General features: G+C 49.2%; 55 protein-coding genes and 1 pseudogene (1 of these 56 running past the window's edge). 42 read left to right on the forward strand and 14 right to left on the reverse strand.

All coding sequences use genetic code 11. The annotated features are described in order from the left end of the window. Positions 1-193 precede the first annotated feature (193 nt). From ACO0K3_RS18415 to ACO0K3_RS18425, 3 genes and pseudogenes are all read left to right on the forward strand, one after another. Positions 194-562 (forward strand): annotated as a pseudogene (locus tag ACO0K3_RS18415) (homing endonuclease associated repeat-containing protein); the annotation flags it as partial. Positions 563-769: 207 nt separating this feature from the next. Continuing rightward, on the forward strand, positions 770-868 hold the full coding sequence (locus ACO0K3_RS18420) for an HNH endonuclease (protein ID WP_422987277.1): 99 nt from the start codon (positions 770-772) through the stop codon (positions 866-868). Positions 869-963: 95 nt separating this feature from the next. Next, positions 964-1,512: an STM3941 family protein gene (locus tag ACO0K3_RS18425; RefSeq protein ID WP_422987130.1), complete on the forward strand. Its 549-nt coding sequence runs from the start codon at positions 964-966 to the stop codon at positions 1,510-1,512. Between the two features lie 627 nt (positions 1,513-2,139). On the opposite strand, the gene ilvD is transcribed toward ACO0K3_RS18425, so the two are convergent. Continuing rightward, complete coding sequence (ilvD, locus tag ACO0K3_RS18430; RefSeq protein ID WP_422987132.1) at positions 2,140-4,002, reverse strand: dihydroxy-acid dehydratase; 1,863 nt, start codon at positions 4,000-4,002, stop codon at positions 2,140-2,142. A 270-nt stretch (positions 4,003-4,272) separates the two neighbouring features. Between ilvD and ACO0K3_RS18435 the strand changes: the two genes are divergently transcribed. The 4 genes from ACO0K3_RS18435 to ACO0K3_RS18450 all read left to right on the forward strand — a co-directional run bounded on the left by ACO0K3_RS18435 (position 4,273) and on the right by ACO0K3_RS18450 (position 8,084). Further along, positions 4,273-4,689 carry a thiol-disulfide oxidoreductase DCC family protein gene (locus ACO0K3_RS18435; RefSeq protein ID WP_422987134.1) on the forward strand — a complete coding sequence of 139 codons (417 nt, stop codon included), beginning with the start codon at positions 4,273-4,275 and terminating at the stop codon, positions 4,687-4,689. A gap of 1 nt (position 4,690) precedes the next feature. After that, positions 4,691-5,107: a DUF2237 family protein gene (locus ACO0K3_RS18440; protein WP_422987136.1), complete on the forward strand. Its 417-nt coding sequence runs from the start codon at positions 4,691-4,693 to the stop codon at positions 5,105-5,107. A 117-nt stretch (positions 5,108-5,224) separates the two neighbouring features. Further along, positions 5,225-6,127, forward strand: coding sequence for a 5'-nucleotidase (locus ACO0K3_RS18445; protein ID WP_422987138.1), 903 nt, complete (start codon positions 5,225-5,227; stop codon positions 6,125-6,127). Between the two features lie 370 nt (positions 6,128-6,497). Beyond that, entirely contained in the window at positions 6,498-8,084 is a 1,587-nt protein-coding gene (locus ACO0K3_RS18450; RefSeq protein WP_422987140.1) for a methyl-accepting chemotaxis protein, read from the forward strand. A gap of 197 nt (positions 8,085-8,281) precedes the next feature. Here the strand turns inward: ACO0K3_RS18450 and ACO0K3_RS18455 are convergent, their stop codons facing one another. After that, entirely contained in the window at positions 8,282-10,594 is a 2,313-nt protein-coding gene (locus ACO0K3_RS18455) for an NADP-dependent malic enzyme (RefSeq protein ID WP_422987142.1), read from the reverse strand. A gap of 295 nt (positions 10,595-10,889) precedes the next feature. On the opposite strand from ACO0K3_RS18455, the gene ACO0K3_RS18460 reads away from it, so the two are divergent. The 3 genes from ACO0K3_RS18460 to ACO0K3_RS18470 all read left to right on the forward strand — a co-directional run bounded on the left by ACO0K3_RS18460 (position 10,890) and on the right by ACO0K3_RS18470 (position 13,031). Continuing rightward, positions 10,890-11,369: a rubrerythrin family protein gene (locus ACO0K3_RS18460; RefSeq protein ID WP_422957976.1), complete on the forward strand. Its 480-nt coding sequence runs from the start codon at positions 10,890-10,892 to the stop codon at positions 11,367-11,369. Positions 11,370-11,418: 49 nt separating this feature from the next. Continuing rightward, a complete protein-coding gene (locus tag ACO0K3_RS18465; RefSeq protein ID WP_422959603.1) occupies positions 11,419-11,583 on the forward strand; it encodes a rubredoxin in 165 nt (54 codons plus the stop codon). A 263-nt stretch (positions 11,584-11,846) separates the two neighbouring features. Continuing rightward, positions 11,847-13,031: an FAD-dependent oxidoreductase gene (locus ACO0K3_RS18470; protein ID WP_422987144.1), complete on the forward strand. Its 1,185-nt coding sequence runs from the start codon at positions 11,847-11,849 to the stop codon at positions 13,029-13,031. Positions 13,032-13,090: 59 nt separating this feature from the next. Here the strand turns inward: ACO0K3_RS18470 and ACO0K3_RS18475 are convergent, their stop codons facing one another. Further along, positions 13,091-14,065 (reverse strand): VirK/YbjX family protein, encoded by a 975-nt coding sequence (locus ACO0K3_RS18475; RefSeq protein WP_422987146.1) that lies wholly within the window; start codon positions 14,063-14,065, stop codon positions 13,091-13,093. Positions 14,066-14,389: 324 nt separating this feature from the next. Here ACO0K3_RS18475 and thiL point away from each other — a divergent pair, with 324 nt between their 5' ends. The 6 genes from thiL to ACO0K3_RS18505 all read left to right on the forward strand — a co-directional run bounded on the left by thiL (position 14,390) and on the right by ACO0K3_RS18505 (position 19,613). Further along, a complete protein-coding gene (thiL, locus tag ACO0K3_RS18480) occupies positions 14,390-15,394 on the forward strand; it encodes a thiamine-phosphate kinase (RefSeq protein ID WP_422987148.1) in 1,005 nt (334 codons plus the stop codon). Continuing rightward, positions 15,391-15,915, forward strand: a complete 525-nt coding sequence (locus ACO0K3_RS18485; RefSeq protein ID WP_422987150.1) for a phosphatidylglycerophosphatase A — start codon at positions 15,391-15,393, stop codon at positions 15,913-15,915. The genes thiL and ACO0K3_RS18485 overlap by 4 nt, the downstream gene beginning before the upstream one ends. A 205-nt stretch (positions 15,916-16,120) precedes the next feature. Continuing rightward, positions 16,121-16,606: a CinA family protein gene (locus ACO0K3_RS18490; protein ID WP_422987152.1), complete on the forward strand. Its 486-nt coding sequence runs from the start codon at positions 16,121-16,123 to the stop codon at positions 16,604-16,606. Position 16,607: 1 nt separating this feature from the next. Beyond that, positions 16,608-17,372 carry a response regulator gene (locus ACO0K3_RS18495; protein WP_422987154.1) on the forward strand — a complete coding sequence of 255 codons (765 nt, stop codon included), beginning with the start codon at positions 16,608-16,610 and terminating at the stop codon, positions 17,370-17,372. 101 nt (positions 17,373-17,473) lie between these two features. After that, positions 17,474-18,595, forward strand: coding sequence for an ATP-binding protein (locus ACO0K3_RS18500; protein ID WP_422987156.1), 1,122 nt, complete (start codon positions 17,474-17,476; stop codon positions 18,593-18,595). Positions 18,596-18,752: 157 nt separating this feature from the next. Beyond that, on the forward strand, positions 18,753-19,613 hold the full coding sequence (locus ACO0K3_RS18505; protein ID WP_422987158.1) for an EF-hand domain-containing protein: 861 nt from the start codon (positions 18,753-18,755) through the stop codon (positions 19,611-19,613). A 100-nt stretch (positions 19,614-19,713) separates the two neighbouring features. On the opposite strand, the gene ACO0K3_RS18510 is transcribed toward ACO0K3_RS18505, so the two are convergent. Further along, complete coding sequence (locus ACO0K3_RS18510; RefSeq protein WP_422987160.1) at positions 19,714-21,567, reverse strand: M2 family metallopeptidase; 1,854 nt, start codon at positions 21,565-21,567, stop codon at positions 19,714-19,716. Positions 21,568-22,018: 451 nt separating this feature from the next. On the opposite strand from ACO0K3_RS18510, the gene ACO0K3_RS18515 reads away from it, so the two are divergent. From ACO0K3_RS18515 to ACO0K3_RS18530, 4 genes are all read left to right on the forward strand, one after another. Then, positions 22,019-23,107 carry a sensor histidine kinase gene (locus ACO0K3_RS18515; protein WP_422987162.1) on the forward strand — a complete coding sequence of 363 codons (1,089 nt, stop codon included), beginning with the start codon at positions 22,019-22,021 and terminating at the stop codon, positions 23,105-23,107. Positions 23,108-23,177: 70 nt separating this feature from the next. Then, complete coding sequence (locus tag ACO0K3_RS18520; RefSeq protein WP_422987164.1) at positions 23,178-24,038, forward strand: LytR/AlgR family response regulator transcription factor; 861 nt, start codon at positions 23,178-23,180, stop codon at positions 24,036-24,038. 15 nt (positions 24,039-24,053) lie between these two features. Continuing rightward, complete coding sequence (locus ACO0K3_RS18525) at positions 24,054-24,539, forward strand: GNAT family N-acetyltransferase (RefSeq protein ID WP_422987166.1); 486 nt, start codon at positions 24,054-24,056, stop codon at positions 24,537-24,539. Positions 24,540-24,929: 390 nt separating this feature from the next. After that, positions 24,930-25,493, forward strand: coding sequence for a hypothetical protein (locus ACO0K3_RS18530; RefSeq protein ID WP_422987168.1), 564 nt, complete (start codon positions 24,930-24,932; stop codon positions 25,491-25,493). Positions 25,494-25,601: 108 nt separating this feature from the next. Here the strand turns inward: ACO0K3_RS18530 and ACO0K3_RS18535 are convergent, their stop codons facing one another. After that, positions 25,602-26,333: a DUF1223 domain-containing protein gene (locus ACO0K3_RS18535; RefSeq protein WP_422987170.1), complete on the reverse strand. Its 732-nt coding sequence runs from the start codon at positions 26,331-26,333 to the stop codon at positions 25,602-25,604. A 154-nt stretch (positions 26,334-26,487) separates the two neighbouring features. Next, positions 26,488-27,606 (reverse strand): DUF2157 domain-containing protein, encoded by a 1,119-nt coding sequence (locus ACO0K3_RS18540; RefSeq protein WP_422987172.1) that lies wholly within the window; start codon positions 27,604-27,606, stop codon positions 26,488-26,490. A 415-nt stretch (positions 27,607-28,021) separates the two neighbouring features. Between ACO0K3_RS18540 and ACO0K3_RS18545 the strand changes: the two genes are divergently transcribed. From ACO0K3_RS18545 to ACO0K3_RS18555, 3 genes are all read left to right on the forward strand, one after another. Then, complete coding sequence (locus ACO0K3_RS18545; RefSeq protein WP_422987174.1) at positions 28,022-29,809, forward strand: glutamine--tRNA ligase/YqeY domain fusion protein; 1,788 nt, start codon at positions 28,022-28,024, stop codon at positions 29,807-29,809. Between the two features lie 69 nt (positions 29,810-29,878). Then, the gene (locus ACO0K3_RS18550; RefSeq protein WP_422987176.1) at positions 29,879-30,640 is read left to right on the forward strand and encodes a hypothetical protein; all 762 of its coding nucleotides are present in this window, start codon (positions 29,879-29,881) and stop codon (positions 30,638-30,640) included. After that, positions 30,637-31,563 (forward strand): DNA-methyltransferase, encoded by a 927-nt coding sequence (locus ACO0K3_RS18555; RefSeq protein ID WP_422987178.1) that lies wholly within the window; start codon positions 30,637-30,639, stop codon positions 31,561-31,563. The genes ACO0K3_RS18550 and ACO0K3_RS18555 overlap by 4 nt, the downstream gene beginning before the upstream one ends. A 67-nt stretch (positions 31,564-31,630) precedes the next feature. Here the strand turns inward: ACO0K3_RS18555 and ACO0K3_RS18560 are convergent, their stop codons facing one another. Then, complete coding sequence (locus ACO0K3_RS18560; protein ID WP_422987180.1) at positions 31,631-31,825, reverse strand: heme-binding protein; 195 nt, start codon at positions 31,823-31,825, stop codon at positions 31,631-31,633. Beyond that, the gene (locus tag ACO0K3_RS18565; RefSeq protein WP_422987182.1) at positions 31,822-32,853 is read right to left on the reverse strand and encodes an IS110 family transposase; all 1,032 of its coding nucleotides are present in this window, start codon (positions 32,851-32,853) and stop codon (positions 31,822-31,824) included. The genes ACO0K3_RS18560 and ACO0K3_RS18565 overlap by 4 nt, the downstream gene beginning before the upstream one ends. Before the next feature lie 686 nt (positions 32,854-33,539). Here ACO0K3_RS18565 and vgrG point away from each other — a divergent pair. The 5 genes from vgrG (at position 33,540) to ACO0K3_RS18590 (ending at position 38,824) form a co-directional block, all read left to right on the forward strand. Next, positions 33,540-35,324: a type VI secretion system tip protein VgrG gene (vgrG, locus tag ACO0K3_RS18570; protein ID WP_422987184.1), complete on the forward strand. Its 1,785-nt coding sequence runs from the start codon at positions 33,540-33,542 to the stop codon at positions 35,322-35,324. A gap of 13 nt (positions 35,325-35,337) precedes the next feature. After that, positions 35,338-35,637, forward strand: a complete 300-nt coding sequence (locus ACO0K3_RS18575; RefSeq protein WP_422987186.1) for a PAAR domain-containing protein — start codon at positions 35,338-35,340, stop codon at positions 35,635-35,637. A 177-nt stretch (positions 35,638-35,814) separates the two neighbouring features. Next, positions 35,815-36,189, forward strand: a complete 375-nt coding sequence (locus ACO0K3_RS18580; RefSeq protein ID WP_422987188.1) for a hypothetical protein — start codon at positions 35,815-35,817, stop codon at positions 36,187-36,189. A gap of 611 nt (positions 36,190-36,800) precedes the next feature. After that, the gene (locus tag ACO0K3_RS18585; RefSeq protein ID WP_422987190.1) at positions 36,801-37,637 is read left to right on the forward strand and encodes a helix-turn-helix domain-containing protein; all 837 of its coding nucleotides are present in this window, start codon (positions 36,801-36,803) and stop codon (positions 37,635-37,637) included. Positions 37,638-37,687: 50 nt separating this feature from the next. Further along, positions 37,688-38,824 (forward strand): serine hydrolase domain-containing protein, encoded by a 1,137-nt coding sequence (locus ACO0K3_RS18590; RefSeq protein ID WP_422987192.1) that lies wholly within the window; start codon positions 37,688-37,690, stop codon positions 38,822-38,824. A gap of 174 nt (positions 38,825-38,998) precedes the next feature. Here ACO0K3_RS18590 and ACO0K3_RS18595 read toward each other — a convergent pair whose 3' ends face one another. Next, the gene (locus ACO0K3_RS18595) at positions 38,999-41,197 is read right to left on the reverse strand and encodes an OsmC domain/YcaO domain-containing protein (RefSeq protein ID WP_422987194.1); all 2,199 of its coding nucleotides are present in this window, start codon (positions 41,195-41,197) and stop codon (positions 38,999-39,001) included. 288 nt (positions 41,198-41,485) lie between these two features. Here ACO0K3_RS18595 and ACO0K3_RS18600 point away from each other — a divergent pair, with 288 nt between their 5' ends. Then, positions 41,486-41,797, forward strand: coding sequence for a hypothetical protein (locus tag ACO0K3_RS18600; protein ID WP_422987196.1), 312 nt, complete (start codon positions 41,486-41,488; stop codon positions 41,795-41,797). Positions 41,798-41,970: 173 nt separating this feature from the next. On the opposite strand, the gene ACO0K3_RS18605 is transcribed toward ACO0K3_RS18600, so the two are convergent. Together ACO0K3_RS18605 and ACO0K3_RS18610 are read right to left on the reverse strand one after the other, a co-directional pair. Next, positions 41,971-42,858, reverse strand: coding sequence for a DUF4349 domain-containing protein (locus ACO0K3_RS18605; protein WP_422987198.1), 888 nt, complete (start codon positions 42,856-42,858; stop codon positions 41,971-41,973). Positions 42,859-42,949: 91 nt separating this feature from the next. Then, a complete protein-coding gene (locus ACO0K3_RS18610) occupies positions 42,950-43,732 on the reverse strand; it encodes a hypothetical protein (protein ID WP_422987200.1) in 783 nt (260 codons plus the stop codon). 242 nt (positions 43,733-43,974) lie between these two features. Here ACO0K3_RS18610 and ACO0K3_RS18615 point away from each other — a divergent pair, with 242 nt between their 5' ends. Then, positions 43,975-44,835, forward strand: coding sequence for an alpha/beta fold hydrolase (locus ACO0K3_RS18615; protein ID WP_422987202.1), 861 nt, complete (start codon positions 43,975-43,977; stop codon positions 44,833-44,835). Between the two features lie 61 nt (positions 44,836-44,896). Here ACO0K3_RS18615 and ACO0K3_RS18620 read toward each other — a convergent pair whose 3' ends face one another. After that, positions 44,897-45,499, reverse strand: coding sequence for a LysE/ArgO family amino acid transporter (locus ACO0K3_RS18620; RefSeq protein WP_422987204.1), 603 nt, complete (start codon positions 45,497-45,499; stop codon positions 44,897-44,899). Positions 45,500-45,603: 104 nt separating this feature from the next. On the opposite strand from ACO0K3_RS18620, the gene ACO0K3_RS18625 reads away from it, so the two are divergent. From ACO0K3_RS18625 to ACO0K3_RS18660, 8 genes are all read left to right on the forward strand, one after another. Next, on the forward strand, positions 45,604-46,500 hold the full coding sequence (locus ACO0K3_RS18625) for a LysR family transcriptional regulator ArgP (RefSeq protein WP_422987206.1): 897 nt from the start codon (positions 45,604-45,606) through the stop codon (positions 46,498-46,500). 116 nt (positions 46,501-46,616) lie between these two features. Continuing rightward, on the forward strand, positions 46,617-48,098 hold the full coding sequence (locus tag ACO0K3_RS18630) for an aminoacyl-histidine dipeptidase (protein ID WP_422987208.1): 1,482 nt from the start codon (positions 46,617-46,619) through the stop codon (positions 48,096-48,098). Between the two features lie 329 nt (positions 48,099-48,427). Further along, positions 48,428-50,509, forward strand: a complete 2,082-nt coding sequence (locus ACO0K3_RS18635) for a M13 family metallopeptidase (RefSeq protein ID WP_422987210.1) — start codon at positions 48,428-48,430, stop codon at positions 50,507-50,509. A gap of 391 nt (positions 50,510-50,900) precedes the next feature. Further along, positions 50,901-51,281, forward strand: coding sequence for a glutathione S-transferase N-terminal domain-containing protein (locus tag ACO0K3_RS18640; protein WP_422987212.1), 381 nt, complete (start codon positions 50,901-50,903; stop codon positions 51,279-51,281). Between the two features lie 94 nt (positions 51,282-51,375). Continuing rightward, positions 51,376-51,729, forward strand: a complete 354-nt coding sequence (locus tag ACO0K3_RS18645) for a TfoX/Sxy family protein (RefSeq protein WP_422987214.1) — start codon at positions 51,376-51,378, stop codon at positions 51,727-51,729. 360 nt (positions 51,730-52,089) lie between these two features. Then, positions 52,090-52,761: a TonB family protein gene (locus ACO0K3_RS18650; protein ID WP_422987216.1), complete on the forward strand. Its 672-nt coding sequence runs from the start codon at positions 52,090-52,092 to the stop codon at positions 52,759-52,761. A gap of 141 nt (positions 52,762-52,902) precedes the next feature. After that, positions 52,903-53,337, forward strand: coding sequence for a hypothetical protein (locus ACO0K3_RS18655; protein WP_422987218.1), 435 nt, complete (start codon positions 52,903-52,905; stop codon positions 53,335-53,337). Between the two features lie 212 nt (positions 53,338-53,549). After that, positions 53,550-53,726, forward strand: a complete 177-nt coding sequence (locus ACO0K3_RS18660; protein ID WP_422987220.1) for a hypothetical protein — start codon at positions 53,550-53,552, stop codon at positions 53,724-53,726. Between the two features lie 61 nt (positions 53,727-53,787). Here ACO0K3_RS18660 and ACO0K3_RS18665 read toward each other — a convergent pair whose 3' ends face one another. Further along, positions 53,788-54,261, reverse strand: a complete 474-nt coding sequence (locus ACO0K3_RS18665; protein WP_422987222.1) for a WbuC family cupin fold metalloprotein — start codon at positions 54,259-54,261, stop codon at positions 53,788-53,790. A gap of 132 nt (positions 54,262-54,393) precedes the next feature. Beyond that, the gene (locus ACO0K3_RS18670; protein ID WP_422987224.1) at positions 54,394-54,960 is read right to left on the reverse strand and encodes a GNAT family N-acetyltransferase; all 567 of its coding nucleotides are present in this window, start codon (positions 54,958-54,960) and stop codon (positions 54,394-54,396) included. A 364-nt stretch (positions 54,961-55,324) separates the two neighbouring features. On the opposite strand from ACO0K3_RS18670, the gene ACO0K3_RS18675 reads away from it, so the two are divergent. The 4 genes from ACO0K3_RS18675 to ypfJ all read left to right on the forward strand — a co-directional run. Next, positions 55,325-56,056, forward strand: a complete 732-nt coding sequence (locus tag ACO0K3_RS18675) for a flagellar brake protein (protein ID WP_422987226.1) — start codon at positions 55,325-55,327, stop codon at positions 56,054-56,056. Positions 56,057-56,191: 135 nt separating this feature from the next. Beyond that, positions 56,192-56,563, forward strand: a complete 372-nt coding sequence (locus ACO0K3_RS18680) for a hypothetical protein (protein ID WP_422987228.1) — start codon at positions 56,192-56,194, stop codon at positions 56,561-56,563. Positions 56,564-56,578: 15 nt separating this feature from the next. Next, positions 56,579-56,917 carry a single-stranded DNA-binding protein gene (locus ACO0K3_RS18685; RefSeq protein ID WP_422987230.1) on the forward strand — a complete coding sequence of 113 codons (339 nt, stop codon included), beginning with the start codon at positions 56,579-56,581 and terminating at the stop codon, positions 56,915-56,917. 61 nt (positions 56,918-56,978) lie between these two features. Then, positions 56,979-57,671: the 5' portion of a KPN_02809 family neutral zinc metallopeptidase gene (gene ypfJ, locus ACO0K3_RS18690; RefSeq protein WP_422987232.1), read on the forward strand. 192 nt of this gene lie beyond the right edge of the window; the window shows 693 of its 885 coding nt (coding positions 1-693); it begins with the start codon at positions 56,979-56,981; its stop codon lies beyond the right edge, outside the window.

A 57,671-nucleotide genomic window follows, 5' to 3' on the forward strand; every position in this document is an offset into this window, starting at 1 on the left:
AGTTGAAACACAGATTTGGCCAAATCAACGGCCACGGTAGTAGCATTCATAGTGGACTCCTCGCGTTGAAATCTGATCCCCATCCCCAATGTGAACCAGTGCGCTTAATATCGCGCAAAAAGGCGGGAGAGTCCATTCCATCATTCAAGCGGGACGCCTAACGGCGCCCGTTAATTCAAACGTTAGCCCTTATATGGCGGAGCCGTCCTTCAAACTATCTCGCGTTTCTGGCGCGCCAGTATCTGACGCGGAGCTGATCGCTGATCTCCAGCGTGTTGCGCATGCACGGAAGTCAAACACGGTACCGCAAAAGAAGTACGGTGAAATTGGCGTTTACGACTACAGCACAGTTATCCGCCGGTTCGGTTCATGGAACGCAGCGCTCAATCTAGCTGGTCTCTCCTTATCCAATGAACTGGACATATCAGACGATCGCTTGTTTGAGAATCTACTAGTGCTTTGGCAGCACAATGGGCGGCAACCTCGTCGCAGCGAGTTATCGGCACCGCCGTCTAAGTTCTCTCAAACCCCATACAACCGGCGTTTTGGTTCATGGACGGCATCGCTCGAAGCCTTCGTCAATTTTGCAAATGTGACCGGCATCGAGTCTTCCAACACTCAAGATGGTAGCGAGCCCGCTCGCCGGTCAACTGGCAGAGACCCATCGCTCCGACTTCGATGGCATGTTCTTCAAAGTGATCGCTTTACTTGTCGAGCATGTGGTTCAAGCCCGGCGCTAACGCCTGGGGTTGAGCTCCATGTAGACCATATAGTTCCCTGGAGCAAAGGCGGTGAAACGGTCCTCGCAAACCTGCAAACACTTTGCTCGGTATGCAATCTGGGTAAGTCCAATGTGCACCCGGGCTAGATGGTTGCTCGGTACGGACACGCAACCGAAGGCTGCCGCGTCGCGGCACAAGTTGCGAGCCGGGCAGCGCCGACGTTATGACTACTAGGAGCCACATGAGTAACACTGATGAAAAAATAATAGAACTTAGTAAGACCAAAATGCTTCTGCTAATTGCAGGTGCGTGCGCGTTTGTGGTCGGTGGTTTGTGGATGGTCCAATTGGATTCAGCCGAAATTGAATCTCAGCGGCGCTTCAATAGTCCCATACTTGTTCATGTAATTGGAGTGATATCGATTACGTTCTTTGGTCTTTGTGGATTGTTCGGAGTCAAAAAGATCTTCGACAAAAAGCCTGGGCTTATTTTGAGTTCTGCTGGAATATTCGATAATTCAAGCGGTGTTTCAGCGGGACTCATTCCATGGTCAGAGATCGTAGGATTTGACATATTTGAGGTGCAAAAGCAAAAAACGCTTATCGTCAAAATAACTAACCCAGAGCGGTATATTGAGGTAGGTGGCCCCTTGCAACGGACGCTCAACAGGATGAACTTCAAATTGTGCGGTAGCCCCATCGCAATTACATCGAATTCATTAACAATCGGCTTCGACGAGCTGGTCGATGTCTGTCATATGTATTTTAAAAAATATGGAAAAAATGCATAACTTGACTCTAGACAGAGAGTCGCAAATCAGATTTTATTTTCATTCGTGACGGCGACTCCGTCAGCGCTGCGTCAAAGCCGCACATTTTCGAGCGGCAACCGCTTCCTTTCAGTCACAACAAGACATAGGTTCGACGATCGCTACTGAGCAGAATGTGCCGAAACCAGAAAAATCAGCTCAAACTTCCGTCACAATCAATGGTTATTAAATCTAGCTTTACAAGAGTTCACCCGACGGTGACAAGCAAAGAATTGCAATCCACGCCCCAAAATGAAAAGCCGCGCTGTAGTCCAGTGAAACTGAATAAGTAATGCCATCCTTGCGCAAGCTTGAAAGATTTTGCGATTTACATTACATATGAAATAAAGAGCGTGGACAATGCGGTAATGGCAGCCACAAACCACCGTTTCCGTTCACGCTTTGATTCATCATTCGTTGAAGTCAGACATGGCACGCAGGCAATGAGTAGCGAATACAAACACAATCTTATGCCTTAGACTTCTCGTCGCGTTCGCCGAGAAAAAAAACTCGATTCAATAAGACAGTCGTTCTCAGTTCAAACCAGAATCAATACCGATTATTTACAGACAACGACCGTTGCATTCCTCAAAACCGCGCCTTGACAATCTATTTCTTCAATTGCGACAAATCACGCACAGCGCCGCGATCTGCTGAGGTCGTGAGTGCTGCATAAGCCTGCAATGCTTGCGATACATAACGATCACGATTGACTGGCAACCATGCTGCATCACCTTTGGCTTCCATCGCGGCGCGACGCGCGGCCAGTGCAGCATCGCTGATACGCAGATTGATGCGACGCTCAGGAATATCGATATCAATCATATCGCCCTCTTCTACCAGACCAATCGCACCACCTTCTGCTGCTTCTGGCGAGGCGTGGCCGATTACCAAACCTGAGGAGCCGCCGGAAAAACGTCCGTCAGTAAACAAGGCGCAGACCTTGCCGAGACCTTTTGATTTGATGTATGACGTGGGGTACAGCATCTCTTGCATCCCTGGGCCGCCTTTTGGACCCTCGTAACGGATGATGACAACATCGCCCTCATGTACCGTATCGCCCATGATGGCGTCCACCGCCGCATCCTGGCTTTCAAACACGCGCGCTTTTCCGCTGAATTTGAGGATACTTTCATCCACACCGGCGGTCTTTACGATACAACCTTTTTCTGCCAAATTTCCGTATAAAACAGCGAGGCCGCCGTCTTTTGAATAGGCGTGGGCTTTATCGCGAATACAGCCTGTGCTGCGGTCGGTATCCAATGACGCGAAGCGTTCAGATTGCGAGAAAGCTGTTTGTGTCGGCACGCCACCTGGAGCCGCGCGGAACAACTGGTGCACCGCCGGATCTTGTGTACAGATGATGTCATTATTGGCAATCGCATCACCCATGGTTTTGCTGTGGATGGTCGGCAAGCTAGTGTCCAGCAAACCGCCACGCGCCAGTTCACCGAGAATACTGATAATGCCACCGGCACGATGCACATCTTCGATATGGTACTTATCCGTCATCGGTGCAACTTTGCACAGGCACGGGACTTTGCGTGAGATACGGTCGATGTCTGCCATGCTAAATTCAACCCCGGCCTCATGTGCAGCCGCCAGCAAATGCAATACGGTGTTAGTCGAACCACCCATCGAAACATCGAGTGCCATCGCGTTTTCAAACGCGGCTTTGGTCGCGATATTGCGTGGCAGGACAGAGGCGTCATCTTGTTCGTAATAGCGTTTGGCGATATCGACAATCAGGCGACCTGCGCGCAAGAATAATTCTTTACGATCAGAATGGGTTGCCAGGATCGTGCCGTTACCCGGCAAAGCCAAGCCTAATGCTTCCGTCAGACAGTTCATCGAATTGGCGGTGAACATGCCGGAGCAAGAACCGCAGGTCGGGCAAGCAGAACGCTCAATCTCGGCCACATCGGCATCACTCACGCTACTGTCGCCCGCTTTGATCATGGCATCGACCAGATCAAGCTTGATGATTTTTTGCGAACCGTTGACGACTTTTAAAACTTTGCCTGCTTCCATCGGACCGCCGGAGACAAACACGACCGGGATATTGACCCGCATCGCTGCCATCAACATCCCCGGTGTGATTTTGTCGCAGTTCGAAATACAGACCATCGCGTCGGCGCAATGTGCGTTCACCATGTACTCGACAGAATCCGCGATCAGATCACGCGATGGCAGCGAATACAGCATCCCGCCGTGGCCCATTGCAATACCGTCGTCCACTGCAATCGTATTGAACTCTTTCGCCACACCACCCGCTGCCTCGATCTCACGCGCGACCAGTTGGCCCAGGTCTTTTAAATGCACATGACCCGGCACAAACTGGGTAAAAGAATTCACCACGGCGATAATGGGCTTGTCAAAGTCACCGTCCTTCATGCCAGTAGCGCGCCACAGTGCGCGGGCGCCAGCCATGTTGCGGCCATGAGTGGTAGTACGTGAACGATATTGCGGCATGAAGTCTCTCCTAATTAGATAGGTACCTAGAATGCTCTCAGATGATTTTGTTGTCAAATAGGGGATTTAGACGATATTAGGTCGAATCTGATATAAATCTGATTGAAAAATCTACTTTCAAAGTGCAAGGTCCACAATAACGGATCCAGCAATGCTGTCCAAAATAGTGTCCGATTAACACTCATTTTACGAACTAAACCCAGAAATAACCTCAATATCCGTCTTGCGCTATGCTGTTCTCTTCAATAGAAACAGCAACAGGAATTCAACGTGCAAACACTGACTATTTTTTATGATGGCGCATGCCCTTTATGCCTCGCGGAGATTGTGCTGCTGCGCTCTAAAAATCAGCGCGATTTACTGCGGTTTGTCGATATCGCTGATCAAAGCTACCAATCTGATCGCTACCAGATTAGTTGCGAGCAGGCGATGGCGCAAATACATGGGCGACTAGAAGGTGATAGTAAGGACACGGCGACACTCATCGGCGTAGACGTATTTGCGGCGGCCTATCAACGTACGGACTTAAAACTACTGGCGTGGATTTACACGCGCCCTTGGTTGCGCCCTATACTCATTGTTTCTTATCGTTTTTTTGCAAAATATCGTCATACCATCTCTCGTTTATTCGGACCGGCAATGTTATCGTGGGCAAAGAAACGCACTCAAACGAAAGCAATTGACTGAAATGGCAAACCCCACTTCCACTACAACACTCGCTCTAAACGTCTTTGGGCAACCGCTCGTCCCCTGCTCATTTGATCCGCTGACAGGATTTTTCCGTGATGGGTGCTGTAAAACGAATGAGCAGGATGTCGGCACGCATATTGTCTGCGCGGTCATGAGCGCTGGTTTTTTAATGTATAGCAAAAGTCGCGGTAATGATTTAATGACGCCGCGCCTGGAATGGAACTTCCCCGGCCTGCAACCCGGTGATCAATGGTGCCTGTGCGCGAATCGCTGGCTAGAGGCAATGGATGACGGTGTCGCACCGCTGGTCGTGCTGGAGAGTACCAATATGAAAGTGCTGCAATTGGTTGATCTGGAAATTCTGGAGCAGTTTGACAGCCGAACAGGGCAAGACGAACTGTCGCCCAATACCTGACGCGATATATGCATTCGCCCTTGCGCCTGCCCGCGCATCACTGGTTGCGGGTCTGCACCTTACACAACAAACTGACCGATCATCTGACCGATCACCTGACCGACATCACGGACCTTTATGGCTTTTTCGCTTGATAATTTATTAGTCGTTGGCATCTCCTCCCGCGCCCTGTTTGATCTGGAAGTCGAAGAAGCTATTTTTCAGCATCAGGGGTTGGCCGCCTACCGGCAGCATCAGTTGGTCAATGAAAACACCATTCTCAAACCCGGTGCCGGTTTTGCCCTGGTCAAGGCCTTGTTGCATCTGAATACACTCACACCGGAGCACCGTCTGGTGGAGGTCGTGATCATGTCGCGCAATTCGTCTGAAACCTCTTTACGCATTTTTAACTCGATTAAACACTACGGACTGGATATTTCACGCGCCGCACTGGTTGGTGGCGCATCTTTATCACCTTACTTGCAAGCGTTCAATCTGAGTCTGTTTTTGTCGCTGCATGAGGATGATGTGCAGGCCGCCATCAACTCGGGTGTGGCAGCCGCTTTGCTCTACGGTATTCCTGATAATCCGCAGCAAGAACTGGATCAAATCCGTATTGCCTTTGACGGTGATGCCGTTATTTTTTCCGATGAATCTGAGCGGATTTATCAGGAACAAGGTATCGAAGCGTTTGAGCGACATGAGCGCGACAATGCGAACAAAGCTTTACCGGAAGGTCCCTTCGCCCGCCTGCTAGTGGCGCTATCTTTCCTGCAAAATAATTTTAAAAGTGCCGATGGCAGAGCATTCCCCTTACGCACTGCGCTCGTCACGGCACGTTCATCGCCAGCCCACGAACGTGTGATCCGCACATTACGCGCCTGGAACATCGCGATTGATGAAACCTTCTTCATGGGCGGGGTACACAAGTCCGCCGTATTAGGCGCATTTAAACCGCATATGTTCTTTGATGACCAGCACGGTCATTGTGAACGCGCATCAAGCGTCGTCGCTACGGGACGGGTGCCGATCAAGCAGTAACGGGGGCAATTTATCTTGAGACAATAACCGATACTCCCCCAAAAGCATGTCAAAAATAGGACCTTACCGCTTTTGCACCATAGGTATTGAAAAAATACTACCCGGAGTAACTAAAATACCAAAATGAACGACACCTTCAATACTAAATAAGCTAAGTGGCGAAGGGATACATAGACCAACGAACAAACCAAATAAAATCTACCGTATTCATCCGACGCAAAGTATCATCTCCAATAACCGAAGCGATAGAAATTTAGCCCTTTCCTTTTACCAATTTCCTGCAGCGCAAACATCTTTTCATCGTCATTACCTTGTAGTGCTTTATCGTCATACTCGTCATTCAATTAGCCATTATTAATGAAAGAGAAAAATGAATCTTTTCGCCAACATGAAGATTGGTAAGCGACTTAGCTTAGGCTTTGCCTTCATTTTGATGTCAATGATCGTACTCTTGGGTCTTAGCTTATTGCAGCTCGCCAAAGTCGCAGATACTACAGAAACAATTTTAAAAACACCCCTCACAAAAGAACGACTTGTTTCTGATTGGTATCGAGTAATTCAATCCGGCGTCAGGCGCACGACCGCAATTGCCAAAAGCTCAGACTCCAGTCTAAGCGCCTATTTCGCCAACGACTCAGTCGCGTCGAGTAAGCAATCATCAGAGTTACAAAAAACAATTGAAGGATTGCTGACCAGCGATGAGGAGCGCAAGGTCTTTGATCAACTAACTTCAACTAGAAAAAACTATATTGCCGCGAGAGATGCAATCGCCAAAGCGAAGGCAGATAACAATGCTGACGAAGCTAACAAAATTTTTGAAACGACCTACTCGGTATCGGCAGCTAGCTACCTAGATCTTTTGCAGAAATTGCTGGATTTGCAGCGAGCTAGCATCAATAAAATGGCTGAAAGAATCCAAGAAATTGAAACTCAAAGTCGTCTTATATTATTCGTTTTTGGTGGCGCACTATTTCTGTTAGGCTGGTTCATTGCATGGCGTCTTGCAGCCGGTATCACACGCCCCTTGAATCAGGCAGTTGCTTTTGCAGAAACCATCGCATCAGGTGATCTGACTGCACACATAGAATCCACGTCTGACGATGAGACCGGACTTTTATTAAAATCGCTGCAAGCGATGAACGACAATTTACTTAGAATCGTGAATCAAGTGAGAACGGGCACCGACACCATTGCCAACGCCTCAGGTGAAATTGCCAGTGGCAATCTGGATCTATCCAACCGCACAGAGCGTCAAGCAGGTTCTCTCGAAGAGACCGCGTCAACCATAGAAGAACTCACGGCAACAGTCAGACACAATGCCGAGAGCGCCCGTCAGGCAAATCAGCTAGCCGTATCTGCGTCCGAGATCGCCATGCAAGGTGGAATCGTTGTCGATCAGGTCGTGGAGCGTATGGGGTCAATTAATGAGTCGTCCAAAAAAATTGTCGACATTATCAGCGTCATCGACAGCATCGCCTTCCAGACCAATATTTTGGCGCTTAACGCAGCGGTAGAAGCGGCACGTGCCGGTGAACAAGGTCGCGGTTTTGCCGTAGTCGCATCGGAGGTACGCAATCTGGCACAAAGAAGTGCAAGCGCTGCCAAGGAAATTAAAACTCTGATCGATGATTCGGTCGACCAGGTGGATAACGGCAGCAAGCTCGTTGAGAAAGCCGGTGTCACCATGGTGGAAATTGTCGCCAGTGTCAAACGTGTGGTCACGATTGTTGGCGAAATTACTTTAGCAGGGCAAGAACAAAGTTCAGGCATCCAACAAGTCAATGATGCCATCGTGCAGATGGATGAAGCGACGCAGCAAAACGCTGCTTTGGTCGAACAGGCAGCAGCGGCAGCGCAGTCCATGCAGGATCAGGCTGCAAGCCTGGCCGAGGTGGTAAGGCAGTTCAAGCTCAGTAACTCGCTACAAGTAAGGCGCGCGCCACAGGCAATGCGTTGATCTGATATTCAATCATCCAGAATCATAAAAAAGCGTAAAGAATCAACAAAGTCGGTAGAAGCATTACCGCCCGGACGCAATAAAAAAGCCGGAAATCAATTAAAAGATTCCCGGCTTTTTCATGTCTCAATGCAGAGAGCTGCGATTTACTTCAGCAGGCTCACTCAGACGTAGGCAAGCAATATTTCTAATCCGTCTTAGCGCTGCGCAACAGCATCTACCACGCAGAGCGCTGTCATATTGACGATACGACGCACTGTCGCAGACGGCGTCAGGATATGTACAGGCTTTGCACAACCAAGCAGAATAGGACCGATTGCGACGTTATTACCGGCAGTAGTTTTCAGCAAATTATAGGCAATATTGGCCGCATCAATATTCGGCATCACCAGCAGATTCGCATCACCCTTCAGGGTTGTTCCTGGCATCATTTTGGTACGGTAAGCACTGTCCAGTGCGGTATCACCATGCATCTCGCCGTCAACTTCCAGATCTGGTGCGTCACGTTGAATAATCGCTAAAGCGGCACGCATTTTTTGCGCGGATTCGCTGTTACTGGAACCGAAATTTGAATGGGATAACAAGGCTGCACGCGGCTTGACACCAAAACGACGCATCTCTTCGGCAGCAAGTATAGTGATCTCAGCGATTTGCTCCGCGCTGGGGTTTTCGTTCACATGCGTATCGACCAGAACTAACTGACGATCGGGCAAAACTAGAGCGTTCATCGCAGCATAGACATTCACGCCTTCTCGCTTACCTAATACCTGATTGACATAATTCAAATGCAAACCCGTGGTGCCGAAGGTACCGCAGATCATGCCATCGGCATCACCTTTATGGATCATCATCGCGCCGATCAGAGAGTGACGACGACGCATCTCCAGCTTGGCATATTGCTGGCTATTGCCTTTGCGGCAGGTCATTTCATAATAGGTCTGCCAGTAGTCGCGGAAACGGGGATCGAACTCGGGATTAATGACTTCAAAATCAACCCCCGCCTTCAAACGCAAACCAAACTTCTCGATACGCTGGTCGAGCACGTTTGGACGACCGACCAAAATCGGTTTCGCCAGTTTTTCATCGACGACCACTTGCACTGCGCGCAGAACACGCTCTTCTTCACCTTCGGCATAGACAATACGCTTGCGTTCATCAGGCGCTTTTTTCGCAACCTGGAATAACGGCTTCATGAAGGTACCGCTGTGATAGACAAACTGCTGCAAACGATCGACATACGCCTGCATGTCCTTGATCGGACGCGCCGCGACACCAGACTCTTCCGCCGCTTTCGCCACGGCTGGCGCGATCTTGATCATCAGACGCGGATCAAATGGTTTTGGAATCAGATATTCAGGACCAAAGCTCAGATTGGCGATGCCATAAGCCGATGCGACCACGTCGGATTGCTCGGCTTGAGCGAGTTCGGCAATCGCATAGACCACGGCAATTTCCATCTCACGGGTAATCGTCGTCGCACCGCAGTCCAGCGCACCGCGAAAAATATAAGGGAAGCACAGGACGTTATTCACCTGATTCGGAAAATCAGAACGACCTGTCGCCATGATGGCATCGTCACGAACCGACTTAACTTCTTCGGGCAAAATTTCCGGTGTCGGATTCGCGAGCGCCAGGATCAATGGCTTATCCGCCATGACCTTGACCATCTCTTTTTTCAGTACGCCACCAGCGGACAAGCCGAGGAAAATATCCGCACCTTCAATCACTTCTTTCAAACTACGGGCTGAAGTGTCCTGAGCAAAACGTTCTTTGTCCGGATCCATCAGTTCAGCACGGCCTTTGTAGACCACACCAGCCAGATCCGTAACATAGATATTGGGAATTGGAAAACCGAGATCGACCAGCAAATCGAGACAGGCCAGCGCCGCAGCACCAGCGCCAGATACCACAAGTTTGCAATTTTTGATGTCTTTACCGATGACTTTGAGGCCATTGATAATCGCGGCACCGACAATGATCGCTGTACCGTGCTGATCATCATGGAAGACCGGAATCTTCATGCGCTCACGCAACTGGCGTTCGATATAAAAGCACTCCGGCGCCTTGATATCTTCCAGATTAATGCCGCCAAAAGTCGGCTCCAGCGAAGCGATAATATCCACCAGCTTGTCTGGATCGAGTTCATTGATTTCAATATCGAATACATCGATACCTGCAAATTTTTTGAACAGAACGCCCTTACCTTCCATCACCGGCTTGGATGCCAGCGGACCGATATTACCGAGACCAAGCACTGCGGTACCGTTGGTGATCACGCCGACCAGATTGCCGCGCGCCGTATATTTGAATGCATTTGCCGGATCGGCAACGATTTCCTCACAAGGAGAAGCCACCCCGGGAGAGTACGCCAAAGCCAGATCACGTTGATTCGTCAATTGTTTGGTCGGTGTGACGCTGATTTTGCCGGGAGTAGGAAACTCGTGATACTCCAGGGCTGCCTGACGCAATTGTTGACGTAGAAGTTCTTTTTGATCTGCTGACGAATCCATACTCTGCGGCCTCTCTTTTTATTTGCTTGCTTACTTATTACTTACGAATGGTCTGTGATTCTAGCAGAGGGTTCCCTCTAACTTTATACGTATTTGTACGACTTCTATGACTTTTAAACATAACTAAATTCAATTCTTGATCGCAATAGAGATTGATATAGCTATTGCCTATTGCTTTAGTATAAACAATCAATTTCCCCAATTTATTAATATTATCTATCATCGCACTCAGTTTGATAGCAAATAGAAATAAATGCCGATTGCAATATCTTAGATCACCATCAGGAGAGCCACCATGAGTAATACAGCCAACCCATCCGTTACGATTCAAAACCTTGAAGCCGCTTTTGCTGGCGAATCAATGGCCCATATTAAATATCGCTACTTCGCCAAGCTGGCGCGTGCAGCAGGCGCAGAAGACGTCGCACTGGCGTTTGAAGCCACAGCGGAACAAGAGGTCATGCATGCATTCGGCCATCTCGATTTGCTGTACCCAAAAACACAAATGACGCCACAAAAAGCACTGGAAATTGCCATTGAAGGCGAGACTTATGAGTACACAGAGATGTACCCAAAGTTCCGTCATCTGGCAGTAGAAGAAGGTAACCATGCCGCCGTTGCTGAATATGATGAGCAAATTGCCGAGTCTAAAGAACACGCGGAACAGTTCAAACGCACGCTGGAAACTGCCGCAAAACGCTTCGCCGCTTTAGCAAAAGTGGAAGAGCGTCATGCTAACCATTATCGCGCCGTGCTCGAAGCCTCCAAAGCCTGAGTCCCGCCCTGATCGCTATTTATCTTCATTACACAGAATCGAGAATTTTATGAAAACATATCAATGCGTCGTTTGTGGTTTTATCTATGACGAATCTTTAGGCTTGCCGGAAGAAGGCATCGCTGCAGGCACACGCTGGGACGACATTCCAGCGGATTGGGAATGTCCGGATTGCGGCGTTGCCAAAGCAGATTTCGACATGGTTGAAATTTAATGTGCACGACCATCGATGCTGCAATCGTCGATGGTCATGAACGCGCGTTAATTGACTTAACTGACATCACTGAGATCGCTGACTTAACTGATTTGGCTGACTTAGCTCAGTTAGCATGGTTAGCTAAGTCATAGAAACAATCCTGAGTCAGAGCCGTTTATATAGAGCCAACGCGGCGGAACAAACACTGAACATCTAAGCATCTTGTCAGATGACTCATCCGTGCATTACCAAACTCATTTTTACAGAATCAGGGTTTTACTATGTCTCCAATCGTCATCATCGGTAGTGGTCTCGCTGGCTATACCGTTGCGCGTGAATTTCGCAAACTAGATAAAACATCTCCGTTACTCATCATTACCGCAGACGATGGCGGTTTTTATTCTAAACCGATGCTATCGAACGCCTGTGCGCAAAACAAGCAGGCAAAAAATCTAACTAGCCAAACTGCTGAACAAATGGCGGCGCAAGTTAATGCAAGCTTATTGACAAGAACTAAGGTCGATCATATCGATACGGTGACCAATAACGTCGTTACGAATGCCGGCAACTTTGAATACAGTAAAGTCGTCATTGCACTTGGTGCACAAGCTATTCGTCTGCCGATTGCAGGCGATGCGGCGACGCAGGTTTTATCAGTCAACCATCTTGATGACTATGCCCTCTTTCGCGAAAAAATTGCTGCGGTAGGGGCGTCAGCGCGTATCACGATTCTTGGCGCTGGTCTGATCGGTTGTGAATTTGCAGACGATCTGGCTGGTGCAGGACACCAGGTAACGCTGGTTGATCCGAACTCTCTTCCACTAGCAGCGCTGGCACCACAGGCAATTTCACTTGGTTTGCAAGACGCACTGCTGAAACGTGGTATCGCCTTGCAACTAAGTACCACCGCCAGCAGTATTCACCAAGCGCCGGATAGCGATGCGCTTCAAGTTACGCTGGCAAACGGTTCACTGGTGCATGCAGATCTGGTACTGTCTGCGGTGGGATTACGTCCTAAACTGCGCATGGCTACAGCCTCAGGGCTACACACCGATCGGGGCATTCTGATTAATGCCCATGGCGAAACTAGCGCGGCAAATATCTATGCATTGGGGGATTGTGCGCAATATCATATTACCGTTGGCGTACAACAAGTATTGCCTTACATCGCACCGCTGATGGTGGCGGCACGCGCAATCGCACGCAGTCTGACAGGTGAGCGCACGGCAATCGATTTAAGACCATCTCCGGTGATTGTAAAGACGCCGAGCTTCCCTGTTGCCGTGGTACCGCCTGGCATCAAAGATCTGGCAGCCGGGCGATGGGAAACTGAATTAATTGAAGCTACGACGATCAGCCGGTTTTTTGATGCCGACAACCGATTATCGGGTTTTGCCGTTGCGCCTCAAGATGCCAGATTGCGTACCAGGCTTTTAGCAGAACTAGCTGAATCCACAGAAGCGTAATACCAGTAGAGCGAGCAGCCGCAAGTAGCGCTCATTTCATCCACAAGAGTGAATGAGTTCTAGTGAATGGCGAGCCTTTGGGCAATTTGTTCCCGCATTGTTTCAAATATCACCGAGCGGGCGCGGTACTCGCTACGCTTGTTTGAGGGACGGGATGAGAGTGGTTTTTCGAGCATCGTAATCGGCAGTGAATAGTTACCGCATGCGCGCTTCATACCGCCCGCCGCGGTCCACAACTGGTCGTACTCAGCTTTGATATTTTTGGTAAATCTATAGCGCCAGGCTTGATAGATATGATTCTTTTGGGCGATACATTCTATCGTCGTGCTTTGCAGTTCTTGCGCAAGGTAACGCAATGCTTCAACCAATAATAATCTGGGCTGTATTCCATGCAGTTCTTTGGTCGATTCACGGATCAGTTCACGGGCACCGCAGTTGCTTGCCTGCACGCCGCCCACTTTAATTGCCAGGTATTGTTGTTGCTGATCGAAAGAAAAAGTCACGCATTGCAGCAAAGTATCGTCGATAAACAAACCAAGACTCAAACCACCCTCGCGCTTATACGACGTGCCTCTGAATAAGCGCAGCTGGAATACATCATTATTCTTTCCCGTAACTCGCGCCAGTTCAAGCTTCTGCCCGGACAGTACGCTTCGGCAATTGCCTCTGCCCAATATCGTTTCGGCCAGATTAAAGTGATTCGTCAGCAGAGAAAGCCGGTCACGCGATCGCATACGCCGGTCAAAAAACGGACGATGAATAGAATCCAGCAAACCCGGATCTGAGCTTGCAGTTTTTAAGAGATGGTTGCTGCTGACGTAGCGATACCATGCATGACTATTGACCGGATCAAGTAAGGTTCTAAGTAAAAAAACGACTTTCCCTTTCAACCCGGTTGCTGTATCAGTCAACCGTAATTGGACAGCCCATGCCATGACGTCGAAAAAAGAACGGCGACGCGGTACGTTTTTCTCTACCAGCAGCGAACGGCTCTCCTCTGCAAAGTACAAATCTTTCGAATTCAATATAGTCACTTCGGGCACCAATTGTCACATAATGTGCACAATTGTAACCTAATGTTTCAAATCTTGTTTTGAACAAGACTTCGGTTTTTACCTTTGTTCACGTAAATCTTTAGGCATTGCCGTCAACATTTCCCTATGGAATTATTAAAGATATGTATCTGCTACGGAGTTGTCATTGGCACAAAATCCCAAGACTAAAGGGTCACTGCTGGTTTCGCGATAGAGAGGGACTACAAAGATACGCGAACTGCTGCTTGCCAAGCTGCCGGATGCACTACGAGCAATCACGCATTCCTGTCTGTTCTAATAACTCTGAGCTGAGTACAATGCCGCATGCTCTCAGAATTCGACCTTATCCAAGATTATTTCGTCACGCCCCCAAGCAGCGATCCTCGCATTCAACTTGGCATCGGCGACGATTGTGCGCTGCTAAAACCTGATGCCGGTATGCAACTGGCGATTTCCAGCGATATGCTGGTCTCTGGTCGGCACTTTTTTCCTGATGCCGATCCCTACTTACTGGGACACAAATGTCTGGCGGTGAATTTGTCTGATCTTGCCGCCATGGGAGCCAAGCCTCTGGCTTTTAATCTGGCACTTGCCTTACCTGAGGCAAATCGAGGCTGGCTGGCACCTTTTTCTGCCGGTATGCTGGATTTGGCGAAAGAATACAAATGTACCCTGATCGGTGGCGATACGACAAAAGGCCCGTTGACAATCAGTATCACCGTTTTCGGTGAAATTCCACCGGGACAAGCTTTGCGCCGGGATTCAGCTAAGGCAGGCGATGATATCTGGATTTCAGGCGAACTCGGTGATGCGAGGCTGGCATTGGCGCATTACTGGAATGAGTTAAAGTTAAGTGATCAGGACTTTGCGATTGCAGCGAAACGTATGCATCAACCTACGCCAAGAATTGCACTGGGTCTAGCTTTGCGGGGAATTGCCCATGCAGCGCTGGATATTTCAGATGGCCTGATTGGAGATCTCGGACATATCCTGAAACGCAGCGGAGTCGGAGCAAGTCTGCATGCAGATTTACTGCCCGCCGGAGCTGCGCTGCGTAATTTTGCACATCATCAGCTACGCACTCAGTCGCAAGATCACTCCAATAACAAACAGCGCGAATTTACATTAGCAGGCGGAGACGATTATGAACTCTGCTTCACAGCGCCGTCAGAATTACGAACGCAAGTACTGGCAGCATCGATATCCAGCAACACGCCCGTTACACGCGTTGGTACGATAGATAGCGAATCGGGCATGCGCCTGTTCGACGCAGCGGGACAGCCATTAGCATTAGCTCTGACATCTTTTGACCACTTCAGCACGCCATGAGCACATTAGAATCTGGCCAGATAGCCAAAATCAACCGACCGACTGCCCGCTTTATGCTGGCACATCCTGCCCATGTTATTGCACAGGGATTTGGCAGCGGCCTGTCACCTGTCATGCCAGGCACATCCGGTACTTTATTTGCCTGGCTCAGTTTTAACGTCCTCACTATGCGTTGGCCAGAGTTGTTTACGCCTGCAGTCTGGACCTGGATCATCCTGTTCGGATTTGCTATCGGCATCTGGGCATGCTCTGTGACCGGCAAAAACATGGGCGTCTCCGATCACGGGAGCATGGTCTGGGATGAAATCATAGCGTTCTGGTTAGTATTACTCCTCGTCCTGCCCGCCAGTTTTTCTACCCAATGCTGGGCATTCTTCTGGTTCCGCGTGTTTGACATGATCAAGCCACCGCCAATCGGCTACTTTGACCGTCAGCTAAAAGGGGGTTTTGGTGTCATGTGGGACGATATACTTGCCGCGTTTTATACCCTCTTGTTATTCGCATTGTGGCGAGCGATCTGACCACGGATGAGCACTTTCTTTGCAGGTAGCGGCAAGTAATCCGGACAGATCCTGATGCGTCAGTAAATTCTTGTTAAGCCGATCAAATCACGATCACAAAGTGGTAAAGTAATTCTGTAGCTGATTCCAGCCAATTGCTGAGTTATATCCATGGATCTGACTTTTTACGCATTGGTATTCCGAAAAAACCACAGGAGACCATATCATGCTCAATGCTATCGAACTCGCAACAGAAGTCGGCGCGACACTCAAATCAAAAAAACTCTTGCTATCGATTGCGGAATCCTGCACCGGCGGTGGCATATGCCAGGCAATCACTGAGGTTGCCGGTTCATCCGAATGGTTTGATTGCGGCTTCATCACTTATTCCAATTCATCAAAAAGCGAATTACTCGACATCTCCGCCGCATTAATTGCGCAACATGGTGCAGTCAGCGAAGAAATCGCCGCCGCGATGGCAGAAGGCGCCATTGCCAATTCTGAGGCACATATATCGCTATCCACTACCGGTATTGCAGGACCTGGTGGCGCCGTACCTGGCAAACCGGTCGGTACCGTATGTTTTGCGTGGCAAGTAGGCGGTGTCACTCATACCGAGAGAAAAGTGTTCAGCGGTGATCGCCATGCGGTTCGGGAGCAGACCATCGTACATGCGCTTGACCGCTTGCTTCGCTACGTAAAGGAAATCTGAGTTGTCTGCTGTAGCAAAAGAAATTTGCGAGACGCCAACGCCGTTACCGGAGCCGCATATTTACGCCTTACTGGTCGATGACGATCGGGAAATACGCGAGCTGCTGGCGCGCTATCTGGAGAAGTTCGGAATACGCTGCAATACTGTCGCCGATGGGCAAGCGATGCGCGAACAGTTAGCAATGGCGCGTGTGGATATTATTTTGCTCGATCTGATGTTACCGGGCGAGGACGGCCTGAGCTTGTTGCGCACCTTACGTAGCGGAGAAGATAGTCAGATTCCTGTACTAATGCTGACCGCGCGCGGAGAATTCACTGACCGCATCATCGGTCTGGAGCTCGGTGCCGATGATTATGTGGTTAAGCCATTTGACACGCGTGAACTTGTCGCACGTATCCAGACGATCATGCGACGTTCGCCCGCCAGCCAACGCCAGATCGCGAATAAAAACGGGGACAACATTCTTTTCCATCACTGGCGACTCAATTGCCATCTGCGACAACTATACACACCCCAAAACATAGTCATTCCGCTATCAAATGCTGAATACCGTTTGTTACTGGCATTTATCGAGCGCCCGGGGCGCGTACTCAGCCGCGATCAGTTAATGGATATCGCCCGTGGCAAATCTGCCGAAGCCTATGATCGCAGTATCGATTTATTAGTATCGCGCTTGCGCCAAAAACTGGACGACAATCCACGCCAGCCCGCCATACTCAAAACGATACGCGGTGAGGGATATATGTTTCAACCCCCATTGGCGTAATGAATACCATTGCTTGCGGTATGGCGGGTACAACACTCAACGCAAAATATGCCAAGCAACATCTTATATGCGCTAATTCAAGATAAGTACTGACGAGTCCTATGCGACGTTTTTTTTCTGACACTATCTTTACCCGCCTGTTTGGTCTGGCAATGGCTGCGGTCGTCATCAGCCATATCATGACCTTCGTCTTATTATTTCAATTTTTAGGCGAACACTTGCCTCCGCATCGTCAACCACGCCCACCTGAGATCTCATTACCAGGCGCTATGCGACCTCAAGAATATTCTCTACTTCAGACACCAGAATCACGTCGTCCGCCTCAGCCACATGAGCACGAAGAAAGGTTTCCTGGCCCTATGCTGGGCTTCTTATTAAGCATGATGCTGCAATTCGTTATTCTGGCAATGGCAGCTTGGTTTGGTTCTCGTAATCTGGCAAAACCGATTCAAGGTTTGGCACAAGCGGCAAGTCAGATCAGCGACAATCTGAATGCCCCTCTCTTAGTAGAATCAGGTCCGGCAGAGGCTCGGCAGGCCGCCCGTGTGTTTAATCGCATGCAAGAACGCATTCGCGAACAAATGGAAGAACGCGCACGCTTTCTGGCTGCGGTATCTCATGACTTACGCACGCCGCTCACCAGAATGAAACTACGGATTGAGCATCTGGACAATGAGAGTGCCAAAGAAAAATTAGAAGCCGATATTGAAGAAATGCGACTGATGCTCGATGCCACACTGGACTACCTGCGTAGCAACGGTCAACACACACACACAGCGCAACGCCTGGATGTGCAGGCATTGGTAGAGGCCCTGATTGACAATGCTCATGAGCAAGGCAGAAGCGTAGGTCTTTCTGGTAGTGCAAACCCGATTATGGGGATGCCCTCCGATTTACGACGATGTATTTCCAATTTGCTGGAGAATGCGCTTCATGCCGGTGATATCGTGGATATCCATTTACAGGAAACATCCGATTATGTATCGATACAAATTAGTGATGATGGGCCGGGCATACCAGAAGCTCAGCTCAGCAAGGTATTTGAACCGTTCTTTCGCCTGTCGACGTCCCGTACTAAACATGATGGCGGTGTAGGTCTCGGCCTCAGCATCGCAAATGAAATTGCCCGCCAGCATTCAGGCGATATCGTATTGAAGAATAAACCCGGGAATACAGGACTAATCGCCCAACTACGCCTGCCCATCACACATCCTGCTGGATAATTTGCCTGATTCTTCTATACTAAAAAGCCACCTGTTACAAAAATCTGACAATGTGTCAGCACTGATACAAAACCGACATAGTCAGGCAACAATCATCCGCAACACTGGAAGCATCCGTTTTTCCGCAGCATCATGCCAACCAGATGGGAGTGACATCATGAGTTCAATAGGAAGTGTAGGCAGCAGCTCTGGCTATAATTATTCCAGTAGCGTCCAAAAACAAAGACCCGACCCGTCTCAGATCGCAGAAAACGTCTTCAGTAAACTGGACACAAAAGGCCAGGGATACTTGGAGGTTTCAGATCTGGAATCCGCATTTAGCAGTATTAACTCGTCGTCAACCACCAGCGGCGTTAGTACAACAAGCTCTGCAAGTGCTGCGACAGGCAACACATCAACAACATCGACCGAAATCTCAGATCTTTTCAAAAAACTAGACAGTGACGGCGATGGCAAGGTAACCAAACAAGAATTCAGCTCGGGGCTGAAAAAATTCAGCGACGAATTAGAAAGTCAATTCAACGCAAGGCGTACCACTGGAGCACAAGATGCCAACCGCCCACCACCTCCTCCTGATAGTGATCAGGACGGGGGTTTAAGTAAGGATCAATTAAGCAGTCTGGCCAGCGACGTCAGCAAGACAGACAGCACAGCCGGGGCAAAATTGACTAGCGTTGCGCAGAATTTCGATGCGGCGGATACGAATCAGGATGGTAAAGTATCACTGCAAGAAACTCTCGCTTACCTGGAAAAAACAGCCTCCAATACCTCAACAAACGCCTCAAGCAATACGTCAGGCAATTCGATCGCGAGCACTACCGATGTCAGCAGTACATCAAGCTCTGCAAATTCTACTTCCAGTAGTAATTCTGAAAGTAATACTGGCAGCAATAGCAGTAGCAGCACCAATAATGATGCGGCAATTTTCAAAAAAGCCCTGCAACTATTACGCGCTTACGCCGATCCGTTTCAGGCAAACGGTAGCAGCTCCGGCAGCAGCGTTTCTGTGAGTGCTTGAAGTATCATCAAGTAAAAAAGCTTGAATCATATATATGATTCAAGCTTTTTTATTTATCTGTCTCGATCCTTTTCGGTCTTTCTCGTTAGATGTTTCTGCCTCATTGCGCTAACTGCTTGTTCTGCGCATCTAACCAGACTTTCAGTGGCGCGAAATAATCGAGAATCGCTGAAGCATCCATCTTGTCTTCACCAGACACCGCCTTTAGCGCCTCATTCCATTGCCGACTTGCTCCCATCGCCAGCATTGCCTGATATTTCGCACCGGCCTTTTTATCCTCAAAAATCGAGCAGCGGTTCAGTGGACCAACATAACCTGCCTCTTTACACAGGCCACGATGGAACTGGAATTGCAAAATATGTGCGATGAAATAACGTGCATAAGGCGTATCGGCTGGGACATGGTATTTAGCACCAGCATCAAATCCGTTTTCCTCCATCGGTGCAGGACGTTTGATCCCCTGATATTTCTCACGTAGTTCCCACCAGACTTTATCGTAATCCTTCGGTGCGACTTTGCCGGAATATACCTTCCAGCGCCATTGATCCACCAGATAGCCAAACGGTAAGAACGCCACTTTTTCTAATGCACGACTCAGCAAGACACCGACATCCTGCGATGCATCGGGGACTTCACTGAGCAAGCCGATTTTTTTCAAATACTCTGGCGTCACGGATAAAGCCACAGTGTCGCCAATTGCCTCATGGAAGCCATCATTTGCACCGCCTTTAAATAAATGCGGTTGCTTGCGATACGCGAGGTCGTAGTAAATATGTCCCAACTCATGATGAATTGTGATGAAGTCCTCTGTCGTCTGATTGATACACATCTTAATTCGGACATCGGTCAGATTGTCCAGATCCCAGGCTGATGCGTGGCAGACTACTTCACGGTCACGCGGTTTCGTCAGCATGGATCGCTGCCAAAACGACTCAGGCAATTTCTCCATTCCCAGTGAGGTGTAAAAGCCTTCTGCATATTGCGCCATCGCCTTGGCGCCGATATTTTTTTGTTTCAACACCGCGCCGACATCTAAGGACGCCGCCTGCTCTTGCGGCTTCACAATCGGGTATAAATTTTCCCAGGATTGGCTCCACATATTGCCGAATAAATGCGCGGGGATCGGGCCGGTCAGCGGTACGACATCAGGGCCATAGGTCTGACGCAATTTCAAACGCACATACTGGTGCAATGAATCGTATAAAGGCTTCACTTGCTGCCACAACCGCTCTGTGTCTGCTTCAAACGCATCCGGCGACATATCGTACTGCGAGCGCCACAAAGCGCCGGTATCCGAGAAGCCCATTTCACGTGCGCCCTTATTGGATACCGCGACGTAATTCACATAGCTGTCTTTATATTTGCTGGCCTGCTGATGCCAGCCCATCCATACATCTTTTAATACGGCAGGGTCATGGCTCCGCGCCATGATTTCCTCCATCTGTCCCAGATCCAGGCAGGTACTCCCATCGGCAGGATTCTTACAATATTTTGCCTTGCCATATTCCCCGGCGAGTGAAGTGGACAAACGGGTATAGGCCTCACGATCAGCTGCATCTTTAAAACTCAGATTCAATTGCAGCAGTTTCAGCTTGCGCTTGCTATCCGCCGATAAAGGCAAGGCGTTATAACGGCGTGCCTGGATCGCAATCTCACTACCCACCGTCAATGCCTGTTCACTCGCCTGTGCCGACATCGCCTCAGTATCATCGGTAATATGCGTCTCGTACACCCACGCTGCGCGCTGCGCAATCACGGACAACTGCTGCAAGCGCACTTCAGCATCACGCAAAAAACGCTCCGCTTCCGCCACCGTAGGTGCCGATGCTGTGGATACCGCCTTTTTCACTGGAGGGGTCGTTTGTGCGAAGCTAGTCACTGGATAAGCAAGCGCCAGCGACATTGTCATCAGTGCGGGAATTCGTGGTGAAATCAGGTGTTGGAAGTAACGCATAAGATCCTTTTTCGGGCTCTTCGCCATGGATAATGACGAGACCAGAGTATCAATTTAACGGGATGGTGTTGAATTAAACCCGGATTTTTCATCGGACTCAGAGGTAAGCGCTGGCTCACCGAAAACCGACATCCATCCATCATTTCGATGAAATGGGTCGGGTTAGCGAAAAATATGGATTTAAATTTAAAGGCCGCTCAATATATCAGCAATCTATTTGACTTGTTACACTGTGTTGCGTTTATACCATGGCAGCAATTTCACGATGAAACGACCGCCATTGGCGACAAAAAGACCGGCATTCATCGCTTTCATCTAGCGACTTACAGCAGATTGGAGGATCATCCCGATCAGGCTAAAACGCTCAATAGGAGCGCGAATAATTGCAGACGTACTAGAGTATGAAACTTAACCTCATTACTTACCATTGACCACTGACTATTGACTCATTATGTTTCCATTGCTTTTTCCACGCGGTGATCAAAAAGTTATTCTCATCCGCACAATACTGGCGCTGACCGGATTTAATACGCTGATCGCCCTGTATCTGACATTTGTTCGGGAGGGGGGAGGAACATTTCAACTCAACTGGGTATTTTCGATGCTGATTGGCACCAGCATCACGCTGCTGGTCGATGGGAGCCGCTGGGTGATATGGCGGCGCAACAAACCACACCCCATTGGTTTTATCACGATCTGCGTCGTCGCTGCACCGATTGGTTATTACTTCGGACATTTTCTTGGCATGCTGGTATTTGGATTTCCGACCTCCGAACTGACCAACCTCAGTGAGCGCGGTGATCGTGCGATGGTCATCATGTGTATTTTTCTGAGTCTGATTTCGGGTTTCTTTTTCTGGAATCAAAGCAAGCTCGCAGAATTAAAAGCGGAGGCCGAGAAAGAAAAAGCCCGCAACGCCGCCATAGAACGTCAGGCGATGCAGGCACAGCTACAGCTTCTGCAAGCGCAGATTGAGCCGCATATGCTGTTCAATACACTAGCGAATTTGCAAGGTCTGATCGCGATTGACCCGCATCGGGCGCAATACATGCTAGAACAATTAATTCTGTATCTGCGTGCCAGTCTCAATTCCTCGCGCACCGACAAGACCACGCTAAAACAAGAATTTGGATTGATGAATGCCTACCTTGAGCTGCTCGCAATCCGTATGGGCAAGCGCCTGAGTTACAGCACTCACCTACCGCCAGAATTACAAGAAATAGAGATCGCTCCCATGTTACTGCAACCGCTCGTTGAAAACGCGATCAAGCATGGCGTAGAACCCAAAATGGAAGGTGGCACTATCCAGGTTACGGCATCAATGGAAGGCAAGGTCTTACACGTCAAAGTCAGCGATACCGGTATGGGCTTACCATTTGATTATCACGAAGCACCGCCAGCCAATGATAGTTCCAGCCATGTTGGCAATGCCAATGTGCGTGAACGGCTGCTTGCGCTGTATGGCAAAGATGCCCGGCTGAGCCTGAGCGCTAATCAGCCTGAAGGCGTGGTGGCTCACCTCACTATACCGCTGCACTAAGTAACTGAACTAAGTCGCTAAAAAACTAACAAGCCAACGAACAAACATACTGACCAATTCATACCAGACCATGACACAACTACGCGCCCTCGTCGCTGAAGACGAACCGATTCTGTCCCTGACACTACTCAAGCATTTAGAAAAATTATGGCCCGACCTGCAGATTTGCAGCGTCGTCGATAACGGTGTATTCGCAGTCCAGGAAGCCCTCGCTCAGTTACCGGACATTTTGTTTCTAGATATCAAAATGCCAGGCAAGACAGGACTCGAAGTCGCACAAGAATTAGCCGAAGAATGGCCCGATAGCAAACCATTCCCACTGATTGTCTATGTCACCGCGTATGACGAATTTGCTGTCGATGCGTTTGAACACGCCGCCTCAGATTACGTACTAAAACCAGTCAGCGAAGACCGGCTAAGCAAAACGGTTAAGCGCCTGCAAACCCGTCTCGACAACGGACAAGAACGATCCGGCGAACTGGAACGGGTAGTGGCGCAGCTACGCAACCTGATGCCCGGCGTCGGCAATTCTGCGAACTCCGGCGGCATCGGAAGCATCAGCAATGCTAGCCACAACAATAGTAACAACGCAAACAGCGGCACCGAAAAACTCAGCTTAATACGTGCAGCTATCGGCAACCAGATTCGTATGATACCGATTGGCGATGTCTTATATTTTGAAGCGACAGACAAATACATCAATGTCGTTACTGCCGAACATTCCTCGCTGATACGCGTGAGCTTGCGCGAGCTCTTACCGCAACTGGACGGCAACCAGTTTTGGCAAATCCATCGCAGCACGGTCGTCAATACACACTACATTCATACCGCCATCAAAGATGAGGCCGGCAAACTGACAGTCAAACTACGAGGCAGTGATGATAAGCTTCAGGTTAGCCGTGTGTACGCACATCTCTTCAAGCAAATGTAAAATCAAGATCGCTTTATGACTACCCAATCCACAGAACTGCAATGGCAATGTGCCAGTCTCGATGCCATGATGGCCACTCAACTCTACGATGTGTTTGCCGCACGCAGTGAAGTCTTTGTAGTCGAACAAAACTGCGTTTTTCTCGACATGGACGGCGTGGATAAAGTCTGTCTGCACCTGACCGGCTGGGGTAAGCGCGACGGCAAAGAAGCAGTCGCCGCCTATCTGCGGATTGTTCCGCCGGGCGTTACTTTTGCAGAAGCGTCGCTAGGACGTGTCATCACGACCAAAGATTTTCGCGGTAGCGGTGCCGGTAAAGAACTGATCACACAAGGGCTGCTCCACCTGGAAAAACACTATCCGCAACAGCCGGTACGTATCGGTGCGCAAGCCTATCTGGAAAAATTTTATGCCAGTTTCGGTTTTGTCACCGTATCGGAAATGTATCTCGAAGATGATATTCCGCATGTGGAAATGCTGCGTCCCGCGAGCAGTGTGTAGTTAGACCATTTGATTAAATCATCCAACCGGAATCATTCAATCAGCTTGCCTATCAGCCCACATCGTCTCATCAGCTCTGCCAAATGCTCTCGCTCACTAAGCTGATTGAAATCCATTTGAACCTCACCCTTTTCTCTTGTACAATCCGGTATGCTGTTAATTTAAAAAAACAGCATAGCCGGGCGTGAAGGGACGCCCTCCCGCACAAGAGGCTCTCACCCTTATTTACTCCTTCCGTTTCTGGATGTGATTGACCAATTCGTATGGCGCAGCGGGCAGCCGATACACGAAAAGGAACAAGCACATGCAAACACTTCCCTGCAATTTTTCAAATGCTCTCCAGAGCAATCTAGGCCTTCTATCGATCTCAGGCATCATGGGAGAACCATCATGAAGCAAGCGACCGACGAACTCAAAACCCGCGCCCGTATTTTGCTCAATGCACTGGAGAAGCAAACCCCGGCAGCATTACTCAAATTACAGCAACTCTCTAAGCGCGCCCGCCGTCCTCAGCCCGATACATACAGTCTGCAACTCTGCCTGAATCTGGTCTCAATCGAGGTCGGATTTCGCAGCTGGGATCACGCACGCACCGTACTGCAAGGCGAGGCAAAAATTGGCGACGACATGGGGCAATTCTGGTATGACGATAAAGCCTGCAGTGTCTTTATGAACGCCTGGTTTGTGGAATACGACGTTGCGCTAGCCTTTGTCCAGGCACGCGCAGATCGTTTTTTGCTGCCGTATGGTACGCAGTTTGTCGTGGTCGAACCACCCTATCTGGCAGTGATTGGGCTGGAGGTTGATACGCCACGCTGGCGCACGGCGGGCTATGATCTGATGGCCAGTTACGGCAACACTGACTGGCAAGTTTTTGTCACTCAGCGACTGCTGGCAACACGTGGCAACCTGCATCAACCTATGCAACAACTTCCGCAACAACTGTCACATTAGTTGCGGCCTTATTGGCTAACTTAGTAGCGATGTCAGTTGCAACATGAAGCGAAACATTAGCGCTTGCCGTCATCATCATATGCAGCATGACGGCAAGCATTTTCTGTTTTACAGGTTGCTGCAAAAGGGCAATGACAATGCCTGCAAGACCTCACCTTTATCCGATTGCACAAACGCGGCAACCGCCAGATTCTTGCGTACCGCATTGACCGGAATACTGATCTGCCGTGCCACGTTAGCAATGTTATTCATCATGCGAACCGGCTCGCCCCATTCGCGCACCACATAATCATGTTGCAAGCTCACACCACGGTTCTCGCCTGCCTGCACATTCGACACCAGATTATTTTCAAGCAAGGCAAAATACAATTTACCCGGATGCTCAGTCTTGCTGTCGATATGTACCGACAATTGCTGACCATGTAACTCGTCCAGACTAATGCGGATATCAGCACGCGCTGGCACCTGATTAATGCGCTTGACTGTCTCCTTCACATCCCCGCGCCAGTTGCGTAACTCATGCCCGGCGACGAACACCTCAGGCGTGTACACACTGTGTGACGAAGCTAGTTCTGCCAGCCAGCGCTGGCGTTGCGTAAAGGCAGGTTTAGCGAATACATCTTTCCAGCCAATATAATCCCAGTAGTCGACATGCAAGGACAGCGGCAATAATTGATCCGTGGTCAAGCCTGTGGATTGATTGAGCTTGCTGACGAACTTATCTGCGGGCGGACAACTGTCGCACCCTTCCGAAGTGTATAGCTCTAGCAAGGCTATCGTATGCAGCGGGCTGCTCTTACTGCATGCGGGTGTACTTGCTGCGGTAGCCGTGTTTGCCATCAAGACTAGTGTAAGTATTGACGTTAGGCAAAACATCCGGCGGGAAATATTGTGCTGCATAGAACCTCCTCTGCGACATTGGCGATGGCGACGCAGTACGAACCGCATCCAGTTCATCATAGTCGCAGAAGAGACCGGTTTCCTTACAACATTGTCAGGCGATACCTCGCAAGATCAGTCGCGACTGCAAAGACTCCGGCAACATCGCCGACAAAGTCGCCGTGATACGCGCCTCATGCTTGCTCCACCACACACCCGCCGCAATCAGCGCGAAGCCCAGCAGAGTCAACAAAGCCACAAACACAAAACTGTCTTTGAACAAATACCAAGACAAATCCCCCAGCACCATCGCCAAACCGATCCCGCCAAACACCGCAAATACCCGGCGTGCCAGAATCGCCCCGATAAAGATCAGACCCGTATTAATCGCCAGATAAATCAGCTTACCCGACAGCGTGCCATTTCCCATCGACGACAACGCGCCCCAGAACGTCAGCAAGCCAAACAGATACAGCCAGAACGCATAATCAATCCCGCGACGCGAGCGCACATCCACAATCAGCGCCAACACCAGCATCCCCAGGCCAAATACCAGCGAAATCTGCTGACGCACATGCCAGTTACCGCTCAACATGCCCGCGTCATCCTGCATCAGGATCGCAGGCACCACATCCATGCCCATATAAAACAAGGTCACTGACACGGGCATCACCAAAAAACTATATTGAAAGCGCCACAGCATCAGCGCGCCCGCCAGCAAGGTCGCCAGCTCCATCGTCAGCCAGTGCCAGTCTATCCAGCGATGAAAATCCCGATAATGCTCTGTCGTCACCCTATCAACGCCATCAGCCCACCAGCCCAGTACATGCTGCAGCGCGAATATCGCCAGCGGCACAAGCGCAACCGCCAACGTCGCAAATATCCCCGCCGGTACGCCCAGACCACGCTTATCCAGCCAGGTCGCCAACGCCACCGCAAACAACAGATACACCAGACTCATGTCAAGCAGCACAGGCATGCCCCAGCGCTCCACTGCCAGCGTACTGAATAACGAGCACGCCGCAATCGCCAGCATCCCGCCCAGGTAATACAGCACCGTCGTGCCACTAAATCGTGTCGGCGCCTGGCGACCGATCATGCCGCTATGGCCTTTGTACCCGGCTTTGCGCGCCCGCGCTTCCAAAAACTGCAACAACGGATCTACCTGTCCGTAGTGCAACAAGCCCAAATCTGCCGCCTCCATCAAAGCGTCTCGCTTACATAATTTGCTCATTCTGTGTCCCTCCGACCTCATCATTTTTTTACTGCAGAGCTTATTAAAATCCTTTTTGCCCACGAGATGGAAAGTACTCAGGAAGTATCGCAAGCCGATACTTCAGGTCGAGAATATTGACCTTAAAATAAGAAAAATCTGTGCATCTGTTTCTACACATCACGTTTTGTCGTGACTTTTGCCCCGATGTTTGCCACCCCACCAGATGCTTCCCGCCACAACTAAGACCAAGCAACAGCAAACTAACGCCAAGGTCGTCTCAGTCCCACCATTCACTGCCAGCACAGCAGCTAAGCCGCTCAGCCGCACACCCCAACAACCACAATCCCAGATTTATGCAGCTCAGCACTACGGGATCGTAGTGCCCTGCGGTAAAATGCTTGTCATCACATTATTTATTGGAATGACTGGCACCATGAGCAACGACATTAAACCAACTGTAAATGTAAATTCATCAACTATAGAAAAATCTGATTCCGTAGAAGCAAAAATTACGTCGAATTTCCTGCGTGGCATCATCGATCACGACCTCGCCGCCGGTACTTATACCCGCGACGGTTTGCCCAACGTCATCACCCGCTTCCCGCCAGAACCCAACGGCTACCTGCACATCGGCCATGCCAAATCGATCTGCCTCAACTTTGGCTTGGCACGCGATTACGCTGGTCGTTGCCATCTGCGCTTTGACGATACCAATCCAGAAAAAGAAGATCAGGAATATGTCGACACCATCATCGACAGCGTCAAATGGTTGGGCTTCGACTGGAACGATAGCCCTGAACAAGGCGGCAGCAGCCATCTGTATTACGCCAGCGATTATTTCGACACCTTATATGCCATTGCCGAATACCTGATCAATGCCGGACATGCCTATGTCGACAGTCAATCTGCTGACGACATGGCCGCCAATCGTGGTGATTTCTCTAAGCCCGGCGTCAACTCACCTTTCCGCAACCGCACGGCAGCAGAATCTCTGGATTTATTCCGCCGTATGAAGGCTGGCGAATTCCAAGGTGGCGAACACATTCTGCGCGCCAAGATCGACATGGCGTCGCCCAATATGAATATGCGCGATCCGGCGATCTACCGCATCCGTCACGCCCATCATCACCGTACCGGCGACAAATGGTGCATCTACCCGATGTACGACTACGCCCATCCGCTGGAAGACGCGATTGAAAACATCACCCACTCGATCTGCACCTTAGAGTTCCAGGATCACCGTCCGTTCTACGACTGGATTATCGAACGCGCAGCCGAAGGCGGTTTCTTCAAACAACCGGTGCCACGCCAATACGAATTCGCCCGACTCAATCTGACCTACGTCGTCACCAGCAAACGCAAACTGCGCCAACTGGTAGAACAAAACATCGTCAGCGGCTGGGACGACCCACGCATGCCCACCATCGTCGGCATCCGTCGTCGCGGCTACACACCAGAAGCACTGCAACTGTTTTGCGAACGCATCGGCGTCACCCGCTCCGACGGCTGGATCGACTACAGCACGCTAGAAGGCTGCCTGCGTGAAGACCTCGACCCCAAAGCACCACGCGCCACCGCCGTACTGCGCCCGCTGAAACTCATCATCGACAATTTCCCTATGGTGGGAGAAATGAGTGAAAACGTCGCCTGCAACGCCCCAGTCCACCCGCACCACCCAGAGCGCGGCAACCGCGAATTCACCATCAGCAAAGAACTCTGGATCGAGCAAGAAGACTTTATGGAAGTCCCAAGCAAAGGCTACTTCCGCCTCTTCCCAGGCAACAAGGTACGTCTGCGTTATGGCTACGTCGTTGAATGCACAGGCGCAGACAAAGACGCCGACGGCAACATCATCGCCGTCCACTGCAACTACTTCCCCGACAGCAAATCCGGCACCGAAGGCAGCGCCAATTACAAAGTCAAGGGCAACATCCACTGGGTCAGCGCCGCCGATGCATTAGAAGTCGAAGTCCGTTTATACGACCGCTTATTCACCGATGCAAACCCAGATGCTGGCGGCAAAGACTTCATGACCTTGCTCAATCCAAGCGCATTAGAAGTCGTCAAAGCTTATGTAGAACCGGGTATGAAAGACGTGACACCAGATACGCGTTTGCAGTTTGAACGTCATGGGTATTTTGTGGCGGATCGTGTGGATTCTGTGGTGGGGAAACCGGTGTTTAATCGGGTGACTACTTTGAAGGATTCGTGGGGGAAGTAACCTAAAATTTTAGTAAAAATACGCCACACATCCAAAAACAAGATACACAATTTTATTTTAGGACTAGTTATGACCTATGACCAAGTGTCGCTGAAGCAACCTCAAGAATCAATCGATTACGCGCAAAATTCTAATTTTATAATTGACCAAATAAATCAAATTATGAATGAAGCAATGATGACGGGAAATAATAAAATCGTCATTAATACAAATCTAGCGCTTGGCATACCTATGGAAAATGTCAACAAAATCGCCGGACCATTTGTCGAGGCCTGGGCAGTGGAAATATTTACAAACTATCTCGCGAATAAAGTCTCTCCAAGTTTAAAAAACGTTACCCCAGGCGAGCGTCTCAACATGGCTGATGTAATACTTGAATTTAATCTTGAAACCGGGAAATCCATTTTTGGTTACGTTGATGTAAAAGCGACCTCTAAAGATATAGAAGGTAGTGGAAAATCTCCAAACATCACATCGTATGCAAGAATAAGAAGTGCCTACGTTCAAAATCCGAATTTCAATTTCATTATTTTATCAATAAAGCATCGTGTCTATAGTAAAAAAGACCCTTTAACAAACATGATGATGGGAATTATGGAGGTGATGGAGTTCAAAGCCTATGATCTCAAATTTATCGCAGAAAACGATATAAGCTATAACCCTGCACTCGGAACAGGTCAATTACAGATAAAAGATATTCATCACGTAAATCATAAATTCCGTACAACTTGGGAGTTTTGTCAAATCCTCGACCGCAAATTTCTTTCTTCTAAAAAAGGATTTGATCAGTGGTATGAATACGCATTACAAAACAACTGGACAAACGAATGAAAGAAATCGATTTAAGGTGTGGAGATGCCTTACATTTGCTAAAAGCCTTGAAAAGTGACTCAATAGATTTAATCGTAACTGACCCTCCATACAACTTAGGAAAAGATTATGGAAACAATCATGACCTAAAAGGTTTTGATGAGTACATGAAATTCACACAGGATTGGCTCCGAGAAGCAAAAAGAGTTTTGAAGCCAAATGGAACAATCTATGTATTCATGGGCGTTCGCTTTATTTCCTATATCTATGACATTATGGATAGAGAGTTAGGGTTGTTTTTTAATAGTTGGATTGTCTGGCACTACACACAAGGCTTAGGCAAAACTAGGGGTTTTTCTCCTAGGCACGACGATATTCTCGTATTTAGTAAAGGAAAAGATTTTCTATTCAATTTGGATGACATTAGAATCCCTCAAAAATTCTATCGGGAACGCAACAACATGCGCGGTGCAAACCCGGGTGACGTATGGGAATTTTCTCATGTCCATTACTCCAACCCAAATCGGCAAAATCACCCTACTCAAAAACCAGAGGGATTGATTGCTAGGATGGTTCTCGCTTCAAGTAACGTAAACGATTTAGTACTTGATCCCTTTGTTGGAAGTGGGACAACATTGCGTGTATGTCAACAACTGAATCGGAAAGCACTAGGCTTTGAGTTAAACCCAGACTACGTCAGTCTAGTGAAGCAACGCTTAAATGAACCATTCCAAGGATTCGACAGTATTGATCCCAGAATGGAACGCATACCGAATGACTTACGTGACGCGACCATTAGAAAAGAGTATTTAAATAATCATATTGACTGGTTTCTTAAACACCATCCTAGAAAGATCGCAGAGTTTGAAAAACTTGTAAGAGAAAAGTACGGCGAAATTCTTGATATAAATAAAAAAATCTCCCCACAAGAAAAGCTATTCTAATCAAGCAAGCGTAGCATGCGTGCACCCTCCTCTGCTTATCAGCCTGAAAAAGCACGCCTTGCTTCCGCTACATCAGCACACGTATCCAAATCTCATTTCGACGGAAAAACGGTAATGAAAACGGCGAGTTGTAGCGTGAAAGAACAGGTTCGCCTTCCAATCTCAAACCGACTTCACTTGCCAGCTTTTTGAGCAGGCTGAGTTTTTCTTCATACAGCAAGCGTAGCGTGCGTACCTCCGTAGATACTGTCTTGCAGATCAAGCGAATTCTGGATTAAAAGGGGTTTTAGACTTAAGGATCGTAAAAGCCAAAGAAAGTAATTTTCGCATACAAGCAACGATAGCGAGCATCTTAGGTTTTCCTGCTTGTAGTAGTCGTTGATAAAAATGGCGAATGACAGGGTTGAAGCGCATAGCGACAATAGCAGGCATATACAAGCCAGCACGTAAGCGAGCGGAACCTGTTTTTGAGATTCTGCCCTTCCCCCTGACAGATGAACCTGACTCGTACGGTCGTGGATTCAAGCCAGCAAATGAGACGACGGACTTGGCACATGCATGGCGGGAGAACGGTAGTTCAGCAAGCAATAAGGCACTAGAAACTTTCCCCAACCCTGGAATAGACTTGAGTAAGTCGCTTTGCGTGCGCAGATCGGGATCGTCATCGATATGCGCTTTAATGGTTTGCTCAATCGCCCTAATCTCTTCTGCCAACGTGAGTAAGACAGTATTGATGGAAGGGGCAACAACTGGTAAAGAAACCTCCAGGCGGTTACGTTCTTGTTGCTGTAAATCCTTGAGTGACTCCAAGCGACGAACAAGCGCTTGTAGCTGGCGGATATTGGCTGGAAGCGGCGTAAATAAAGAAGGATTCATCACCTGGCAAAACCGTGCGATTAACTTGGCGTCGGCTTTATCGGTCTTAACACGGCTTAATGTGCTCTGTGCAAATGCGGCAATTTGTGCTGGATTAACGACGGAAACTTTGTATTTTGCGTCAAACAAATAATTCGCTAGTGCTTCGTAATATACGCCCGTCGCCTCCATGCAGAAATGAGCATCTTGCACAGACAAGGACTCACACCAGATCAGCATATCGTCGAAGCCGGAGTGTGAATTCTTAAATGTCTTGTGCTTATATTTATTATTGCTATCAAGCACAGCTATATCAAATTTTAGTTTGGCGATGTCAATACCGATATTCATCATAAAGATCAAAGTGAGGAAAATAAAGACGATTTGGAAACCTGTATGGTCTAACCTTGTGGATGCAGGCTCAGGTGCCAACAAGTGGCACTGGCCTAGGATACTGTTCAGATTTAACAGGAAATGAGATACGGGTGCATATCTACGTTCCGGGCTAAAAGCCCCAGGGTGCGCACGGCATCCCGTATCTATTCCAAATAACTTTTACTCAGCGAATATTTGCTTTTGTAAGCATTCAATTTCATCTATTGAATGAATCCTTATGATACAAGGGTGCGCCATGCGCACCGTTTCACCGGATACCTCATTTTTTACGCCGTTCGTTTTTCCATCATTGGTGCGCATGGCGCACCTTACCAAATGTTTATGCGGCTTGTGGCGTGTTTTTGTGCCACGAGGCGCATTTTGATTGGTGGATTTTTTTATTGTAGTCATCCCAGGATATACAAGAATAATCGCCTCCATTTTTTGAAGAAAAGTTAGAATCACCGGCAATCATTAACGAAATGAATAAGATCAAGTCTGAGGTCAGGTCTGCGTGACACATTTAAAAAATGTAATCGAAGAAAAGGGACGGCATCGCTTTACATACCATGCCGCTCTTTTTTATTCATCTGATTAAATACATTTCGTCAGCTATCTTCTGGTTCAAGTTTGAAAGCACTGTCTTGAGCCTGTAAATAAATTTGCGTCGCCGAAGACACCATTACCTTCTCCCTGAATCCTTTTCAGTGAATCGTTTGTTTTACATTTTTTGGAGCATCAATAAGATGGCAAGTCCGAATCCAGGTAGTGTCGTTACTTACAACATCAGCATCAACGGCAGCGCTATACCCGATACCTATGAGGTTCACTCGATTCGCGTTGAGCAAGCCGTCAATCGCATTGCTACAGCGACGATTGTTTTGCTCGATGGTGATCCAGCCTCAGAGACATTCGCAATTAGTGAGTCGGCGACTTTTGTGCCGGGTAATGAAGTGACGATCGAGCTTGGATATGACGCCAATAACACGGTGTTATTTCAGGGCGTCGTGACAAAACAAGCGATACGTATTAATAACGCGAGTGGTCCGACATTAGAAGTGGAATGCAAAGACAAAGCAGTACAAATGACGGTCGGGCGTAAGAATTGCACCTGGCAGAATAGCGCAGATAGCGACGCGATCGCGACCTTGATTGCTAATGCTGGCTTGTCGTCCTCGGTAGCAGCAACGGCGGTAACGATTCCCTCGCTGGTGCAATACGATGCGACGGATTGGGATTTTATGCTGAGTCGCGCAGAGGTCAATAGTATGGTGGTCAGCACGATCAATAATAAGGTCAGCGTGTTTAATCCGACTAGCGATACGAGTCCGGCCTTGACGCTGACCTATGGCATGGATCTGATTGACTTTCATGCGGAAATCAATGCCCTCACGCAGTTATCCAAGGTCACGGCATCGTCCTGGGATGTGCAGAACCAGCAATTGATCAGCGCAGAGGCTAGCAATGAGTTGCCTGGACCGGGCAATCTGAGTAGTGCGCAATTGTCGGGCGTGGCTCATCTCAGTAATTTTGAATTACAGACCAGTGCCGCAGAGAGCAAAGATGCACTGACGGCGTGGGCGAAATCGCAGATACTGAAAAGTGCTTTATCTAAAATTATTGGTAACGCCAGGTTTCAAGGCGATCCAATCTTGGTTCCCGGGAAGTATTTAACTTTGGCGGGCTTAGGGGCGCGATTTAATGGTGACCATTTTGTCTCGGCAGTCAGACACGAGATTGCCAATGGCAATTGGATGACAGAGGCCGATATTGGCTTGTCGCCGACCTGGTTTAACCAGGCACATCAAATTGAAGCGCCGCCAGCAGCGGGTCTGTTGCCGGGTGTGGGTGGCTTGTTCAACGCGACGGTGAAGAAGATTGACAGCGATCCGGATAATGAATATCGCATTCTGGTGGACGTTGCCCTGTTCAACGACAAGGGGACGGGATTGTGGGCACGGATGTCGAATTTTTATTCAACAAATGGGCGAGGTGCTTTCTTCTTGCCTGAGGTTGGTGACGAAGTTATTTTAGGCTTTTTAAATCAAGATCCACGTTATCCGGTAATCTTGGGCAGTCTGTATAGCCAGAAAAACAAACCCGATGCGGCGTTCACACCGAATGCAACCAATAACATGAAGGGGATCGTCACGAAGAGCGGCTTGCGCATCATGTTTGATGATGACAACAAAATTCTCACGCTGATCACAGCCGACAACAATACGCTTGAGTTGAGCGACAAAGACAAGCAAATTTCAATCAAAGATGAGAACGGCAATTCTATCGTGATGTCATCGACAGGTATCGCTATCAAGAGTGATCAATCCATTAGCCTCGAAGCGGCACAAGGCGTAAGGATTAAGGGAGACACCGGCATTACGATCGAGAGTTCGGGTGGCGATGTGAGCACCAAGGGACTCAATATCAAAAACACTGCGGATATACAGTACACGGCCAAAGGCAATGCGGAAGTATCTGTAGAGGGCGGCGGCATACTAACGCTCAAAGCCGCGATGGTGATGATTAACTAAGAGGAACAAGACCATGCCACCTGCTGCACGACTGACAGATCTCCATACCTGCCCCATGGTGACACCGGGGCTGCCACCGATACCGCACGTGGGTGGCCCTATTGCAGGCCCCGGTGTGCCCACGGTACTGATCGGCAAAATACCAGCCGCTTGTGTCGGCGATATGGCGGTGTGTGTTGGCCCGCCAGATACCATCGTTAAAGGCTCCAGCAGCGTGATGATAGGCGGCAGGCCCGCAGCGCGCTTGGGCGATAGTACGGCGCATGGCGGCACGATTGCGCTTGGTGATTTCACCGTCATGATAGGAGGGTAGTAAGGATGGGGACGAGTCTTGACTTAAGGCTTTTTTGAACTAGCGTCGCCTAGACAATTGCGTCAGCTTCTTTTTTAAATCGATGCGGAGACTTTTAGTTCATTAGTTCATTGCGTCGATCCCTGCATCTCATTTAATTCCCATCAAGCTATTTGCGATACCGAAGGAATTTTTATCGTGACCGTATCCACTAACCTACAAAAATCAACCGCCCTCAGCGAAGCAGAAGCGGCACTTAAACTGCTAGCGTCTTCCATGGGCGCTGCAGTCAATGTCGCAACAGCTAGTCTGCTAAATACACCAATGTATCGTCAGACATCGGTGATCAACGATCAAATGGTCGCGATTGCCAACGATGCTGAACATGGAAAATTGGATTTGGAACGAACGATCAAAATTTCCGAAGCAATTTTTCATCTAAATGCGGAAGCAATCAAACATAAATCGATGAATCCATTAATTCCTGACACCTTGATCGCGATCCTCAATTCGGCTGTCAATTATGCTGAAAAAGCGCAGTCTTTGATACGGGCTGCGCTTCAACCAGAGTGATCAACTTCGAAGGAAAGAATGAGGTTGAGTCGTGATCTGCAACATTATCTTCATCGATGCGCTGTAAAAGGCAGGCGTAGTGTGAGTAACGTGCGTAACTCCATAGGGTGCGCATGGTGCAACGTTTCACCGGATCTCCTCATTTTTTTAGCTATTCGTTCCTCCATCATTGGTGCGCACAGCACACCTTACGTAATAGCCATGCGGCTTATGGCGTGTTTTTGTGCTGCGAGGCGCATGTTGATTGGGGCAATCCTTTTGCTACCTACCTCCTTGCCGGGCAAGGTAATCGCGCGCATTTGAAATAATGAACTGAACCTGCCCTAATTCGTTCTTCCTCTTTCAATGCAAATTCTGCTTAAAGCCGAATTGACACTGCTTATCCCTCAAAACTGTCGTTTGATCTGATCTTGATTGAATGCGGTTTCTCTTGCTTCTACACTCGGTCATTTCGTTTAGCCGAAACCATGGTGTCGAATCTTGAATAAATACGTTTTTCCAACATCGTTGCGAATCATGGGCTTAGGTCACGTCAAGACTTGTGTCTATTTTTTCCTCGTCCAAGTCGCGTCAATACATCCACTCAAACCGACACAAATAAGGAATCTGGGATGATCAATCAATTTGCTTCAGGTCAGTATTACGGTTGCAATGCATTTGACCGGCGTTTGATGAGTTTGGGACTGAGTCATTTGCGTGCTACCGTACCTGAGCATGACGTGAAAGAACATAGCCATGCTGGGGCACATATTGTGTTGGCGACCCGCGGCCGCTATGTGACGTCCGCATCGGGTGCGCAGCGCGAAGGCCCTGTGCTTGTCTACAACCCGCCGGATGTCGTTCACCGAGATCGCTTTGCTGGCGACGGCGGCTGGTTCTTTGCGATCAGCTTCAATCCCGAGGATTCTCGCGAGCTGCTTGAACACATCAAGTTACCCGATTTTGCGATGCGTAGCGATGATCCCTCGGCTATCAAACAAGCTTTTGGCTTACTACAGGCGGCCGCTTCCAGTGACGCATCGCGACTGGATTTAGAGACGATTACATTCAATCTGTTAGCGAGTTTTTACAAACAAAACTCTTTATCACCGAATCCACCACCGTGGCTACGCCGGGCGCAAGAGATGATCGCGGATATGTCGGCTGAGGATTTAGGTATCGCCGACATCGCGGACGCTATCGGTGTGCACAGGGTGTATCTGGCACGACAATATCTTCGACATCTTGGGTGTACGCCCGGTGTTGATCTGCGCCGACGCCGGGTGGAACGTGCCACGCAATTGATGATGACGACCGATCAGGCATTGTGTGATATCGCCCTCGCCTCTGGCTTCTGTGACCAAAGCCATCTGAACCGGGCGTTCCGACATCAGTGGGGTCTGACGCCAACGCATTTCGCGAAACTCAGCTCGGCCAATCATGGTTTCAAATGTCCAAGATCAGTTTAAGCGGCGTAGTTAAGATTTAGGCTTATTCACTTAATATGCGGAGTTTCGATATGAATGTTAAAAATGGTCTTGGTGTCGCCATCATGGTTTCTCTCAGTGCCTTACTACTTGAAAGCGAGGCAATAGCAGATACCCTGACTACGCTGAATGATTGGGTGATCAAAGCACCGGCGTCGCAAGGACTGGACACTACAAAACTGGTAGCGATGGATGAGGCGATCAAAAAGGGCACATTTCAGCAGATCACTAGTGTTCTGATTGCCAGACGTGGTCAGCTCGTCTATGAGTCTTATTATGATGCCGACGGCGTTGACGCTTTGCGCAATACCCGATCCGCGACAAAGACGATTACCGGCATGCTGGCGGGAGCGGCGATTGATCGTGGTCATATCGCGTCGGTTTCCACTCCCATATTTCCCCTTCTGAAACGCAAGGAACCTCTTGAAAATCCTGATCCACGCAAAACCAAGATCACGGTCGAAGATTTGTTGACCATGAGCTCGATGATGGAATGCGACGATCAAAATCAGTTTTCTCGTGGTAATGAAGAGCGCATGTATCTGATCGAGGATTGGGTGAAGTTTTACCTTGACCTACCGATCAAAGGTTTTGCTGCATGGATCACCAAACCTTCCGCGTCGCCTTATGGTCGCGCATTTAGTTATTGCACCGCTGGCTCGACAACACTAGGTGCAGTCGTTCAAAGCGCGACCAAAATGCCTTTGGCCGACTTTGCGCAAAAAACCTTATTTACACCCCTGGGTATTACTAAGACAGAGTGGCAATATTCACCGCTAGGTCTGGCACAAGGTGGTGGTGGTTTAGGTCTGCGTAGTCGCGATCTGCTTAAACTCGGTCAACTGCTGGCGAATGGCGGATCATGGCATGGCCAGCAAATATTACCGGCAGCATGGGTAAAGGCGTCCGTCACACCGCATGCTGAGGTGGATGAGCAACGTCATTATGGCTATCTGCTTTGGTTGTACCCGTATAGCGCCAAAGGTGTGACACATCAGGCATATCAAATGGCCGGATCAGGTGGAAACAAGGTCGTGGTTTTTCCTGGCTTGGAGTTGGTGGCACTGGTGACAACGACCAACTATGGTGTACGTAACCCACATCAAGTCACCGATAAGTTAATCGCTGATTTTATTGTTACGGCAGTTGAGTTGGATGCAAATCATTAAGGCGCTATCGTTTAAAAAAAACGCCTATTTGACCTTCCCGTTTATTGGCCCACAAATCATGGTTGGAAGTAGCCGTGTAGCCGTCTAGGACGGGTGCAACCCGCGCCGGACATACTAATGCATGCTGGCGATACGGGTTGATACGGGTTGCACCCTCTCTGCTTATTTCTTAATTTATTGGACTTGACTCTTCGCCCTTGCAACATGCAACTTCTTGTAGCTATCAATCAAACGTTGATGTCTATCCAAACCTTCCAGCTTCATACTCGTAGGTGTCAAGCCGTAGAAGCGCACGCTGCCATCGACTGATCCCATTACTGCATCCATACGCTCGTGACCAAACATCCGGCGGAAATTGACTTCGTAATCGGTTAGCTCTAAATCGTCATCCAGCATGACCTCCAGCACTACGTTTAAGGCTTGATAAAACAATCCGCGCTCGACCGTGTTGTCGTTGTATTGCAAGAAGGTTTGCGCCAGCTCTTGCGCATCCTCAAATTGCTCTAAGGCGAGATGGATCAGCAGTTTTAATTCCAGCACGGTGAGTTGGCCCCAGACGGTGTTCTCGTCAAATTCGATGCCGATCAAGGTGGCGATGTCGCTGTAATCATCTAGCTCGTTGTTGTCTAAACGATCGAGCAACGCTTCCAGCGCATCGTCGTCGAGCTGATGCAAGTTCAAAATATCTTCGCGAAATAGCAGCGATTTATTTGTGTTATCCCAGATCAGGTCTTCAACGGGATATACCTCAGAATAACCTGGCACCAAGATACGGCAAGCAGTCGCGCCTAGCTGGTCGTAGACCGCCATATAGACCTCCTTGCCCATCTCGGCGAGTATGCCGAATAAAGTCGCAGCTTCGTCCGCATTGGAGTTTTCACCCTGACCTGAAAAATCCCATTCCACAAATTCGTAGTCGGTTTTGGAACTAAAAAAGCGCCATGACACAACGCCACTGGAATCGATGAAATGTTCGACAAAGTTATTCGGCTCAGTGACAGCCTGGCTGACGAAGGTGGGTTGCGGCAAATCGTTAAGGCCTTCAAAACTGCGACCTTGCAGTAGCTCCGTCAAGCTGCGCTCCAGCGCAACTTCTAAGCTTGGGTGCGCGCCGAAGGAGGCGAACACACCACCAGTACGCGGGTTCATCAAGGTCACGCACATGACTGGGTATTTTCCGCCAAGCGAGGCGTCTTTGACCAGCACCGGAAAGCCTTGCTCTTCCAGGCCCTGAATGCCTGCCAAGATGCCAGGATATTTCGCCAGCACTTCTTGCGGCACATCGGGCAAGGCGATTTCGCCTTCGAGAATTTCGCGTTTAACCGCGCGTTCAAAAATCTCGGACAGACATTGCACTTGCGCTTCGACCAGCGTGTTACCGGCGCTCATGCCATTGCTGGCAAACAGATTTTCGATCAGGTTCGATGGGAAATAGACGGTCTCACCATCGGATTGGCGCACGTAGGGCAGCGAGCAAATACCGCGCTCTGCATTACCTGAGTTGGTGTCAATCAGATGCGAACTGCGTAACTCACCATCTGGGTTGTAAATCTCAAGGCTGTATTCATCCAAAATATCTTTAGGCAACGCATCTTTTTTGCCGGGTTTAAACCAGCGCTCGTTCGGGTAATGGACGAACTCGGCATTGGCGATGTCTTCGCCCCAAAACGAACCTGCGTAAAAATGATTATTACTTAGGCGCTCAATATACTCACCCAAAGCTGATGCCAAAGCGCTCTCTTTGGTTGCGCCTTTGCCATTGGTGAAACACATCGGTGAATGTGCATCGCGGATATGTAGTGACCATACATTCGGGATGATATTGCGCCATGAGGCGATTTCAATTTTGATGCCGAGACTCGACAGCAAGCTGGACATATTCGCGATGGTTTTTTCCAACGGTAAGTCTTTTCCGAGGATGTAGGTGGCAGCATCCGCATCTGGATTTAAGGTCAGCAAGGCTTGCGCATCGGCATCGAGACTCTCGACTTCTTCGATCACAAACTCAGGGCCTTCCTGCACGACTTTCTTCACCGTGCAGCGTTCAATCGAACGTAAAATTCCTTGGCGATCTTTATCAGAAATATCGGCGGGCAATTCAACTTGAATCTTGAAGATTTGTGCGTAACGGTTTTCCGGGTCAACGATATTGTTTTGCGAGAGGCGGATGTTCTCGGTGGGGATATTGCGTGTATTGCAGTACAACTTCACAAAGTACGCCGCGCACAACGCCGATGAAGCCAAGAAGTAATCGAAAGGCCCGGGAGCTGAGCCGTCACCCTTATAGCGGATAGGCTGATCAGCGATCACCGTGAAATCATCGAACTTGGCTTCGAGGCGAAGCTTATCGAGAAAGTTGACTTTAATTTCCATGAGAGTGTTCCAAAAAGGCGACCAAAAGCGCATTAAAAGTGAATTAGGCGCCATTATCCGTTCTTTTAGATGTATTCGCACAAATAGCCTTGCTACTCAGAAGCATTTCAGCCAGTGTGATGGTATCGGCTTGCGACCGACAGACCGCGCGTCCCCCACGGCGCTTGCTCACATTTATTTCTGCTGGCTCGCTGTCTTCTCACCGCGTTTTCTCTTATACTCGCGCCTTTTGGCAAATAGGCTGTAGCGCTTGCTGGCTCTTTGTCTGACATATTTAAAGGAATCCACATGACGCACGCCCATCCACAATCCTGGTCTGAATTGTCACCGCTCGCTATTTCTGAAGACGCGGTGCGTGAATTGCATCCGGCAGAATCCCATAAGCTGTATCTGAATACCTACCCGGCGGCTGAAACAGTCAGCATCAAGGCAGGTCATGCTTTTGTGCTGTATGTCTTGCAAGGTGAATGCACACTGACAATCGCTGGCGCACCAGTCGCAGTGGCTGCTGCACAACTGATCCATCTGGAGGCTGGGGTAACCGATTGCGTAGCAGGTGCTGACGGCGTGAGCTTGATGAAGGTGTTTCAGCGCGGCTGATGCTGTAGTTTGTTGCATCTGATAGCTACGGTAGATTTTGCGTTTGCTGGCTAAGGCCTTGCCGTTTATCGCTACAAAACGTAAAGCGCAATCCCGAGTCATGTGTGCTATGCGCACCGCCTCAAACGATGAGGTCCTTGATGGATCTCATCATCTAAGTACTTATGTACACATCAAATTTTTTCTAGCTTCCGCTTCCTGTATTGCCTGATTTTTTTAAATACCCAGACACCGAATATCAAAAACAACAGCCAAGGCAATGCCAGCGCGATGAAGGTGACGACCGTCGCCAGTGCATCGAAGATATTGCGTACAAAACCAGAAGCGGCCTGGCTCAATGGCGCAAAGACAGAGGCATTGCTTGCGGATGCGATACTGATATTGAGAATTTCGGTATCGACACGTTTCATCAGGATGACGCGTTGTCCGCTCAAGGATTCGAGATCGGACTGGACTTGCACCAGCTGCTCGTTCACTTTAATCAGTGCATCAATATCGTTGCCCGCCTTGATGCGCAGGGCTTCCAGCCGACTACGAAAATCTTCTTTGAGCGCGATTTGTTTTGCGGTGTCTTCAATGCGGCCACTTAAATCTTCGGCATTGGTGCGCTGACTCGACAGCTTACCTTCGTGGCTCACGATCGCAATGAGCTTAGGGATATCCCCTGGCATTGCACGTAGCTTTATATGTGCATTGGTGAAATCACCACCGTTGACGTCACTGTCTAGTACATCGCAATTCTCGGCGACGTCGCAGGCATGTTTCAGGCTCTCAACCAGAGTCGTTATTTTAGCTTCAGTCAGATTGATGCCGATAGAATGTTCGTAGGCGAGATAGCGACGAGAGGCTTTCTTATCTTTTGATGATGCGCTCACTTCTGAGTCCGCCTCATTACCCTTAGACCGCCTCATATCCTGCATTGGGGCTGGAGCTACTTCCTGAACGATCATTGCTGCCGCTGGCGTTTGCCCTCGATCAAATGACAGTTCTGATTTTTTAGAACAAGCGCTGAGGATCGCTATCGGCAACACAATCAAGGTGCAGAGAATTTTTTTCATCATGGGATAAATAAGTATGTAGGCCGGGTGCAACCCGCGTTGTATTCGTTTCAAATAGATACGCGGTTTACACCTACCCTACTGGAGGCAGCGATCAGAGCTTAGGCTTATTGCTGCGCTGTGATTCCTGATCGATCAGTTTTTTCTTTTCCAAAGCCTCTTTCGCGGCTTTGATGGAGGCTATATCGTGTCTCAGCTTAGGATTAATCAAGCTAACTGTGTATTGACTGAGGAGAGCCCCAGTCGAATCTCCAGCAGCGCCACTTAACCTAGAGATAACGGTGAATCCACATTTTTCACTGAATTTTCGTGGCAACCACATAGACAACTGCGTACCTGTGATTTGCCCCAGGTTATCCATATCATTGCCATCGGTATAGCAAGGAGCGATGCCGTAATAATCGCCGATTTTGACTGAAAAATATTGTTTGCCGCTGGCATCGTATTCCCACGACATCTCATTAAATTCCGCATGACTCGATTTGCCATACTTTTCTTCGAGAGATTCGCGCAAGGTCTTTCTGTTGATATATTTGTCTCTGTCGGGGATTTGTTGAGTTCTTCCGGCAAACCAGACGACACCCGCTTCGTTTTGCAACAGAATAAATTGATCTGTATAAAAAGGCGATGTATTAGGTTTGACAATTTTGGCCACGGCACTCAGGCCAACCACGCGCCCGTCACTGAGCTTGATATCGTCAAACGTATAGGCTGAATTGATTTTTTGCAGTGCCGGTTTGGCGGATGCCATTTGCCCGCCAATTTTGAAGCCGCTGATATCGGCTTCTTCGTAGGTCGCACTGTGAGAGACGCCGTGCGCCGCCAAAACTAAGGCAGCAAGAGCGAACTTGCTTGCCAAAACATACGTTTTTTGCATATTTAAAAACTCCGTTGAAGTGGGACTGGAATGTCAGCAAAGAAACTACTGTATTTTCAATAATGACAAGTAATTTCCGAAAAAAATTATAACAAAATTAATAAAATTAACCTATTTTTTATTATGTTTTTTATATGTAAAGTCATTGAACTATTGTCACCAATCCCCGTCAGAGATGTGATCTTGTGATCATCAACACTCGACTCATCATTGAGAAAACTAAGAGAAACCTAAGGAAACCCATGAAAATTCGCCTCTCCGGTTTGTTGTCTGCTTTATTGCCAGGTCTGTTGATTGCCGTCACCTTATGTGCGGGCGGCTGCACTACCGTGAATTACACCGCGCAGCAATTCATTCCCAAAGATCCGGGCAAAATTAGCTTATTGAAAACGACTGCACCGGCGTATCAGATTGAGAATCTGGAATACACACAGGTTGATGGCGCAGTCAGTCGCGGCGTGTATATACGCAAGCCCGGTGCGGACTTCACGGTACTGTACTTTATGGGGAGCGGTGTACGGATCGATGCGAACGGTGCTTATTTTGCGAAGGCGTTTACGGACTTGAACGCGAATGTGATCAGCTTCGATTATCGCGGTTTTGGCCGCAGCGATTCTAACGGCAAACCGCATAGCCTGATCGAGCTGGAGAGTGATACGCTGGCCTTATACGACTATGTACGCAAGATGGTGCCTGGTAAGCTGGTAGTGCACGGCCATTCTTTCGGCAGTTTTGTGGCTGCCAGACTAGCCAGCCAGCGCACGGTTGATGCAATAGTGTTAGAAGGTACCGGAACCACCGCACTCGCCTACTCAGAAAATATGGTGCCATGGTTCGCTAAACCTTTCGTCAAGATCAACTTGGACCAGGAACTGATGTCTATCGACAACCGCGCTGCATTGCGCAGTTATGCAGGCCCCGTGCTGATCATCAACGGCGTCAATGATGCACAGACGCCAGCACCAACGGCACGCGACTTGTTTACCAGCATTCCGCGAACTAACAAGCGCTATGAAGAAGTCGCAGGAGCGGGTCACATGAACGCGATGAGCAAGCCGGAAACGCTCAAAGCTTATCGCGAGTTTTTGAACGGTCAATTCTGAGTGTTGACTTGCTTACAGTGCGCTCACTCGATCATTGGATTTGGCAGCAACCTCTGCCAATTCATAGCAACAGATTCAGGGCGAGCGCCCACATCATGATTGCGATACCACCGTCAAGAATACGCCATGCAACTGGTCTGGCAAATAATGGCGTCAACAACCTGGCACCGTAACCGAGCGCCATGTACCATATTGCAGCATTACACAGCGCACCTAGTCCGAACCAGAGCTTGCCCTGTCCCTCTTGCTGCGCGCCGACCACACCCAGCAAGACCAGCAAATCCAGATACACGTGTGGATTCAGCAGCGTAACTGCAAGCGCTGCGGCCAGAGCCTGCACCCGGCTAATTTTGGTATCGCCGCCAGCGACTTGCAGGGTTTGGGTTTGTAAAGCCGAGCGCAAGGCACGCGCACCATACCAGAACAGGAAGGCGGCACCACCCCAGCTGGCAACACGCATCCATGCCGGATTGTGGCTCAGCAAACTCCCCATTCCCATAATGCCCATCGCGATTAGTACAGCTTCGCAGGCGACACACACCAGTACGGTGATCGCGACATGATCACGCCGCAGCCCCATGCGCAGCACATGTGCATTTTGTGAGCCGATTGCCATGATCAGGCTGGCACTCAGCCCCATGCCTTTTAAGAAAAACGTCAACATCTGCGCCGCTCCTGCCTCTTTGAATAAGCTTGCATAGTGCAGCTCTTTACGACTAAGCTGAAGTAAATTTAATTTATTTACGACTCCATTAAAATTTCTTAATCATGAAATTCGATACACGCCAGTGCGCAGCCTTGATGAGTGTGATTGATAGCGGCAGCTTCGAGGCAGCAGCTCAGCAACTGAGTCTGACCCCGTCTGCCCTCTCGCAAAGAATCAGAGCGCTGGAAATCCAGCTTGGCACCACCTTGGTTATTCGTAGTCGTCCCTGTCGCGCCACACCCGCAGGACAGCGCCTATTGCAGCACTTGCGACGCGTCGCTGAAATGGAGCAGGACTTATCTGGTATGTTTGCCGATCAGCCACAGACACCGGTCAGCATTGCACTTGCCGTCAATGCGGATAGCCTTGATAGCTGGGTCTTGCCTGCGCTGGCCGACTTTCTGATCAAAGAAAATATTCTGCTGGATCTGTGCATCGATGATCAGGAGCACACACATGCCTTGCTGGAAAACGGCATGGTGCTTGGCTGTATTTCGGCAGAGCCGCAGGCAATGCGTGGCTGTGAGGCCGAAGCGCTGGGCAACATGCGTTATCAGGCGGTTGCGAGCAAAGCCTTTTGCGCACGCTGGTTCCCGCAGGGAATGCAACGCGAAAGCGCGCGGCTGGCGCCGGTACTCACCTTCAATCGCAAAGATAAATTGCAATCCCAGTTTTTGCTTGAGCATTTCGGCTTACCCGAAAATGCCTGCCCGCGTCATCACATCCCCGCTACTGCGCCGTATAACCGCGCCATCGCACTTGGCCTGGGATGGGGAATGATTCCAGAGCTGATGCTGAAGGAAATGCAGCCAGAACCCGAACTCATCCGCCTGGCACCAGACAGTCCCGTGGATGTCGCTCTGTACTGGCATCGCTGGAAAGTACAATCGCCACGTCTGGCGCGGCTGTCGGCCAAGTTAGTGGAAAGTGCCAGGCGTGCGCTGCTATCTGGAACATGAAGGCGGGATGAGGCGAGGCAACCGGGTAAGAAGGGCTTGAGAAAGGCTTGAGAAAGGCCCTATGTTAAACTTGCCGCCCTCTGCCCTCTCCGCATGGGCGCAACAGGATACGCATCGTGACGACAACTTCTAGCATCAATCAGCTTTTTCCTCAGCCTTTGTGGCAATGGTTTTCTCAAATTTGTGCGATTCCGCATCCGTCTAAACATGAAGCGGCATTGAGCGCGCACATCCAGTCCTGGGCGAAAGAACGCGGCCTGTCTGTGATAGTCGATCATGTCGGCAATCTGATCATACGCAAACCGGCGACCGCAGGAATGGAAGATCGCAAGACCGTCGTAATTCAGGCACATCTGGATATGGTGCCGCAGAAGAATGCTGACAAGGTGCACGACTTTGTCACCGATCCGATTCAGCCTTGGATCGATGGTGACTGGGTCAAAGCGAACGGCACCACACTGGGTTCGGACAATGGCATCGGCATGTCATCGGCGCTGGCGATTCTTGGTTCTGACGATATCCGGCACGGCCCGCTGGAAGTCTTGTTGACGGTTGATGAAGAGGCTGGCATGACAGGTGCGTTTGGCCTGCAAGCGGGCATGCTGGATGCTGAGATTCTGATCAATACGGATTCCGAACAAGAAGGTGAAATCTACATGGGTTGCGCCGGTGGTGTCGATGCCGAGATCAGTTTGCCACTGCAATGGCAGGCAGCTCAAGCAGGCCACATCGCCTTCACACTGAGCATCTCTGGCCTCAAGGGCGGTCACTCTGGCGTGAACATTCATCTGGGTCGTGGCAATGCAAATAAATTACTTGCACGCTTTTTGGCAGGTCATGCGTCAGAGTTGGGGCTGGCGCTGAGTGAGCTCAAAGGCGGCTCCTTACGTAATGCAATCCCGCGTGAGGCGCAATGCAGCTTTACGATGCCTGCAGACAAAGCAGATCTGCTGCAACAGCGCGTGATGCAATACCAAGATATCTTGCAGAAGGAACTCGCCAAAGTAGAGCCCGCGCTGAAACTTAGTGTCACCCCATCGACCACTCAGACAATGCCGCTGCGCACCATGCAGGCAAACACGCAAAAGATGCTGGTCAACCTGATTAATAGCTGCCCGAACGGCGTGATCCGTATGAGCGACGAGATCATCGGCGTAACCGAGAGCTCACTCAATGTCGGCGTCATCAGTACGCTCGACGACAGCGTCAGCATCGTCTGCATGATCCGTTCGCTGATCGACAGTGGTCGCGAAAACATTGAAAGCACCCTGCAATCATTGAGCGATCTGGCAGGCGCCAGTATCGCATTCACCGGCTGCTACCCGGGCTGGAAGCCAGACACCAGCTCACCTGTAATGGCGATCGTGAAGAATACTTACGAAAGTATTTATCAAAAAGAACCGACGATCATGGTGATCCATGCAGGACTGGAATGCGGTCTGTTTAAAAAACATTATCCCGATCTGGACATGGTCTCAATCGGCCCGACAATCCGCTTTCCGCATGGTCCGGATGAGATGGTGAATATCACGACGGTCGGACAATTCTGGACACTATTGCTGGCGGTATTGGAGCGGATTCCAGCGAAGGCGGCTTAGGCTAGTTGCGGCAACGTACGCTCATCATCGTCGCCCACTATCATCACCCATTCAGGTCACCCATTTATCTCATGTGATAGATGGGTGATGCGTCTGTCTCAGCAAACTTATTAAGCGCCGGATGCATCGGGTTAGCACATCACACCGGCGGGTCGAATCTCATTGTAATCCCCATCAGCCTCTTGACGACGGAGAGGAACTTAGCCGAACATCATGATGTCTACCATCTAGTGATACAAAAGACTATGTAACAGTACCGTGTCACTCTCACCCTGCGTCATACGGTAACGACCATCCAGAATTTATCCCTATCTGAAAGTAACGATGTCATGAAACGCCCCCTTCTCAATACCCTCACCGCCAGCACTCTCGGCACACTCAGCGCATTCATTGTTATGAGTGCACTTATCTACCCAGTCTATGCAGCAGATACTGCAGTCACCGTTGGCACATTAAGTTCGGGCATACAAACCGACAGCATCGATAAAACGGTGCGGGCACAAAATGATTTTTACCGGTATTCACAAGGTGCGTGGCTGAAGGCAACCGAGATCCCGTCAGATAAATCCGACTGGGGTACGTTCATGAAAGCGCGTGAAGACGTGCAGCAGCAATTGCGCACCATCGTTGAAGACGCTGCCAATCAGTCAAACAAAATCGTAGGAAGCAATCAGCAAAAAATCGGTGATCTGTACAACAGCTTCTTGGATCAGAAAAAGCTTGATGCGCTGGGTATCCAGTCACTCAGCACAGAGCTGGCAACGATCGCGGCACTGAGCGATAAAAAACAACTGACCGCACTGATCGCCCATCTGCAATCCATTGGTGTGACCACACCATATCGGATGAACGTAGGTCAAGATAATAAAAATTCGACGCAGTACATTGTCGGTATCGCCCAATCGGGACTAGGCTTGCCCAACCGTGATTATTACCTGAAGCGGGACGATGCCAAGATGGCAGACATCCTCGCGAAGTATCAGGCACATATTGAAAAAATGCTGAGTCTCGCGGGAGATAAAGAGGCCGCAGCTAATGCCAGAAACATCGTTGCCTTAGAGACCGGGCTCGCCAAAGTTCAATGGACGCAGGTACAGAATCGCGACCCGATCAAAACTTATAACAAACTCGATATCCAGCAACTCAACGCGCTGACACCAGCCTATGACTGGTCCACCTATTTGCAAGCCGCCGGCGTTGCAGGCAAGGTCAATGCCGTCGTGGTGGAACAACCCAGTTTCCTCACAGGGTTGAACGAGATAATACAAAATACCTCACTCGATACTTGGAAGACCTATTTCACATGGCATCTGATCAGTAATTCCAGTCCTTATTTATCGACTGCGTTTGTTGATGAAAACTTTGCGTTTAAAGGTGTGATCCTTGCTGGCATCAAAGAAAATCGTTCACGTGATAAACGCGGCGTAGCATTGGTTGATCAGGTCATGGGCGAAGCCGTCGGTCAGGCCTATGTCGAAAAATATTTTGCACCTGAAGTCAAAGCCCGCACAGAAAAAATGGTGCGCTATTTCCTCGCCGCATTTAAAGAAAGTATCGATACTCTCGACTGGATGAGTCCAGAAACCAAAAAGCAAGCACAAGCCAAACTCGCCAAAATCAGTGTCAAGATCGGCTACCCCAGCAAGTGGCATGACTACTCTGCCATTCAGATCAGCAAAGACGATTTGCTCGGCAATCTGATGCGACTGCGTATGGCAGAACATGTCTTACAAATGGCCAAACTCGGTAAGCCTATCGATCGTGAAGAATGGCACATGACACCGCAAACGGTGAATGCCTATTACAGCCCGGAAATGAATGAAATCGTCTTTCCCGCAGCGCGCCTGCAATCACCGCTATTTAATGTGAACGCAGAAGACGCTGTCAACTACGGTGCGCTCGGCATCTCGATTGGTCATGAGATTAGTCACGCCTTTGATGATCAGGGTTCGCAATATGACGGCGATGGCAATCTGCGCGACTGGTGGACCAAAGAAGACCGCGAAAAATTCAATCGCAAAACCAAGGCATTGGTTGAGCAGTACAACGGCTATAGCCCGGTGCCAGGCCATTTTCTAAATGGTGAATTGACACTCGGCGAAAACATCGCGGATAACGCCGGTATCGTTATGGCACTGCGCGCCTACAAGTTATCGCTGGAAGGCAAACCCGCGCCGGTGATTGACGGCTGGACGGCAGAACAGCGCTTGTTCATGGGTCTGGCACAAGCACGTCGCAACAAATCGCGTGAACAACGTTCGCTGGCGCTGATCAAAACCGATCCGCATTCTCCCGGCGAGTTCCGCGTTAATGGGAGCTTGAAGAATCATCCGGATTTTTATACCTCCTTTGATGTGAAGCCGGGTGACCAGATGTACCTGCCACCGGAGCAGCGCGTATCGATCTGGTAAATACATAAAAAGTGAGTCGCAGATGGCGGACAAATACTGTCCACCATTTTTTTGTTCCGAGCTTATCTGCTTGTGTATTTATTTAGATACTTATTTGGGTACTTATTTGGGCATTGCTGAGTAATTTTCGTATTTTTTAAAATGAATCCGCAACACCCATGCGGCTTCCAGAGCATTTATGCGCCACGAGGCGCTTAAAGTATGCGGTTCGCTTTTTAGAATTTTAAAAAAACGCCCTACTGATCATATCGCTTCAGAGCTAAAGCCACTAAATGGACGACGTTCTCAGCTACAATGCCGGCACGACGCTGATCACGGCAACACTACATTCAATGACCGGGATTGCCTGCACAGCTCCCGGCATTACTCACTGTTTCTACCGAAAGAATTCATGAAATACTTTTTCAGATTCATCCGTACCATCCTTGGTCCTTTCATGTTGCTGAACGAATATCTGGCGCGGCCAAAAGGCCTGGAGCGCACACCCGATGCGCAAAAAAATGTCGATGCCGCTTGTAAAAAACTGGCGCTATATCAGTTCAACACCTGCCCGTTTTGCATCAAAGTCCGTCAGGAAATGCGCCGGCTCTCTTTAAGCATAGAACTGCGTGATACCCAGGGATCAAAACAACACCGCGACACCTTACTGGCACAAGGCGGTAGTCCGAAAGTGCCTTGCCTGAGCATCACTAGCGATGACGGCAGCGTGAAATGGCTCTATGAGTCACGTGACATCATGGCGTATCTGGATCAACGTTTTGCAAGAAGCTGAAAGTCTGCTTAATTGCAACTGGGTACAGTCGACGGTGTTTTAGAGCGATAGCGACAGCAAATAAACAGATAACGATCATCAGGCAGGAATCACCATGGCAAGTCAGGCGAGCAGTGTTCAATTTATTGTCGATCAGTTGAGTGGCTGTGGCACCGTCACGGCAAAACGTATGTTTGGCGAATATGGCCTGTATTTATCGGAAAAAATGTTTGCCGTCATTTGCGATGATCAATTATTTATCAAACCGACGGGTGCCGGACGTGCTTTTCTCGGCACGGTAACCGAAGCACCACCCTACCCCTCGGCCAAGCCCTGGTTTTTGCTGGACGCTGATATGTGGGAAGACCGCGAGCGTCTATGCCAGCTTGCGCTCTGTACCGTCGCAGCGTTACCTGCTCCGGTGAAAAAAGTAAAAAAGCAGAAACCGTCTGCAGCGAAGACTTCATAAAATCAGGCAACGCCTGAGCTCGCACGCAAAGCCCAGAGCATCGCCACAAAGCATCTGTCAGGACGCATTACATCGGTGAGGATGTGTTAAGACCATTATTCGGCTCGGCAAGTAGTCGCTGTTTAGGCTACGCACGAATATATGCGGCCGTAGCGGCGGTATGCAGCTCGGTCAACTCACATATTACTTATCATCAAAGAAATAAATTGATTGAAACACAATATTTATTGTGGGATACTATTTGCGTTGATTTTTGTTAATCATTACTCAATAACAATGCATCGCGGTACCATTTTCATCGGTGGCGATGCGACCAATCCCAACCACCCCAATCCCGCGCAGGGATAAAGCGAGCTCTGAATGCCTCAACTAATAAAAAATTTCCTAAGCGCCCTCCTGATCAGCGTGACGACTCTGTCGTATGCTCAAGACGCGGCGACCATAGCGGCGCCAGCATCAGCTACAGAAACGCCAGATAGCCGCCCTGATTTTGATCTGTTGAGCCGCTGCCGCAAGCCGGAATATCCTAAGGTTGCGCTACGCAATGCCTTTCAGGGCAATTCCATCATCGGCCTCACTATTGATGAGAGTGGCAAAATTGAGGGAATCAATATTCTGAAAAGTAGCGGGTGGCGCATACTTGACGATACGATCAGCAGTACGATCATGGGCTGTCAGCTAACGGCAACGGCACCGAATAAAAAAGTGACGAAGGTCGTTGCGTATAAATGGTTTTACGAGGGCGCGATTGAATATCAGCCTGAACTGATCCCAGAAAGCTGTGCCGAATCTGAGCTGGTACGCTTTGCCAACGATAAAGAACGTGGCCGGGGCATTGTGGTTGGCGCGTATATCTCGGACATCGGGATGCCAGGGCGTTTTTCGCTGGAATGGGGGAGCGGCAAACCAGAGCTGGACAGAGCCAGCGTAGAATTGGTCAAAACCTGTAAATTCAAAGCAGCAAGCCGTGACCAGAAAAAACTCAGTGCGCCAGTTTCTTTGCGCTTGTTCCCTAAAACTCCCGTTCAATAATTGCTCTGATTACACAGCCTGATTTTGACAGTTGCCTCAGGTGATCAGCACTGGGACGGCAACGGCAAGCGTTGAACAAACTGAGTACAATAATGCCTTATTCTGTACTCAGTATGTACCTAACCCGTACAAATTTAGCCAATGAAAATACATGGTGAATGGGAGATTTCCCTCGTTCGTAACGTGTTGGTCCGCACCACCGCTGGCAGCTTCAATGAGCAAGGCACTCTGGCCTGCTTTCGTGACACACAAGAAAAAGCGCCGGTAGGCACGCCGTGGGCCGGGCTCACCAATGCAGCGCATTGGGAAATGTCCAGCGCCTCATCCCTGCAGGCTTTTCCGCAAATGCGTGAATGGGCTTTCCAGCACGGTTGCGTCTGCCTGGCCGTCATCGTGCCTGATCAGATGCGCCTGGCAATCCATCAGCGACAGACCGGTAACTTACCGGAACATCTGGTGCATTACTTTTCCGATATGCAAGAAGCCTGCGCATGGCTGACGTCGAAAGGCTTTCCTTTTGCACCGGCAGACTATCCGCATGCGGCATTTATTGAGCGGACCAAGCCAGCTCATTAATCAATATTCGCACATGCAGGCGAATACCTGATAGCCATGCTTAGACTGCGATAGGATCGATAAGCAGAAAAGATGGTTTAGTGACCTCCCTCATCAGCAGGACGCGTACCGACGTGCCCCACACATCGACATCAGGCAAGCATAATCTGGATGGGACTTGTATTCGATTATGGACGCCCCATCTCAGTTACTCATCCGACAAAGGACAAGCTATGTTTTGGTTACATCATCCACAACCGGTACGGCCGCGTAAAGCAGTTGCTGAGCAGATGGTCAAATCACAGGTCCTTGTACCGATGGACAAGAACGTCATTGTCATAGAAAAAATCCCCGCAGCTAGCGAGGATCCTGACTGCCATTCATGTAAAGGTAAGACCGGAAATAACTGATCTCAATGCAGCGATCACTCTTGAATTACCGGCGCACTTCCAAACTCCAACTGACTGATGATTACTCGGCAAATTGCGCTGTCATATTTTGCAGATAGACGACGCAGGCGGGATCACCTTCGGCTGGTGCCCATTGCGCCTTCTCTTCTTCAGCTAAAGCGGCATAGGGTCCGGCTTTACTCTCAAAAAATATCGAACCACTTTCGAGGGCTACCATGCTGTGAAACACACCGGCTGGGATGGTGATGCCAAAACTGCCCCGGGTTTGCGAGAGTACGACGGTCTCGCTTATCACACCATGCTCATCAAATAACAGCACGCCGAAGCTACCGCGAATCACCATCATGGTCTCATCTTTTTCTGTATGCAAATGACGATGTGGGGCGACGTAGGTACCGGGTTCTAAGGCGTTTAACAACCGGTGACAAGCACTGTCATTACTGGTGTGAAAATTCAAATTTTTACGCAAGCGCGGACTCTCTTTGGCAGCATGCGTCAACTCGGCCAAGGTGTGCTGGGTGATTAAACGGGTCATATTAAAATATCTCTGTATTCGTCAAAATAGATACATCTGTTATTTGTCCGGCGATGGATGCTGATCCGGTACCGAGATCTGATCAAAATTAAATCAGTAATCAGATCGGGAGTACGATGACTTTGTGTGTGACTAAGGTTTAGACCGATTCAATTGCTCCCAATCACTACGCAACAAGGCATACATCGTAATATCAATATGCTTGCCGCGGCTGAAGGCGGCGCCGCGAGCGATACCTTCTTTCAGATAACCACAATTGATGGCGACTTTTTCTGAGGCGATATTATCGACATGCATATGAATCTCCAGCCGGTTGAGCAGCGTGGTGTTAAACAGGTAGTCAGTCAGTAACTGAACCGCTTCGGTCATGATACCTTTACCTCGCATCTTGCTGATGAACATGCCATAGCCAATTTCACGGGAATTAAAGTAAGGCACAGTCTTGAAGTGAAAAACGCGGCCAAGTATTGTGTCCTTCTTCGCACCCTGATTCACCTCATGCCCGTCAATAATGAGGAAGCTCTCACTGACGTCTTTGGACTGGGATTCGGCCTCAAACTTTTTTTCCAATGCGCCAGGCAACATCACCTCAAGCGACAGAAATTCACCTTTGGCTTCGGCCGAATTCATCAGAGTGATCAGTTCGGGAACATCCTCCTTACGAACGTGACGTAAATGAAAGCAACTACCTTTGATCATGTGAATGGTCTCCTGTTCATAAGCCGTAAACGATAAGAATACGGGGAAATTGTCAGCGCGTAATGCACTGACAATAGTGTATCAGTCCATGCCGCCATTTCTAACGACGAGCACCACTTTTACCTGTTGACTTACAGGCAGCTGCTACTTTTACTTTCGGCGTTGTCTCCTTGGTTCCTTTGGTTCCTTTGGTTCCTTTGACGCCATTTTTGCCAAGACGGGGTAAAGGTGGTGCGTCTGCGCAATCAAGCGGTGAAATTCGGGGTCTGATACTTAGCGTCTTGTTACATATACAGCCAAACGGTATTGACCTCTTTACTCCCAGAGAGTATTTTCATATACATCATTATTTGGAGAAAAATCCATGTCGGCGTCCTTGAGCAACGACGAAATTGAGGATCGCTATTTTTTGCTCGGTAAGATGGAGATATTGAATGTATTCAATGATCTCATCCACCGCAGAGAGCCCGTCACTGTTTATTTTAACGGTGGTCAGGAATTCATCCTTAGCATGTTGCTGGAGGCGCGCGCTGAAGCCTTGATTTTTGATCTGGGTGGTGACGAGAGGGCCAATAAGCTTCTCCCCAAAAGCGCGACCTGTGCGTTTGTTGCCATGCCTGATGGTATCCGCGTGCAATTCACAGGATTACAGCCTAACCGTTTCATGTGGGGCGAGCATCAGGCGTTCTGGGTGCCTTTGCCTGAACGTATTATCCGGCTGCAGCGACGCGAGACCTACCGGAATTTATTACCGGTGGCTAATCCGCTCAAAGTAGCTTTATTCATGGAAGACGGGACAAAAATCCATGATCTGGTCATGCATGACCTGAGCGTTGGAGGTTTTGGGGCAACCATAACCGGACTGCCATCAGTACGCGCAGACGATAAAATCATGCAGCTTGAGATACCTCTGTCAGATAAAACGATCTTGACCTGCGCCGGTCACATCAGGCACGTGACATTGATCAGCAGAGATGGACACGGACGCTACCGGATCGGGGTGAAGTTTTTTAAATTACCGCATGCGATGGAAGTGGCTATTCAGCGGTTTATTATTAAAACGGAATATGAGCGGCGTAAATTGCTGATGATCTAGACGAACGGATAAAGTCCCTGAATCTGCCATGTAAGTGGATTCTGTTAGTGCACAGGCTGCAACAGTGACAGAAAATTGTCGACCGCTGGCAAGTCTTTGAACGATCTGTTTTACTATAAAAAATGAGGAGATTGCATGTACGATGATAATGACTTTTTTGCGACAGCGAAATTCTTAAAGCTCGGCGTGAGAATTACCATCAAAAATCCCATGGGACAAAACTCCTCGTTTTCTACGAGCTTCCCTACTCCCAAAGGTACTACGGTCTCTTTTGATGAAAAATCTTTATACGATCTGGAACGTAAATTACGCAACTTGCTGGCGAGCGATATTCCAGTCAAAACTAAACTTGCTCCATTTGATTACTTAGGCACGAATTTTCGCGGAATCATTTTTCATCTGAAAGATATCAACGAGTACGTGCTACAAGAAACCCATGACCTGTTCGGGACAGCATCCAAACGTATCGTCAGAAAATCTGAGCACTTTTTTCAATTACTTAAATAACACACAAAGGTTCATGTGATAGATGCACTCATCGCTGGCAGGTTGTACGGTCAGGCACAGCAACGGCAAGGCCAGTCAGGCAGCCATTATGTCACTTGTAAGCTGCGCGTTGCGCTTGCTGACGGGGATACTATTTTTTGTAACGTGATTGCGTTCGACGACGATTTACAAGACGCCCTGCTCGCATTAGGTGATGGTGACGCGATCTCACTCTCAGGCGCTTTGACACCTAAGATATGGGAAGACAAGCAAGGCAATACCCGGCCTGCTGTAGACTTGATTGCGCATGCGATGCTGACCGTGTATGACGTACAGAAAAAACGTGAGGCTTTGCAAGTCGATGACCTTAATTAAATACACTTTAATAAATATACTTTAAACACCCTTGCATCTAAATTGCACTGGAAGGATCCGTATGAAATGGGAAGGTAATCGCGAAAGCGATAATGTGGAAGACCGCCGCGGTGATGAAAATACAGGAGGTGGCGGCGGTGGCTTAGGCGGTCGTCATATCGGTATCGGCTCCATCGTCATCGCTTTAGTGGCCTCATACTTTTTTGGTGTGAATCCTCTGACGGTATTGAGTTTATTAAGTGGCGGTAGTGGTGGGCAGGTGTCAACAAACCAGCCGGCTCACCAGAATCGGCCTGCTGCCAATGACAGAGAAACCAAGTTTGTACGCACGGTACTGGCTGATACGGAAGATGTCTGGACCGAATTATTTCGTGCCAGAAGCGCGCAATATACAGCGCCGCATCTGGTTATTTTTGACAATCTCACGTCTACCGCCTGCGGTAAAGGCGAGTCAGCGACGGGACCTTTTTACTGTCCGTCTGACAGTAAGGTGTATATCGATCTGAGTTTTTATCGATTGATGCGTGACCGGTTTAACGTCAGCGGGGAGTTCGCTCAAGCTTATGTGATTGCGCATGAGGTCGGCCATCATATACAAAATCTGCTGGGCATCTCTGAAAAAGTACATGATGCTCGCGCTCGCGCCTCGCTGATACAAGGGAACGCCCTTTCCGTCAGAATGGAGTTGCAGGCGGATTGTTTTGCCGGAGTCTGGGCTTTTCATGCGAATCAGGCGCGTAGCATTCTGGAAAAA

Origin of the sequence: Undibacterium sp. Rencai35W, from assembly GCF_049340185.1 — a bacterium.
GTDB lineage: Bacteria > Pseudomonadota > Gammaproteobacteria > Burkholderiales > Burkholderiaceae_D > Undibacterium.

Excerpts from the sequence above, each read along its gene's own strand:
- ACO0K3_RS18425 (WP_422987130.1), top strand. The coding sequence starts at position 964 with ATGAGTAACACTGATGAAAAAATAATAGAACTTAGTAAGACCAAAATG.
- ilvD (WP_422987132.1), bottom strand. The coding sequence starts at position 4,002 with ATGCCGCAATATCGTTCACGTACTACCACTCATGGCCGCAACATGGCT.
- ACO0K3_RS18440 (WP_422987136.1), top strand. The coding sequence starts at position 4,691 with ATGGCAAACCCCACTTCCACTACAACACTCGCTCTAAACGTCTTTGGG.
- ACO0K3_RS18445 (WP_422987138.1), top strand. The coding sequence starts at position 5,225 with ATGGCTTTTTCGCTTGATAATTTATTAGTCGTTGGCATCTCCTCCCGC.
- ACO0K3_RS18450 (WP_422987140.1), top strand. The coding sequence starts at position 6,498 with ATGAATCTTTTCGCCAACATGAAGATTGGTAAGCGACTTAGCTTAGGC.
- ACO0K3_RS18455 (WP_422987142.1), bottom strand. The coding sequence starts at position 10,594 with ATGGATTCGTCAGCAGATCAAAAAGAACTTCTACGTCAACAATTGCGT.
- ACO0K3_RS18460 (WP_422957976.1), top strand. The coding sequence starts at position 10,890 with ATGAGTAATACAGCCAACCCATCCGTTACGATTCAAAACCTTGAAGCC.
- ACO0K3_RS18465 (WP_422959603.1), top strand. The coding sequence starts at position 11,419 with ATGAAAACATATCAATGCGTCGTTTGTGGTTTTATCTATGACGAATCT.
- ACO0K3_RS18470 (WP_422987144.1), top strand. The coding sequence starts at position 11,847 with ATGTCTCCAATCGTCATCATCGGTAGTGGTCTCGCTGGCTATACCGTT.
- thiL (WP_422987148.1), top strand. The coding sequence starts at position 14,390 with ATGCTCTCAGAATTCGACCTTATCCAAGATTATTTCGTCACGCCCCCA.
- ACO0K3_RS18485 (WP_422987150.1), top strand. The coding sequence starts at position 15,391 with ATGAGCACATTAGAATCTGGCCAGATAGCCAAAATCAACCGACCGACT.
- ACO0K3_RS18490 (WP_422987152.1), top strand. The coding sequence starts at position 16,121 with ATGCTCAATGCTATCGAACTCGCAACAGAAGTCGGCGCGACACTCAAA.
- ACO0K3_RS18500 (WP_422987156.1), top strand. The coding sequence starts at position 17,474 with ATGCGACGTTTTTTTTCTGACACTATCTTTACCCGCCTGTTTGGTCTG.
- ACO0K3_RS18505 (WP_422987158.1), top strand. The coding sequence starts at position 18,753 with ATGAGTTCAATAGGAAGTGTAGGCAGCAGCTCTGGCTATAATTATTCC.
- ACO0K3_RS18510 (WP_422987160.1), bottom strand. The coding sequence starts at position 21,567 with ATGCGTTACTTCCAACACCTGATTTCACCACGAATTCCCGCACTGATG.
- ACO0K3_RS18515 (WP_422987162.1), top strand. The coding sequence starts at position 22,019 with ATGTTTCCATTGCTTTTTCCACGCGGTGATCAAAAAGTTATTCTCATC.
- ACO0K3_RS18520 (WP_422987164.1), top strand. The coding sequence starts at position 23,178 with ATGACACAACTACGCGCCCTCGTCGCTGAAGACGAACCGATTCTGTCC.
- ACO0K3_RS18525 (WP_422987166.1), top strand. The coding sequence starts at position 24,054 with ATGACTACCCAATCCACAGAACTGCAATGGCAATGTGCCAGTCTCGAT.
- ACO0K3_RS18530 (WP_422987168.1), top strand. The coding sequence starts at position 24,930 with ATGAAGCAAGCGACCGACGAACTCAAAACCCGCGCCCGTATTTTGCTC.
- ACO0K3_RS18535 (WP_422987170.1), bottom strand. The coding sequence starts at position 26,333 with ATGGCAAACACGGCTACCGCAGCAAGTACACCCGCATGCAGTAAGAGC.
- ACO0K3_RS18540 (WP_422987172.1), bottom strand. The coding sequence starts at position 27,606 with ATGAGCAAATTATGTAAGCGAGACGCTTTGATGGAGGCGGCAGATTTG.
- ACO0K3_RS18545 (WP_422987174.1), top strand. The coding sequence starts at position 28,022 with ATGAGCAACGACATTAAACCAACTGTAAATGTAAATTCATCAACTATA.
- ACO0K3_RS18550 (WP_422987176.1), top strand. The coding sequence starts at position 29,879 with ATGACCTATGACCAAGTGTCGCTGAAGCAACCTCAAGAATCAATCGAT.
- ACO0K3_RS18555 (WP_422987178.1), top strand. The coding sequence starts at position 30,637 with ATGAAAGAAATCGATTTAAGGTGTGGAGATGCCTTACATTTGCTAAAA.
- vgrG (WP_422987184.1), top strand. The coding sequence starts at position 33,540 with ATGGCAAGTCCGAATCCAGGTAGTGTCGTTACTTACAACATCAGCATC.
- ACO0K3_RS18575 (WP_422987186.1), top strand. The coding sequence starts at position 35,338 with ATGCCACCTGCTGCACGACTGACAGATCTCCATACCTGCCCCATGGTG.
- ACO0K3_RS18585 (WP_422987190.1), top strand. The coding sequence starts at position 36,801 with ATGATCAATCAATTTGCTTCAGGTCAGTATTACGGTTGCAATGCATTT.
- ACO0K3_RS18590 (WP_422987192.1), top strand. The coding sequence starts at position 37,688 with ATGAATGTTAAAAATGGTCTTGGTGTCGCCATCATGGTTTCTCTCAGT.
- ACO0K3_RS18595 (WP_422987194.1), bottom strand. The coding sequence starts at position 41,197 with ATGGAAATTAAAGTCAACTTTCTCGATAAGCTTCGCCTCGAAGCCAAG.
- ACO0K3_RS18600 (WP_422987196.1), top strand. The coding sequence starts at position 41,486 with ATGACGCACGCCCATCCACAATCCTGGTCTGAATTGTCACCGCTCGCT.
- ACO0K3_RS18605 (WP_422987198.1), bottom strand. The coding sequence starts at position 42,858 with ATGATGAAAAAAATTCTCTGCACCTTGATTGTGTTGCCGATAGCGATC.
- ACO0K3_RS18610 (WP_422987200.1), bottom strand. The coding sequence starts at position 43,732 with ATGCAAAAAACGTATGTTTTGGCAAGCAAGTTCGCTCTTGCTGCCTTA.
- ACO0K3_RS18615 (WP_422987202.1), top strand. The coding sequence starts at position 43,975 with ATGAAAATTCGCCTCTCCGGTTTGTTGTCTGCTTTATTGCCAGGTCTG.
- ACO0K3_RS18620 (WP_422987204.1), bottom strand. The coding sequence starts at position 45,499 with ATGTTGACGTTTTTCTTAAAAGGCATGGGGCTGAGTGCCAGCCTGATC.
- ACO0K3_RS18625 (WP_422987206.1), top strand. The coding sequence starts at position 45,604 with ATGAAATTCGATACACGCCAGTGCGCAGCCTTGATGAGTGTGATTGAT.
- ACO0K3_RS18635 (WP_422987210.1), top strand. The coding sequence starts at position 48,428 with ATGAAACGCCCCCTTCTCAATACCCTCACCGCCAGCACTCTCGGCACA.
- ACO0K3_RS18640 (WP_422987212.1), top strand. The coding sequence starts at position 50,901 with ATGAAATACTTTTTCAGATTCATCCGTACCATCCTTGGTCCTTTCATG.
- ACO0K3_RS18645 (WP_422987214.1), top strand. The coding sequence starts at position 51,376 with ATGGCAAGTCAGGCGAGCAGTGTTCAATTTATTGTCGATCAGTTGAGT.
- ACO0K3_RS18650 (WP_422987216.1), top strand. The coding sequence starts at position 52,090 with ATGCCTCAACTAATAAAAAATTTCCTAAGCGCCCTCCTGATCAGCGTG.
- ACO0K3_RS18655 (WP_422987218.1), top strand. The coding sequence starts at position 52,903 with ATGAAAATACATGGTGAATGGGAGATTTCCCTCGTTCGTAACGTGTTG.
- ACO0K3_RS18660 (WP_422987220.1), top strand. The coding sequence starts at position 53,550 with ATGTTTTGGTTACATCATCCACAACCGGTACGGCCGCGTAAAGCAGTT.
- ACO0K3_RS18665 (WP_422987222.1), bottom strand. The coding sequence starts at position 54,261 with ATGACCCGTTTAATCACCCAGCACACCTTGGCCGAGTTGACGCATGCT.
- ACO0K3_RS18670 (WP_422987224.1), bottom strand. The coding sequence starts at position 54,960 with ATGATCAAAGGTAGTTGCTTTCATTTACGTCACGTTCGTAAGGAGGAT.
- ACO0K3_RS18675 (WP_422987226.1), top strand. The coding sequence starts at position 55,325 with ATGTCGGCGTCCTTGAGCAACGACGAAATTGAGGATCGCTATTTTTTG.
- ACO0K3_RS18680 (WP_422987228.1), top strand. The coding sequence starts at position 56,192 with ATGTACGATGATAATGACTTTTTTGCGACAGCGAAATTCTTAAAGCTC.